The sequence below is a fragment of the Geodermatophilus sp. SYSU D01045 genome, assembly GCF_054050295.1.
This window is the reverse complement of the sequence record NZ_JBJGZB010000006.1, coordinates 113,989-171,659: the sequence shown is the minus strand read 5'-3', so window position 1 is coordinate 171,659 and position 57,671 is coordinate 113,989. Positions and strand designations below refer to the sequence as shown.

52 protein-coding genes (2 of these 52 only partly in view) are annotated in these 57,671 nt (G+C 75.8%); 38 read left to right on the top strand and 14 right to left on the bottom strand.

Annotation, left to right across the window (positions count from 1 at the left end; all coding sequences use genetic code 11):
• Positions 1 to 525: the 5' end (the start) of a DUF58 domain-containing protein gene (locus ACI798_RS07345; RefSeq protein ID WP_457047585.1), read on the bottom strand. 891 nt of this gene lie to the left of the window's left edge; 525 of the gene's 1,416 nt are visible here — the first part of the coding sequence; its start codon is at positions 523 to 525; its stop codon lies beyond the left edge, outside the window.
• Positions 526 to 530: 5 nt separating this feature from the next.
• Positions 531 to 1,514 (bottom strand): AAA family ATPase, encoded by a 984-nt coding sequence (locus ACI798_RS07340; RefSeq protein WP_456940519.1) that lies wholly within the window; start codon positions 1,512 to 1,514, stop codon positions 531 to 533.
• Between the two features lie 317 nt (positions 1,515 to 1,831).
• Here ACI798_RS07340 and mraZ point away from each other — a divergent pair, with 317 nt between their 5' ends.
• The 17 genes from mraZ (at position 1,832) to ACI798_RS07255 (ending at position 20,373) form a co-directional block, all read left to right on the top strand.
• A complete protein-coding gene (mraZ, locus tag ACI798_RS07335) occupies positions 1,832 to 2,266 on the top strand; it encodes a division/cell wall cluster transcriptional repressor MraZ (RefSeq protein WP_456940520.1) in 435 nt (144 codons plus the stop codon).
• 385 nt (positions 2,267 to 2,651) lie between these two features.
• Positions 2,652 to 3,614 carry a 16S rRNA (cytosine(1402)-N(4))-methyltransferase RsmH gene (gene rsmH / locus ACI798_RS07330; RefSeq protein ID WP_457047584.1) on the top strand — a complete coding sequence of 321 codons (963 nt, stop codon included), beginning with the start codon at positions 2,652 to 2,654 and terminating at the stop codon, positions 3,612 to 3,614.
• A complete protein-coding gene (locus tag ACI798_RS07325; RefSeq protein WP_456940522.1) occupies positions 3,611 to 4,171 on the top strand; it encodes a hypothetical protein in 561 nt (186 codons plus the stop codon). Before rsmH ends, ACI798_RS07325 begins: the two co-directional genes overlap by 4 nt.
• A gap of 2 nt (positions 4,172 to 4,173) precedes the next feature.
• Positions 4,174 to 6,111, top strand: coding sequence for a peptidoglycan D,D-transpeptidase FtsI family protein (locus ACI798_RS07320; protein ID WP_457047583.1), 1,938 nt, complete (start codon positions 4,174 to 4,176; stop codon positions 6,109 to 6,111).
• Positions 6,112 to 6,176: 65 nt separating this feature from the next.
• Complete coding sequence (locus ACI798_RS07315; protein WP_456940524.1) at positions 6,177 to 7,721, top strand: UDP-N-acetylmuramoyl-L-alanyl-D-glutamate--2,6-diaminopimelate ligase; 1,545 nt, start codon at positions 6,177 to 6,179, stop codon at positions 7,719 to 7,721.
• Positions 7,718 to 9,127: a UDP-N-acetylmuramoyl-tripeptide--D-alanyl-D-alanine ligase gene (locus ACI798_RS07310; protein WP_457047582.1), complete on the top strand. Its 1,410-nt coding sequence runs from the start codon at positions 7,718 to 7,720 to the stop codon at positions 9,125 to 9,127. Before ACI798_RS07315 ends, ACI798_RS07310 begins: the two co-directional genes overlap by 4 nt.
• Positions 9,124 to 10,203 carry a phospho-N-acetylmuramoyl-pentapeptide-transferase gene (gene mraY, locus ACI798_RS07305; protein ID WP_456940526.1) on the top strand — a complete coding sequence of 360 codons (1,080 nt, stop codon included), beginning with the start codon at positions 9,124 to 9,126 and terminating at the stop codon, positions 10,201 to 10,203. The genes ACI798_RS07310 and mraY overlap by 4 nt, the downstream gene beginning before the upstream one ends.
• Positions 10,204 to 10,298: 95 nt before the next feature.
• Positions 10,299 to 11,795 (top strand): putative lipid II flippase FtsW, encoded by a 1,497-nt coding sequence (gene ftsW, locus ACI798_RS07300; protein ID WP_457047581.1) that lies wholly within the window; start codon positions 10,299 to 10,301, stop codon positions 11,793 to 11,795.
• Positions 11,792 to 12,892: an undecaprenyldiphospho-muramoylpentapeptide beta-N-acetylglucosaminyltransferase gene (gene murG / locus ACI798_RS07295; RefSeq protein WP_457047580.1), complete on the top strand. Its 1,101-nt coding sequence runs from the start codon at positions 11,792 to 11,794 to the stop codon at positions 12,890 to 12,892. The genes ftsW and murG overlap by 4 nt, the downstream gene beginning before the upstream one ends.
• Positions 12,882 to 14,327, top strand: coding sequence for a UDP-N-acetylmuramate--L-alanine ligase (gene murC, locus ACI798_RS07290; protein WP_456940529.1), 1,446 nt, complete (start codon positions 12,882 to 12,884; stop codon positions 14,325 to 14,327). The genes murG and murC overlap by 11 nt, the downstream gene beginning before the upstream one ends.
• Positions 14,324 to 15,115 (top strand): cell division protein FtsQ/DivIB, encoded by a 792-nt coding sequence (locus ACI798_RS07285; RefSeq protein WP_456940530.1) that lies wholly within the window; start codon positions 14,324 to 14,326, stop codon positions 15,113 to 15,115. Before murC ends, ACI798_RS07285 begins: the two co-directional genes overlap by 4 nt.
• A gap of 357 nt (positions 15,116 to 15,472) precedes the next feature.
• Complete coding sequence (gene ftsZ / locus ACI798_RS07280) at positions 15,473 to 16,753, top strand: cell division protein FtsZ (protein ID WP_456940531.1); 1,281 nt, start codon at positions 15,473 to 15,475, stop codon at positions 16,751 to 16,753.
• A gap of 89 nt (positions 16,754 to 16,842) precedes the next feature.
• Positions 16,843 to 17,544, top strand: a complete 702-nt coding sequence (pgeF, locus tag ACI798_RS07275) for a peptidoglycan editing factor PgeF (RefSeq protein ID WP_456940532.1) — start codon at positions 16,843 to 16,845, stop codon at positions 17,542 to 17,544.
• Positions 17,545 to 17,573: 29 nt separating this feature from the next.
• Positions 17,574 to 18,323, top strand: a complete 750-nt coding sequence (locus ACI798_RS07270) for a YggS family pyridoxal phosphate-dependent enzyme (RefSeq protein WP_456940533.1) — start codon at positions 17,574 to 17,576, stop codon at positions 18,321 to 18,323.
• On the top strand, positions 18,323 to 19,219 hold the full coding sequence (locus ACI798_RS07265; protein ID WP_456940534.1) for a cell division protein SepF: 897 nt from the start codon (positions 18,323 to 18,325) through the stop codon (positions 19,217 to 19,219). The genes ACI798_RS07270 and ACI798_RS07265 overlap by 1 nt, the downstream gene beginning before the upstream one ends.
• Before the next feature lie 71 nt (positions 19,220 to 19,290).
• Positions 19,291 to 19,587, top strand: a complete 297-nt coding sequence (locus tag ACI798_RS07260) for a YggT family protein (RefSeq protein WP_073422422.1) — start codon at positions 19,291 to 19,293, stop codon at positions 19,585 to 19,587.
• Between the two features lie 69 nt (positions 19,588 to 19,656).
• A complete protein-coding gene (locus tag ACI798_RS07255; protein WP_457047579.1) occupies positions 19,657 to 20,373 on the top strand; it encodes a DivIVA domain-containing protein in 717 nt (238 codons plus the stop codon).
• Positions 20,374 to 20,570: 197 nt separating this feature from the next.
• Here the strand turns inward: ACI798_RS07255 and ACI798_RS07250 are convergent, their stop codons facing one another.
• The 3 genes from ACI798_RS07250 to ACI798_RS07240 form a co-directional block, all read right to left on the bottom strand.
• Entirely contained in the window at positions 20,571 to 21,494 is a 924-nt protein-coding gene (locus ACI798_RS07250; protein ID WP_457047578.1) for a carbohydrate ABC transporter permease, read from the bottom strand.
• The gene (locus tag ACI798_RS07245; RefSeq protein ID WP_457047577.1) at positions 21,491 to 22,480 is read right to left on the bottom strand and encodes a carbohydrate ABC transporter permease; all 990 of its coding nucleotides are present in this window, start codon (positions 22,478 to 22,480) and stop codon (positions 21,491 to 21,493) included. Before ACI798_RS07245 ends, ACI798_RS07250 begins: the two co-directional genes overlap by 4 nt.
• A gap of 121 nt (positions 22,481 to 22,601) precedes the next feature.
• Positions 22,602 to 23,972: an ABC transporter substrate-binding protein gene (locus ACI798_RS07240; RefSeq protein WP_456940538.1), complete on the bottom strand. Its 1,371-nt coding sequence runs from the start codon at positions 23,970 to 23,972 to the stop codon at positions 22,602 to 22,604.
• A gap of 316 nt (positions 23,973 to 24,288) precedes the next feature.
• On the opposite strand from ACI798_RS07240, the gene ACI798_RS07235 reads away from it, so the two are divergent.
• Positions 24,289 to 25,410: an ABC transporter ATP-binding protein gene (locus ACI798_RS07235; RefSeq protein ID WP_456940539.1), complete on the top strand. Its 1,122-nt coding sequence runs from the start codon at positions 24,289 to 24,291 to the stop codon at positions 25,408 to 25,410.
• A gap of 27 nt (positions 25,411 to 25,437) precedes the next feature.
• Positions 25,438 to 26,133, top strand: coding sequence for a hypothetical protein (locus ACI798_RS07230; protein WP_457047576.1), 696 nt, complete (start codon positions 25,438 to 25,440; stop codon positions 26,131 to 26,133).
• A 24-nt stretch (positions 26,134 to 26,157) separates the two neighbouring features.
• Here the strand turns inward: ACI798_RS07230 and ileS are convergent, their stop codons facing one another.
• Positions 26,158 to 29,313, bottom strand: a complete 3,156-nt coding sequence (ileS, locus tag ACI798_RS07225; RefSeq protein ID WP_457047575.1) for an isoleucine--tRNA ligase — start codon at positions 29,311 to 29,313, stop codon at positions 26,158 to 26,160.
• A 96-nt stretch (positions 29,314 to 29,409) separates the two neighbouring features.
• Between ileS and ACI798_RS07220 the strand changes: the two genes are divergently transcribed.
• Complete coding sequence (locus ACI798_RS07220) at positions 29,410 to 30,921, top strand: potassium/proton antiporter (protein WP_456940542.1); 1,512 nt, start codon at positions 29,410 to 29,412, stop codon at positions 30,919 to 30,921.
• Between the two features lie 69 nt (positions 30,922 to 30,990).
• On the opposite strand, the gene mqo is transcribed toward ACI798_RS07220, so the two are convergent.
• A complete protein-coding gene (gene mqo, locus ACI798_RS07215; RefSeq protein WP_457047591.1) occupies positions 30,991 to 32,448 on the bottom strand; it encodes a malate dehydrogenase (quinone) in 1,458 nt (485 codons plus the stop codon).
• 227 nt (positions 32,449 to 32,675) lie between these two features.
• On the opposite strand from mqo, the gene lspA reads away from it, so the two are divergent.
• From lspA to ACI798_RS07185, 6 genes are all read left to right on the top strand, one after another.
• A complete protein-coding gene (gene lspA, locus ACI798_RS07210) occupies positions 32,676 to 33,350 on the top strand; it encodes a signal peptidase II (RefSeq protein WP_457047574.1) in 675 nt (224 codons plus the stop codon).
• Between the two features lie 17 nt (positions 33,351 to 33,367).
• A complete protein-coding gene (locus tag ACI798_RS07205; RefSeq protein WP_456940545.1) occupies positions 33,368 to 34,303 on the top strand; it encodes an RluA family pseudouridine synthase in 936 nt (311 codons plus the stop codon).
• A gap of 7 nt (positions 34,304 to 34,310) precedes the next feature.
• Positions 34,311 to 35,120 (top strand): CPBP family intramembrane glutamic endopeptidase, encoded by an 810-nt coding sequence (locus tag ACI798_RS07200; protein WP_456940546.1) that lies wholly within the window; start codon positions 34,311 to 34,313, stop codon positions 35,118 to 35,120.
• The gene (locus tag ACI798_RS07195) at positions 35,117 to 35,548 is read left to right on the top strand and encodes a GNAT family N-acetyltransferase (RefSeq protein ID WP_457047573.1); all 432 of its coding nucleotides are present in this window, start codon (positions 35,117 to 35,119) and stop codon (positions 35,546 to 35,548) included. The genes ACI798_RS07200 and ACI798_RS07195 overlap by 4 nt, the downstream gene beginning before the upstream one ends.
• A 212-nt stretch (positions 35,549 to 35,760) precedes the next feature.
• Entirely contained in the window at positions 35,761 to 39,339 is a 3,579-nt protein-coding gene (gene dnaE, locus ACI798_RS07190) for a DNA polymerase III subunit alpha (RefSeq protein ID WP_456940548.1), read from the top strand.
• Between the two features lie 50 nt (positions 39,340 to 39,389).
• Complete coding sequence (locus ACI798_RS07185) at positions 39,390 to 40,022, top strand: DUF2567 domain-containing protein (protein WP_456940549.1); 633 nt, start codon at positions 39,390 to 39,392, stop codon at positions 40,020 to 40,022.
• Positions 40,023 to 40,090: 68 nt separating this feature from the next.
• Here ACI798_RS07185 and ACI798_RS07180 read toward each other — a convergent pair whose 3' ends face one another.
• Positions 40,091 to 40,936, bottom strand: a complete 846-nt coding sequence (locus ACI798_RS07180; RefSeq protein ID WP_456940550.1) for an LON peptidase substrate-binding domain-containing protein — start codon at positions 40,934 to 40,936, stop codon at positions 40,091 to 40,093.
• 105 nt (positions 40,937 to 41,041) lie between these two features.
• On the opposite strand from ACI798_RS07180, the gene hisD reads away from it, so the two are divergent.
• The 4 genes from hisD to ACI798_RS07160 are packed head-to-tail and all read left to right on the top strand — an operon-like array spanning position 41,042 to position 44,228.
• Complete coding sequence (gene hisD, locus ACI798_RS07175; RefSeq protein WP_456940551.1) at positions 41,042 to 42,346, top strand: histidinol dehydrogenase; 1,305 nt, start codon at positions 41,042 to 41,044, stop codon at positions 42,344 to 42,346.
• Positions 42,343 to 43,446, top strand: a complete 1,104-nt coding sequence (locus ACI798_RS07170) for a histidinol-phosphate transaminase (protein WP_456940552.1) — start codon at positions 42,343 to 42,345, stop codon at positions 43,444 to 43,446. The genes hisD and ACI798_RS07170 overlap by 4 nt, the downstream gene beginning before the upstream one ends.
• Before the next feature lie 5 nt (positions 43,447 to 43,451).
• Complete coding sequence (gene hisB / locus ACI798_RS07165; RefSeq protein ID WP_456940553.1) at positions 43,452 to 44,048, top strand: imidazoleglycerol-phosphate dehydratase HisB; 597 nt, start codon at positions 43,452 to 43,454, stop codon at positions 44,046 to 44,048.
• Between the two features lie 3 nt (positions 44,049 to 44,051).
• Positions 44,052 to 44,228: a hypothetical protein gene (locus ACI798_RS07160; RefSeq protein WP_456940554.1), complete on the top strand. Its 177-nt coding sequence runs from the start codon at positions 44,052 to 44,054 to the stop codon at positions 44,226 to 44,228.
• Here ACI798_RS07160 and ACI798_RS07155 read toward each other — a convergent pair.
• Positions 44,215 to 44,673 (bottom strand): hypothetical protein, encoded by a 459-nt coding sequence (locus ACI798_RS07155; protein WP_457047572.1) that lies wholly within the window; start codon positions 44,671 to 44,673, stop codon positions 44,215 to 44,217. The genes ACI798_RS07160 and ACI798_RS07155 overlap by 14 nt on opposite strands.
• A gap of 81 nt (positions 44,674 to 44,754) precedes the next feature.
• Between ACI798_RS07155 and hisH the strand changes: the two genes are divergently transcribed.
• Positions 44,755 to 45,390, top strand: coding sequence for an imidazole glycerol phosphate synthase subunit HisH (gene hisH / locus ACI798_RS07150; protein ID WP_456940556.1), 636 nt, complete (start codon positions 44,755 to 44,757; stop codon positions 45,388 to 45,390).
• Positions 45,391 to 45,394: 4 nt separating this feature from the next.
• On the opposite strand, the gene ACI798_RS07145 is transcribed toward hisH, so the two are convergent.
• Positions 45,395 to 46,435 (bottom strand): molybdopterin-dependent oxidoreductase, encoded by a 1,041-nt coding sequence (locus ACI798_RS07145; protein ID WP_457047571.1) that lies wholly within the window; start codon positions 46,433 to 46,435, stop codon positions 45,395 to 45,397.
• 65 nt (positions 46,436 to 46,500) lie between these two features.
• Here ACI798_RS07145 and ACI798_RS07140 point away from each other — a divergent pair, with 65 nt between their 5' ends.
• A complete protein-coding gene (locus ACI798_RS07140; protein ID WP_457047570.1) occupies positions 46,501 to 48,816 on the top strand; it encodes a M20/M25/M40 family metallo-hydrolase in 2,316 nt (771 codons plus the stop codon).
• Between the two features lie 69 nt (positions 48,817 to 48,885).
• Here the strand turns inward: ACI798_RS07140 and ACI798_RS07135 are convergent, their stop codons facing one another.
• Positions 48,886 to 49,842, bottom strand: a complete 957-nt coding sequence (locus ACI798_RS07135; RefSeq protein WP_457047569.1) for a helix-turn-helix transcriptional regulator — start codon at positions 49,840 to 49,842, stop codon at positions 48,886 to 48,888.
• Between the two features lie 95 nt (positions 49,843 to 49,937).
• On the opposite strand from ACI798_RS07135, the gene ACI798_RS07130 reads away from it, so the two are divergent.
• Positions 49,938 to 50,339: a VOC family protein gene (locus ACI798_RS07130; RefSeq protein WP_456940560.1), complete on the top strand. Its 402-nt coding sequence runs from the start codon at positions 49,938 to 49,940 to the stop codon at positions 50,337 to 50,339.
• A 6-nt stretch (positions 50,340 to 50,345) separates the two neighbouring features.
• On the opposite strand, the gene ACI798_RS07125 is transcribed toward ACI798_RS07130, so the two are convergent.
• Together ACI798_RS07125 and ACI798_RS07120 are read right to left on the bottom strand one after the other, a co-directional pair.
• A complete protein-coding gene (locus ACI798_RS07125; RefSeq protein WP_457047568.1) occupies positions 50,346 to 51,104 on the bottom strand; it encodes an SDR family NAD(P)-dependent oxidoreductase in 759 nt (252 codons plus the stop codon).
• A 23-nt stretch (positions 51,105 to 51,127) separates the two neighbouring features.
• Complete coding sequence (locus ACI798_RS07120; protein ID WP_457047567.1) at positions 51,128 to 51,754, bottom strand: nitroreductase family protein; 627 nt, start codon at positions 51,752 to 51,754, stop codon at positions 51,128 to 51,130.
• Positions 51,755 to 51,812: 58 nt separating this feature from the next.
• Here ACI798_RS07120 and priA point away from each other — a divergent pair, with 58 nt between their 5' ends.
• The 3 genes from priA to hisF are packed head-to-tail and all read left to right on the top strand — an operon-like array spanning position 51,813 to position 53,727.
• Complete coding sequence (priA, locus tag ACI798_RS07115) at positions 51,813 to 52,547, top strand: bifunctional 1-(5-phosphoribosyl)-5-((5-phosphoribosylamino)methylideneamino)imidazole-4-carboxamide isomerase/phosphoribosylanthranilate isomerase PriA (RefSeq protein ID WP_456940563.1); 735 nt, start codon at positions 51,813 to 51,815, stop codon at positions 52,545 to 52,547.
• A complete protein-coding gene (locus ACI798_RS07110; protein WP_457047566.1) occupies positions 52,544 to 52,936 on the top strand; it encodes a RidA family protein in 393 nt (130 codons plus the stop codon). Before priA ends, ACI798_RS07110 begins: the two co-directional genes overlap by 4 nt.
• A complete protein-coding gene (gene hisF, locus ACI798_RS07105) occupies positions 52,933 to 53,727 on the top strand; it encodes an imidazole glycerol phosphate synthase subunit HisF (protein WP_457047565.1) in 795 nt (264 codons plus the stop codon). Before ACI798_RS07110 ends, hisF begins: the two co-directional genes overlap by 4 nt.
• Before the next feature lie 64 nt (positions 53,728 to 53,791).
• On the opposite strand, the gene ACI798_RS07100 is transcribed toward hisF, so the two are convergent.
• Positions 53,792 to 54,433, bottom strand: a complete 642-nt coding sequence (locus tag ACI798_RS07100; protein WP_457047564.1) for a TIGR03085 family metal-binding protein — start codon at positions 54,431 to 54,433, stop codon at positions 53,792 to 53,794.
• A 111-nt stretch (positions 54,434 to 54,544) separates the two neighbouring features.
• On the opposite strand from ACI798_RS07100, the gene ACI798_RS07095 reads away from it, so the two are divergent.
• Together ACI798_RS07095 and ACI798_RS07090 are read left to right on the top strand one after the other, a co-directional pair.
• Positions 54,545 to 56,320, top strand: coding sequence for an ABC transporter ATP-binding protein (locus tag ACI798_RS07095; RefSeq protein ID WP_457047563.1), 1,776 nt, complete (start codon positions 54,545 to 54,547; stop codon positions 56,318 to 56,320).
• Positions 56,321 to 56,397: 77 nt separating this feature from the next.
• Positions 56,398 to 57,671, top strand: the 5' portion of a protein-coding gene (locus tag ACI798_RS07090) for an ABC transporter ATP-binding protein (RefSeq protein WP_456940568.1). It continues 538 nt past the right edge of the window; 1,274 of the gene's 1,812 nt are visible here — the first part of the coding sequence; its start codon is at positions 56,398 to 56,400; its stop codon lies beyond the right edge, outside the window.

Sequence of the window (57,671 nt, the reverse complement as noted above, 5' to 3'; positions counted from 1 at the left end):
CAGCGGCCGGACCCGCGGCACGACCACCAGGGGGGCGCCGTCGGTGCCGCTGGTGGTGCGCTGCACCAGCCCGAAGGGGTCGACCAGGCGCAGCCGCAGCGGGCCGAGCCGGAACCGGCCGCGGCGGGCGCCGGACACCCGGTAGCGCATGCCGGCCGTCGCGCCGGCGGGCAGCCGCTCGACGACGAAGGAGCGGGAGCGGCCGAGCTCGGGCGGCAGCTGTTCGGACAGCAGCCACAGCCGCCCGGTGCGCCGGTCGGCGTTGGTGACCTCGAGCAGCACCTCGGCGTCCTGGCCGCGTGGCACCCGCGACGGCGACACGGTGCGCCGGACGCCGACGCGGAACCGCTGCCGGGCGACGGCGACCGCCGACAGCAGCGGCAGCGCGAGCACGAAGACGGCGATCTGCACCAGCGGCCGCTCGCCGAGCAGCGCGCCGAGGCCGAGCAGGGTGGCCCCCGCGGCGACCAGGCAGCGGCCGCGGAGGGTGAGCGAGGTCAGCGCCGTGCGCAGCGGCCCACCCACGGCGGTCAGCGTCCGCGGAGGACGGGCACGGTGGACAGCAGGGCGGTGACGACCTGCTCGGCGGTGCGGCGGGCGGCCGCGGCGTCGGCGGTGAGCAGCAGCCGGTGGGCGAGCACCGGGACGGCCATCGCCTGCACGTCGTCGGGGAGCACGTGGTCGCGGCCGGCCAGCGCCGCCCACGCCCGCGCGGTGCGCAGCAGCTGCAGCCCGGCCCGCGGCGAGGCGCCCAGCCGCAGCTCGGGGGAGCGGCGGGTGGCCTCGACCAGCGCGACGACGTAGCGGCGGATCGCGTCGGAGACGTGCAGCGACTGCACCGCCGTCACCAGCGCGCGGACCGTGCCGGCGTCGGCCACCGGCGTCAGGGAGGCCAGGGGGTCGGCGGTGCCGCGGTCGTCGAGCATGGCGACCTCGGCCTCGCGGTCGGGGTAGCCCATCGACACCCGCGCGGTGAACCGGTCGCGCTGGGCCTCGGGGAGGGGGTAGGTGCCCTCCATCTCCACCGGGTTCTGGGTGGCCATCACCAGGAACGGGCGGGCCAGCTCGTAGCTGACGCCGTCGACGGTGACCTGGCGCTCCTCCATGCACTCCAGCAGCGCCGACTGGGTCTTCGGCGAGGCCCGGTTGATCTCGTCGGCGACGACGACGTTGGCGAAGACCGCACCGGGCTTGAACTCGAAGGCCCGGGTCTCCTGGTCGTAGACGGCCACGCCGGTGACGTCGCTCGGCAGCAGGTCGGGCGTGAACTGGATGCGGCGCACGCTGGCGTCGATCGAGCCGGCCAGCGCCTTGGCCAGCGTCGTCTTGCCGGTGCCGGGCACGTCCTCCACCAGCAGGTGGCCCTCGGCGAGCAGCACCACGAGGGCCAGGCGGACGACGTCGGGCTTGCCCTGGACGACGCGGGACACGTTGGCCGCGATGCGCGCGCCCTCCGCCGCGACGTCGACCGGCAGCCCCGCCGTCCCGTCCGCCGCACGCATGGTGTCGGTCACCCGGCCCACGGTACGTGCCCGGGACGGTCCGCAACGTGTTCGCGCACCGCCCCCACCGGACCCCTCCCGTCCCCCCACCCGGGACGCCGCCGGAACCGCTCCGGGTGGGCCGTCCCCCCACCGCGCCCCACCCGGCCGCCCCCCGCCGTCCCCGCGCCCCTGACCTGCACGCCAGCCGGTGGGGGAGGCGGGTCACGACATGGTGTCGAGTGGTGTCTGGTGGGGCGTAGTGGGTTAGTGTGTGGCGCGGTGGGGAGCCAGGGCCCGTCCCGGGTCCGCAGAGGACACGAGGAGGACCACATGGGGGAGGTGATCCGGTGTTCGTCGGCAGCTTCGCCCTGCGTCTCGACGAGAAGGGCCGGCTCGCGCTCCCCGTCCGGTTCCGCGACCAGGTGGCCGACGGCATGGTGATCAAGAAGGGCCAGGAGCGCTGCGTCTACGGCCTGACCATCGCGCGGGTCGCCGAGCAGAGCCGCGCCGCCGCCAGCATGGCCCCCGCCGACACCGCCGAGGCCCGGATGCGCGCCCGCATGAGCTTCGGGTCGATGGTCGAGGTCGAGCCGGACAAGGCCGGCCGCATCACCATCCCGGCGAACCTCCGCCAGTACGCCGGCCTCGACCGCGACGTGGTCGTCGTCGGCGTCGACACCCGTTTCGAGATCTGGGACCAGGCCACGTGGGACGCCTACGTGGAGGAGCAGGAGGCGGCGTTCGCCGCCATGGAGAGCGAGGGGATGCCCACGCTGTCCTGACCCCCGTCCCGCCGGTCGCCCCGACCCCCGCACGCCCGTCCGCGAGCCGACTTCCCCGCGGCTCGACTGGGTGCGGCCCGAACCGTCTTCCCCGCGGCTCGGACCCCGTGCGCAGGCGGCGCTCCCCGCCGCCGGTCGGACCGGCCACCGGCAACCGGCGACCCCCGCTCCCCGCGACCGCCTCCTGACGCTCTTCCCCGGCGCCAGGCGGCACCGCGGGGGCGGGGGTCTCCCCTTCCCGGCCCCCTCCCCGGTCCCTCGCGGTTCCCGGACGCCGTTCCACCGCGGCACGCCCGGTCGGCTCCCCCAGCCGGAGCGCCGTCCGCGTCACCATGAGACGCCCGCCCAGCCGCCCCCGCTGGGCCCGACCCGCGAGGAGGACGACGTGAGCGCACCGGCCGTGCACGTCCCGGTCCTCCTCGACCGCGTCACCGGCCTGCTCGGCCCGGCCTGCGCCGCCGACGGCGCCGTGCTGGTCGACGCCACCCTGGGCCTGGCCGGGCACTCGCTGGCCCTGCTCGACGCCCACCCCGGGCTGCGCCTGGTCGGGCTGGACCGCGACCCGCACGCCCGCGCCGAGGCCGCCGCCCGCATCGCCGCCGCCGGCCACACCGACCGCGTCACCCTGGTGCCCGCCGTGTTCGACGAGCTGCCCGACGTGCTCGGGCGCCTCGGCATCGACGAGGTGCAGGCGGTGCTGTTCGACCTCGGCGTCTCCTCGCTGCAGCTCGACCGCGCCGACCGCGGGTTCAGCTACGCCGCCGACGGGCCGCTGGACATGCGGATGGACCCCGGCGCGCCGCGCACCGCCGCCGACGTCGTCAACACCTACCCCGCCGCCGAGCTCGCCCGGGTGCTGCGGGTGTACGGGGAGGAGCGCTTCGCCTCCCGCATCGCCGCCGCGATCGTGCGCGAGCGGGCGCGCGAGCCGTTCACGCGCACCGAGCGGCTGGCCCACCTGGTGCGCGACTCCATTCCCGCCGCCACCCGCCGCACCGGCGGCAACCCGGCGAAGCGGACCTTCCAGGCGCTGCGGATCGAGGTCAACGACGAGCTCGGCACGCTGCAGCGGGCGCTGCCGGCGGCGCTGGACGCGCTCGCCGTGGGCGGGCGGGTCGCCGTCATCACCTTCCACTCGCTCGAGGACCGCATCGTGAAGCAGACCCTCGCCGCCGGTGCCACCGACCGCACGCCGCCGGAGCTGCCGGTCCCGCTGCCCGAGTACGGCTCGGTGCTGCGGCTGCTCACCCGCGGCGGCGAGGGCCCCACCGACGACGAGGTCGCCGCCAACCCGCGCGCGGCGTCCGCCCGCGTCCGCGCGGCCGAGCGCATCCGGCGGCCGGCGTGAGTGCGGCCGCGCGCGCGTCGCGCGCCCAGCCCTCGGCACCGGGGGAGCGGGTCGCCCGCGCCCTGCCCAGCCGCCCGCTGCGCGCCCTGCCCTCCCGGCCGGCCCGCACCCGCGCCACCGGCCCGGCGCCCCGGGTGGGGACCTCCCGGACGGCGTCCCGCACCGCGCCCCCCGAGCTGCGCCTGCTGCCCGGCGGCGCGTCCCGCACCCGCTCCGCGGCGGCCCGGCGCCGGGCGCCGTTCGTCCTGCTGGTCGTCGCGCTGCTGGTGCTCACCACCATCGGCCTGCTGGTGCTCAACACCTCCATCGCGGTCAACTCGCTGCGGGCCACCGAGCTGCGCAACGCCAACGCCGAGAAGGCCGAGGAGGTGCAGGAGCTGGAGCAGCAGGTCGTCTCCGGCAGCACGCCGGCGCAGCTGGCCGCGGCCGCCGTCGCCGCGGGCCTGGTGCCGGCCGGCGCGGCCGGGCACCTGGTGGTCGGCGCCGACGGCAGCGCCACCCTGCGCGGCACCCCGCAGCCGGCGCCGGACCCCGCCGCCGCCGGGGACGAGGGCTGAGCGTGGCCCCGCCCGCCCGCGGCCCCGAGCCCGCCCGCCGCACCCCGCCCCGCACCGCCGCCCGCGGCGGGGTGCCCCGTCCCGTCCCGCGCGCCGGCGGCCCTCGCGGCCCGCGCGAGCCGCTGCCCCGCTCCGGCGCGTTCGTGCCGCGGCGCGCCCCGGGCAGCCGCCGGGTCGGCCGGCCGCTGCGCATGGGCGCCAAGCGGCTGCGGTGGGGGCTGGTGCTCGTCGTCGTCCCGCTGCTGTTCGTCACCGGCAAACTGGTGCTGCTGCAGGGCGTCGACGGCGCCGCCTACGCCAACGCCGCCGAGCAGGACCGGCTCGCCGAGTACCCGATCTCCGCCCTGCGCGGCGCGATCGTCGACCGCAACGGCCAGCCGTTCGCCTACACCGTCGACGCCTCCCGCGTCGTCGCCGACCCCACCGTGGTGGAGGACCCCGAGCGGACCGCGCTGGCGCTCACCGCCCTGCTCGACGTGCCGGTGCCCGAGCTCACCGAGCTGCTCACCCGCGACGGCCGCTACGTCGTCCTCGCCCGCCAGGTCTCGCCGGAGACCGTCGACGCCATCGACGCCCTGGGGCTGGCCGGGATCGTCTTCGAGGACGACCCGGTGCGGCTGTACCCGACCGGGGCCGTGGGCGGCCAGGTCGTCGGCTTCGTCGGCCGCGACGGCGACGGCCTGGCCGGCATCGAGCTGCAGTTCCAGGACGAGCTCGGCGGCACCGACGGCATGCGGCGGGTCGAGGTCGGCAGCGGCGGCCACCCGATCCCCTCGGGCATCGACGAGTCCACGCCGGCCACCGACGGCAGCACCGTCGAGCTGACCGTCGACCAGGACGTCCAGTTCACGACCGAGCAGCGGCTGGCGGAGGCCTGCTCCGACGGCGCGACCACCCGCGCCTCGGCCGTGGTGCTCGACGTGCACACCGGCCAGGTGGTCGCGATGGGCTCCTGCCCCGGCTACGACCCCGCCCAGGCGAGCAGCACCGACCCGGAGCTGCTGGGCAACCCCGCGGTGACCAGTATCTTCGAGCCGGGCTCGGTGATGAAGGCGGTGACCATGGCCGCCGCGATCGAGGAGGGCAAGGCCACCCCGGACCGCGTGCTGAACGTCAACGGCCACATCCAGGCCGGCGACGCCGTCGTCACCGACGCCCACGACCACGCCCCGGTCGACTGGACGGTGACCGGCATCCTCGCCAAGTCCAGCAACGTCGGGACGATCATGCTGGCCCGCGAGGTCGGCGACGCCACGCTCGAGCGCTACCTGCGCGCCTTCGGCGTGGGGGAGGAGACCGGCGTCGAGCTGCCCGGCGAGAGCGGCGGCCTGCTCGCGGACTCCGACGAGTGGGAGGCCAGCCGGGCGGCCAACATCGCCATCGGCCAGGGCGTGTCGGTGACGACGCTGCAGATGGCCTCGGTCTTCCAGACCATCGCCAACGGCGGCGTCCGCGTCGCCCCGCGGGTGGTGGCCTCGGTGACCGCGCCGGACGGGACGACGTCGACGCCGGACGCGCCCGAGCCCACCCGGGTGGTCAGCGAGGCCACCGCCGACGACCTCGCCTACATGCTCGAGGCCGTCGTCGGCCCGGGAGGCACCGCGCCGCTGGGCGAGGTCGAGGGCTACCGGGTGGCCGGCAAGACCGGGACGGCGCAGCGGGCCAACCCCGAGTGCGGCTGCTACGCGGGCGGCGGCTACGTGACGACGTTCGTCGGGTTCGCCCCCGCCGACGACCCGCAGTACGTCGTCGCCGTCGACCTCGAGCGGCCCAGCAGCTCCGCCGAGGGCGGTCAGGTCGCCGCGCCCGTGTTCGCCGACGTCATGCGCTACGTGCTCACCGAGCGCGGCGTGGTGCCGTCGGGGACGCCGCGCCCGGACTTCGCGCTCACCGGCGAGGACCTCGCCGAGGCCGCGACCGGCGGCCCCGCGGGCGACTAGTCGCGCAGCGCCGAGCCCCTGCGGGTGCGCGGGGCGGGCGGGTGCCGACGGTAGATTGGCCAGACGTGAGCCCGACCGGAACCGGGTCGGTGCCCCGGCCAGCGGGGACCCGCCCGCTCGCTCTCAGCGCGCTGCGCGACCTCGTCGGCGACCCCGTGCAGGGCGACCCCGCCACGCCGGTGCGCGGCGTGACCCTGGCCACGACCGAGGTGCGGCCCGGCGACCTCTACGCCGCGCTGCCCGGCGCCCGCACGCACGGCGCCCGCTTCGCCGCCGACGCCGCCGACCGCGGCGCGGTCGCCGTCCTCACCGACCCCACCGGCCGCGAGCAGGCGGTCGCCACGGGCCTGCCGGTGTGCGTCGTCGACGCGCCGCGCGCGCTGCTCGGCGACGTCGCCGCGCGCGTCTACGGCGAGCCGGCCCGCCGGCTGCCGGTCGTGGGCATCACCGGCACCAACGGCAAGACGACGACGGCGTACCTGGTCGAGGCGGGCCTGGCCGCCGCCGGGCGCGGCACCGGGCTGATCGGCACCGTGCAGACCCGCACCCGCGCCCGCGGCGCCGAGACCGCCTTCCCCAGCGTCCGCACCACGCCCGAGGCACCCGTGCTGCACGCGCTGCTCGCCACCATGGCCGAGTCCGGCGTCGACACCGTGGTCATGGAGGTCTCCAGCCACGCGCTGGTGCAGGGCCGGGTCGGCGGCGTCCCGTTCGCCGCCGCCGGGTTCACCAACCTCAGCCAGGACCACCTCGACTTCCACCGCGACCTCGAGGACTACTTCCAGGCGAAGGCGCTGCTGTTCGACGGCCGCGCCGCCCGTGAGGTCGTCGTCGTCGACGACGGGCACGGCCGCCGGCTGGCCGGGATGCTCGGCGGGCGCGCGGTCACCGTCTCGGCCGAGGGCGCCCCGGCCGACTGGACCGCCACCGGCGTCGCGCCGGCCCCCGACGGCGGCTCGGCGTTCACCCTCACCGGCCCCGGCGGCACCTGGCCCGCCCGCGTGCGGCTGCCCGGCCGGTTCAACGTCACCAACGCCGCGCTCGCCGTCGCGCTGCTCGACGCCGTCGGCGTGCCGGTGGCGGCCGCGCTCGAGGGGATCGCCACCGCCGTCGTCCCCGGGCGGATGGAGCCGGTCGACGCCGGCCAGCCGTTCACCGCGGTCGTCGACTACGCCCACACCCCCGACGCCGTCGCCTCGGCCCTCGCCGCGCTGCGCGGCGCCACGACCGGCAGGCTGGTGACCGTGCTCGGCTGTGGCGGCGACCGCGACCCCGGCAAGCGGCCCGCCATGGGCGCCGCCGCGGCGCTCGGCAGCGACCACCTGGTCGTCACCGACGACAACCCGCGCTCGGAGGACCCGGCCGCCATCCGCGCCGCCGTCCTGTCCGGCGTGCCGGCGGAGCGGCGCGGCAGCGTGGAGGAGATCGGCGACCGCCGGGCGGCCATCGCCCGTGCGGTGGAGCTGGCCCGGCCGGGGGACACCGTCCTGGTCGCCGGCAAGGGACACGAGACGGGTCAGGAGGTCGCCGGCACCGTGACGCCGTTCGACGACCGCGCCGTGCTGCGCGAGGTCCTCACCGCGGCGGCCGCCGGGGCGGCCCGCCGGTGATCGCCCTGACCCTCGCCGAGGTCGCGGAGGCCGTCGGCGCCACGCTCACGCCCGCCGCCGACCCGGCCGCCACCGTCACCGGCGTCACCCTCGACTCCCGCACCGTCGCCCCCGGCGACCTGTTCGTCGCGGTCACCGGCGAACGGGTCGACGGGCATGAGTTCCTCGACGCCGCGGCCGCCGCCGGCGCCGCCGCCGCGCTGACCACCCGCCCCGGCGGGCCGCTGCCGGCGCTGGTCGTCGACGACACCGTGGACGCCCTGGGCCGGCTGGCCGCCGCGGTGCACGCCCGGCTGGCGGCGGGCGGGCTGCTCACGCTCGGCATCACCGGCTCCTCGGGCAAGACCTCCACCAAGGACCTGCTCGGCCAGGTGCTCGCCGCCGCCGGACCGACGGTCAGCCCGCCCGGCTCGTTCAACAACGACATCGGCCTGCCGCTGACCGTGCTGTCCGCCGACGAGGGCACCCGCCACCTGGTGCTGGAGATGGGCGCGCGCGGCGTCGGGCACATCGCCCGGCTGTGCGCGGTCGCCCGGCCCGACGTCGGCGTGGTGCTCAACGTCGGCTCGGCCCACCTCGGCGAGTTCGGCTCGGCCGACGCCATCGCCCGGGCCAAGGGCGAGCTGGTGGAGGCGCTGGCGGAGACCGGCACCGCCGTCCTGAACGCCGACGACGCGCGGGTCGCCGGCATGGCGCCGCGTACCCGCGCCCGGGTGGTCACCACCGGCCGGTCCGCCGGCGCCGACGTCCGCGCCGCCGACGTCACCCTCGACGACGCCGCCCGCGCCCGCTTCACCCTCGTCGCCGGGGGCGAGGAGCACCCGGTCGCGCTGCAGGTGGTGGGCGAGCACCAGGTGGCCAACGCGCTGTCGGCCGCGGCCGCCGCGCTCGCCGCCGGCATGACCCCCGCCGCCGTCGCGCGGGCGCTGTCGGCCGCGGAGCCGCGCAGCCGCTGGCGCATGGAGGTCACCCGCCGCGGCGACGGCGTGACCGTCGTCAACGACGCCTACAACGCCAACCCCGAGTCGATGCGCGCCGCGCTGGCCGCGCTCGCCGGGCTGCCCGCGACCCGGCGGGTCGCCGTCCTCGGCGGGATGGCCGAGCTCGGCCCCGACGCCGAGGCCGAGCACGAGCGCCTGGGCCGCGACGCGGTCGCCGCAGGGGTCGACCTGCTCGTCGCCGTCGGACCCGATGCGGTAGGGATGGTGTCGGGTGCCACGGCCGCCGGTGCCCACCACGGGGAGGGCCACGGGACGCAGGTCGCGTCCGTGCCCGACCGAGCGGCCGCTCTCGACCTGCTCTCGGAGGTGCTGGTGCCCGGTGACGTCGTGCTGGTGAAGGCCAGCCGGGCCCACGGGCTGGAGGTCCTGGCCGACGGCCTGCTGACCGCCGGGGCAGGCGCGTGAAGTCCGTCCTCATCGCCGCGGCCTTCGGGCTGTTCATCTCGATCCTGTGCACCCCGCTGGCGGTGCGGGCCTTCCGCCGGCGCGGGTTCGGGCAGGAGATCCGCGACGACGGCCCCGAGAGCCACCTGTCGAAGAAGGGCACGCCCACCATGGGCGGCACCGTCATCGTCGGGGCCACGGTGGGCGGCTACCTGATCTCCCACCTGTTCCTCGTCGGGCAGCCCAACCGGGGGGTGACCGCCAGCGGCCTGCTGGTGCTGTTCCTCATGGTGGGCCTGGGCACCGTCGGGTTCCTCGACGACTACCTCAAGATCCGCTTCCGGCGCAGCCTCGGGCTGAACAAGACCTCGAAGCTGGTCGGCCAGCTGGTGGTGGGCGTCGCGTTCGCGGTGCTCGCGATCAACTTCCCGGACGAGGCCGGGGTCACCCCGGCGTCGGAGTTCGTCTCCTTCGTCCGCGACATCGACCCGCTGTTCCTCGGCTCGGTCGGCTTCGTGATCCTCGCCTACCTGTTCATCGCCGGGTTCTCCAACGCGGTGAACCTGACCGACGGGCTGGACGGGCTGGCGGCCGGCTGCTCGGCGATGGTCTGCGGCGCCTACACGGTCATCTCGTTCTGGCAGTTCACCCACGACTGCTCCGGCGCGCTGGCCGCCGGCTGCTACGAGGTGCGCGACCCGCTCGACGTCACGCTGGTCGCCGCCGCCGGGCTCGGCGCGTGCCTGGGCTTCCTGTGGTGGAACACCAGCCCGGCGCGGATCTTCATGGGCGACACCGGGTCGCTGGCCCTCGGCGGCCTGCTCGCGGGGCTGGCCGTGGTCACCCGCACCGAGCTGCTGCTCATCGTCCTCGGCGGCCTGTTCGTCGCGGTGACGCTGTCGGTGGTCATCCAGGTGGCCTTCTTCCGCGCCACCCGGCGGCGGGTGTTCCGCATGGCCCCCCTGCACCACCACTTCGAGCTCGCCGGGTGGGCGGAGAACACCGTGATCGTGCGGTTCTGGCTGGTCACCGGGATGGCCGTGGCCTTCGGGCTGGGCCTGTTCTACGCCGACTGGCTCTCCATCACCGGGCTGTGAGCGCAGGGCCGCGGAGGGGTCCGGTCCGCGGCGACCGGACGCGACACGCCCCGTCGGTGCTCCTGCTGCGCGGGCGCAGCGGCGACGATGGCGGGATGGACGGCCGGAGCGAGTCCACGCGCCCCCGCCGCACGGCCCGCCGGGCACCCGCGGCCGCGGCTCGCCCGCGGCTGCGCGGGCCGGCCTGGCTCGACGGGCCGATGACCAGCTGCCACCTGGTGATCGGCGCGGCCGGGCTGCTGCTGGCCATCGGGCTGGTCATGGTCTTCTCCGCCTCGGCGATCGAGGCGGCGCTGGCCGACCAGCCGGCCTGGCGTCCGGGCGTGGACCAGCTGCTGTTCGCCGCGCTCGGCCTGGTCGCCCTCGGCGTCGCGGTGCGGCTGCCCGCCGGGCTGGTGCGGCGCTGGTCGCCGATCGCGCTGCTGGTCGTCGTCGTCCTGCTGGTGGCGGTGCTGGTCCCGGGCATCGGCGTGGAGTACAACGGCTCGCGGGCCTGGATCAGCCTCGGGTTCACCGACTTCCAGCCCTCCGAGCTGTCCAAGCTCGTCGTCTCCCTGTGGGGGGCGCACGTGCTCGCCGTCCACGGGCGGCACCTGACGGTCAAGACGCTGCTGCTCCCGCTGCTGCCGGTGTTCGTCCTGCTGTCCCTGCTCCTCATGCTCGAGCCGGACTTCGGGGCCGTGATCAGCCTGCTGCTCGTGGTCTCGGGCCTGCTCTACGCCGGCGGCCTGCCCTGGCGGCTGTGGGCGGTCGGCGGCGCGACCGTGGTCACCGGCGTGGTGCTCATGGTCATGGCCGAGCCGTACCGGATGGAGCGGATCACCGCCTTCCTCCACCCCTTCGACGACCCCACCGACACCGGCTTCCAGGCCATCCGCGGCTTCTACGCGCTGGCCAACGGCGGCCTGTGGGGCGTGGGCCTGGGCAACAGCGCCATGAAGTGGAACCTGCTGCCCGAGGCCGAGTCGGACTACATCTTCGCGATCATCGGCGAGGAGCTCGGCTTCCTCGGCTGCCTGGTCGTGATCACCCTCTACGCGGTGCTGGCCTACGCCGGCTTCCGCATCGCCCGCCGCGCCACCGACCGCTTCGTGTCGCTGGCCAGCGTGGCGATCACCGTCTGGCTGGTCGGCCAGGCGGCCCTGAACATGGGCTACGTGGTGGGCCTGCTCCCGGTCACCGGGGTCACCCTGCCGCTGGTCTCCGCCGGTGGCACCTCGCTGGTGCTCACCCTCTTCATCGTGGGACTCCTCATCCGCTTCGCCCGATCCGAGCCCGACGCCATCGAGCACCTGCGCCGCACCCCGCGCGGCCGCCTGGCCCGCTGGCTCCTGCCCGTCCCCGCCCACGCCGTCGACCCGGTCCGGCCGCCCCGGTCCCGCCCCGGGCGCGCGCCCCGCCCCGTGCCCCGCCGTCCGGTGGAGGCCCACCCGGTGCGCCGGCCCACCGACGGGCGGCCCGCCGAGGGCCGCCCGGCCGAGCGCCGGGTGCCGCCCCCGGCGGCCCGCCGTCCCGACCGGGACCGCGCGCCGGCCCGGCCCGCCGACCGCGGCCCCGTGCGTCCGGCCGACCGCCCGGGGCGGTCCCGGTGAGCGCGCTGTCGGTCGTCCTCGCCGGCGGCGGCACCGGCGGCCACATCGAGCCGATGCTGGCGCTCGCCGACGCCCTGCGGCGGCGGGACCCCGGCCTGCGGATCACCTGCCTGGGGACCGCCCGCGGCATGGAGACCCGGCTGGTGCCCGCGCGCGGCTACGACCTGCGGCTGATCCCGCCGGTCCCGCTCCCGCGCAAGCCCACGCTGGACCTGCTGCGCGTGCCCGGCCGGGTGCGCCGCTCGGTCCGGGACACCCGCGCGCTGCTCGACGAGCTCGCCGCCGACGTCGTCGTCGGGTTCGGCGGGTACGTCGCACTGCCGGCCTACCTGGCCGCGCGGCGGGGCGGCGTCCCGGTGGTCGTGCACGAGCAGAACGCGCTGCCCGGGCTGGCCAACCGGATCGGCGCGCGGATCGCCGCCCGCGTGGCGGTGACCGTGCCCGGCACGCCGCTGCACCGCGGCGAGCACGTCGGCATGCCGCTGCGGACGGCGATCAGCGGCCTGGACCGCGCCGCCCGCCGCGCCGAGGCGCGCGCCGCCTTCGGCCTGGACGCCGACCGGCCCACGCTGCTGGTGTTCGGCGGCTCGCAGGGCGCGGCCTCGCTCAACCGGGCGGCGGTCGCCGCGGCCGACGCGCTCACCGCCGCCGGGGTGCAGGTGCTGCACGCCCGCGGCCCCAAGAACACCGACGTCGCGGTGCCGCCGCGGCCGGCGGGTGCCGCGCCGTACGTCGTCGTGGACTACCTCGAGCGGATGGACCTGGCCTACGCCGCCGCCGACCTGGCGCTGTGCCGCTCGGGCGCGGTGACCGTGGCCGAGCTGTCCGCGGTCGGGCTGCCCGCGGCGTTCGTGCCGCTGCCCATCGGCAACGGCGAGCAGCGGCGCAACGCGCTGCCGGTGGTCGAGGCCGGCGGCGGGCTCCTGGTCGACGACGCCGACCTCTCGCCCGCCTGGATCGAGGCGACCCTGCTGCCCCTGCTCACCGACCCCGCCGCGCTGTCCGGGTACGCCGCGCACGCCGCCGCGGCCGGGGTGCCCGACGCCGACGAGCGGCTGGCCGACATCGTCCTGGAGGTGGCGACCGGTGACCGCTGACGCGACCGCCGCGTGGACCGCGCCGGTGCCCTCCCCGGGGGAGCTCGGCGCGGTGCACTTCATCGGCATCGGCGGCGCCGGCATGAGCGGCATCGCCCGCATCCTGCTGGCCCGCGGGGTGCCGGTCTCCGGCAGCGACCGGCGCGACACCCCCACCCTGATGGCGCTGCGGGCCCTCGGCGCCCGGGTGGAGGTCGGGCACGACGCGGCCCACCTCGGTGCCGCCGACAGCGTCGTCGTCTCCTCGGCGATCCGGGAGGACAACCCGGAGCTGGCCGCGGCGCGGGCGCGGGGGCTGCCCGTGCTGCCGCGCGCGGTGGCGCTCGCCGCGGTGATGGCGGGGCGGCGCAGCGTCGCCGTCGCCGGCACCCACGGCAAGACCTCGACCACCTCGATGCTCACCGTCGCGGTGCAGGCCTGCGGCGTCGACGCGTCGTTCGCCATCGGCGGCACGCTCAACGAGTCGGGCAGCAACGCGCACGCGGGGGAGGGCGACGTCTTCGTCGCCGAGGCCGACGAGAGCGACCGCTCGTTCCTGCTGCTGGCCCCGCACGGCGCGATCGTCACCAACGTCGAGGCCGACCACCTGGACAACTACGGCGACCTCGCCGCCGTCGAGGCGGCCTTCGACCGGTTCCTCGGCACCGTGGACCCCGCCGGGTTCGTCGTCCTCTGCGCCGACGACCCCGGCTCCGCCCGGCTGCGCGGCGTCCCGACGCCGGCCCGGGTGCGCACCTACGGCACCGCCGAGGACGCCGACCTGCGGATCGTCGACCTCGACGTCGGTCCCGACGCCACGAGCTGGACCGCCGTCCTCGACGGCGCGGTGCTCGGCCGGGTCCGGATCCGGGTGCCCGGCGCGCACATGGCCCGCAACAGCGCCGCCGCGCTGCTGGCCGGCCTCGAGCTCGGCCTGCCCGCCGACGGGCTGGTCACCGGGCTCGAGCGCTTCGGCGGGGTGCACCGCCGGTTCGAGCTCAAGGGCGTGGCCGCGGGCGTCCGGGTCTACGACGACTACGCCCACCACCCGACCGAGGTGACCGCCCAGCTGCACGCCGCCCGCGCGGTGGCGGGGGAGGGGCGGGTCGTCGTCGCGTTCCAGCCGCACCTGTACAGCCGCACCCGCGAGTTCGCAGGCGCCTTCGGCGAGGCCCTGGGCCTGGCCGACGAGGTGGTGGTGATGGACGTCTACGGCGCCCGGGAGGACCCGGTGCCCGGCGTCACCGGGGCGCTCGTCGCCGACGCCGTGCCGCTGCCGCCGGACCGGGTCGCCTTCGAGCCGTCCTGGTCGGCGGCCGCCCCGGCGCTGGCCGGCCGCGCCCGCCCCGGAGACGTGGTCATCACCATGGGCGCCGGCAACGTCTCGATGCTCGGCCCCGAGGTGCTCACCGCCCTCGGCGGCGGGGCCGCCGGCGCGGAGGGTGCGGCGCGGTGAGCCGCACCGGCCTGACGACCGCCGACCGGGAACGCGGTGTCCCGGCCGAGGTCGCCCGGCCGGCCCGCCGCCGGCGCCGGCGCCGGGACAGCCCGGCCGACCGGCGCCGGCGCCGCATCGTGGGAGCCGCGGTCGCCGTCGTGCTCGTCGCCGCGGCGGGGTGGGCGGTGTGGGCGAGCCCGCTGCTGGCCGTCCGGGCCGTCCGCGTCGACGGCGCCACGACGCTCACCGCCGAGCAGGTGCGCACCGCCGCCGCCGTCGCGGAGGGCACGCCGCTGCTGCGGGTCGACACCGACGCCGCCGCCGCGCGGGTGGCCCGCCTGCCGCAGGTGGCCGACGTCACGGTCACCCGCGGCTGGCCGCGCAGCGTCGTCGTCACCGTGGTCGAGCGGCGGCCGGTCGCCGTCGTCGAGCAGGCCGGCACGCGCTCGCTGGTCGACCGCGACGGCGTGTTGTTCGACACCGTCACCGGCGAGGTCCCCGACGGCGTCGTCCCGCTCGACGTGTCCGCGCCCGGACCGGACGACGCGGCCACCCGCGCCGCGCTCGGCGCGCTCGTGTCGCTGCCGGCCGACGTCCGCGGGCGGGTCACCGGCGCGCGGGCGACCACCGGCGAGGACGTGACCCTCACCCTCGGCGACGGCACCACCGTCGTCTGGGGCGGTGCCGACGGCGCGGGCGACAAGGCCGCGGCGCTGGTCGCGCTGCTGGACCAGGTCGCGTCCGGCGCGCTGGAGCCGGCGACGACGATCGACGTCAGCTCACCGCGCGCCGTCGTCCTGCGCTGACCTCCTCGCGCAGCGTGTCCGTCCGGGTGCGGACCGCCGCCGGCGCGGCGCGCCGCCGACACGCCCACCCCGGCGACACGCCCGACACGCTGCACGGATCCGATTCGTCCCCGCCTTCCCGTGATCTCGGGTCTCGACCCGGGGATGAGGGCTGAGGCAGGCGGGTCGTCACCGACCGTGGTGCAGTTGTGACACCGGGGTCGCCAGGTGACGGTGGGGTGTCGACGTGGCGACACGCCGGGCCGGGGAGGGTGCTTGTAGGGCCCGACGCGGCCCACCTAACTTCGTCCGCGTCGACCCAGTTGACATAACACTAAGTCTGTACTTGAGGATGAGGGTCGAGGTCGGGAGCCCCACATGACACCTCCGCACAACTACCTCGCGGTCATCAAGGTCGTCGGCATCGGCGGCGGCGGTGTGAACGCGGTCAACCGGATGATCGAGGTCGGTCTGAAGGGGGTGGAGTTCATCGCCATCAACACCGACGCCCAGGCGCTGCTGATGAGCGACGCCGACGTCAAGCTCGACGTCGGCCGCGAGCTCACCCGCGGCCTCGGCGCCGGCGCGCAGCCCGACGTCGGCCGCCAGGCCGCCGAGGACCACCGCGAGGAGATCGAGGAGGTGCTCAAGGGCGCCGACATGGTCTTCGTGACCGCCGGCGAGGGCGGCGGCACCGGCACCGGCGGCGCCCCCGTCGTGGCCTCGATCGCCCGCAAGCTCGGCGCGCTCACCATCGGCGTGGTCACCCGGCCGTTCTCCTTCGAGGGCAAGCGCCGCGCGGTCCAGGCCGAGTCCGGGATCGAGGAGCTGCGCAACGAGTGCGACACGCTCATCGTCATCCCCAACGACCGGCTGCTGCAGCTCGGCGACCGCAACGTCAGCGTGATGGACGCCTTCCGCACCGCCGACCAGGTGCTGCTCTCCGGTGTCCAGGGCATCACCGACCTGATCACCACCCCCGGCCTGATCAACCTCGACTTCGCCGACGTCAAGTCCGTCATGTCCGGCGCCGGCTCGGCCCTCATGGGCATCGGCAGCGCCCGCGGTGACAACCGCGCGCTGCTGGCCGCCGAGCAGGCGATCGCCAGCCCGCTCCTGGAGGCCTCGATGGAGGGCGCCCACGGCGTCCTGCTGTCGATCTCCGGCGGCTCGGACCTCGGCCTGTTCGAGATCAACGAGGCCGCCTCGCTGGTGTCGGACGCCGCGCACGCCGACGCCAACATCATCTTCGGTGCGGTCATCGACGACGCCCTGGGCGACGAGGTCCGCGTGACCGTCATCGCCGCGGGCTTCGACGGCGGCCGGCCCTCCGCCCGCAAGGACGCGGCCGTCGCGGCCGCTCCCGCGTCGGCCCCGGCGGCCCCGCCCGCGCCGAGCCGCTTCGGCGGCAGCCCGCCGCCGGTGGCCCCGGCCGCGCCGCGCGCGACGGGGGAGCGCCTGGTCCCGCCGGCGCCCGTGGCCGCCCCGGCGCCGGTCAGCCCGGCGCCGGTCCGCCCGGCCCCGCCGGCCGGCGGCGGGATCACCGTCCCGCCGCTGCCGCCGGTGCAGAACGGCGCGGCGGCCGCCGCGGGCCGCCGGCCGCTGGGCAACGAGGACTTCGAGGAGGAGCTCGACATCCCGGAGTTCCTCCGCCAGTGACGGAGGGCTCCGACTCCTCGGCCCCCTCGCCGGGGCCCGCCGCGAGCACGCGGGCGGTGGGGGGCGAGGGGGTCCTGCGTCCGCCGGCGGTGCGCCCCCGACGGGTGGTCACCGACCGGCGGGGCGGCCGCTCGCGTGCGCCCTACGACTCCTTCAACCTCGGCGGCCACGTCGGCGACGACCCGGCCGACGTCGCCGCCAACCGGGAGCGGCTCGCCCGCGAGCTCGGCGTGCCCGGCGACCGGCTGGTGTGGATGGACCAGGTCCACGGCACCGGCGTCGCGGTCGTCGACGGCCCGGCCGGGCGGCCGCTGCCGGCGACCGACGCCCTGGTGACCCGCACCCCCGGCCTGGTGCTGTGCGTGCTGGTCGCCGACTGCGTGCCGGTGCTGCTGGCCGACCCGGTCGCCGGCGTGGTCGCCGCCGTCCACGCCGGCCGGGAGGGGGTCCGGCAGGGCGTCGTCCCGGCCACCCTGGCGGCCATGGCCCGGCTGGGCAGCCGCCCGGCCGACACCACCGCGCTGCTCGGTCCGGCCGTCTGCGGCGCCTGCTACGAGGTCCCCCGGGAGATGCAGGCCCAGGTGGCCCGGGTGGCGCCCGCGGCCACCGTCCGCACCCGGACGGGCACGCCCGGGCTCGACCTGCGCGCCGGGCTCGCCGAGCTGCTCGGCCGCGCGGGCCTGGCCCAGGTGGTGCACGACCCGCGCTGCACCGTCGAGGACCGGCGGCTGTTCAGCCACCGCCGCGACGGCGTCACCGGCCGCCAGGCCGGCGTCACGTGGCTCGGCTAGCGGCCACGCCCGCGCGGGAGGATCACTCCATGACCTCCCCGGCCGACCGCCTGCGCGCCGTCCGCGAGCGCATCGCCGCCGCCGCCCGCGCCGCCGGGCGCGACCCCGGCTCGGTGGCGCTGGTGGCCATCAGCAAGACGCGGACGGCCGGCGACGTCCGCGAGCTCGCCGCGCTCGGCCAGGCGGCGTTCGGCGAGAACCGCGCGCAGGAGCTCACGGCCAAGGTGGCGGACCTCGCCGACCTGCCGCTGGAGTGGCACTTCGTCGGCCAGCTGCAGCGCAACAAGGCCGCTGCCGTCGTCCGCACCGGCGCCGTCGTCCACTCCGTCGACCGGCTGCCGCTGGCCCGGGCGCTGGCCCGGGCGGGGGAGGAGGCCGGCCGGCCGGTCGAGGTCTTCGTGCAGGTGGACCTCGGCGGCGCGGCGGGGGAGATCGCCGAGCGCGGCGGTGCGGCACCGGACGACGTCCCGGCCCTCGCCGACGCCGTCGCGACCCTGCCCGGACTGCGGCTGCGCGGCCTCATGGCCGTCGCCCCGCGGGACGAGGAGCCCCGCCCCGCCTTCGCCCGGCTGGCCGCCCTCGCCGGCCGCGTGCGGGCCGACCACCCCGGCGCCGCGGAGCTGTCCGCCGGCATGAGCGGCGACCTCGAGGAGGCCGTCGCGGCCGGCGCCACGCTCGTGCGTGTCGGAACCGCGCTGTTCGGCCCCCGGCCCCTACATTCGCCCCGAGTCACACCAGTCACAGGGGTCCCACCGGGGTCCCCGGAGGAGGTCGTCTGATGGCCGGTGCCATGCGGAAGATGGGCATCTACCTCGGACTCGTCGAGGACGACGACGCCCGCGCCTACGGACGCTACGACGCCCGCCAGTCCGACCCCCACGACCGGTACGACGAGGGCCGCTACGACGAGGGGCGCTACGACGACGGGCGGTACGACGAGGGGCGCTACGACGACGCCCGCTACGACTCCGGGCGGCTGGACGCCGGGCGGCTCGACGCCGGCCGGTACGACTCGGGCCGCTACGACGAGCGCCGCTACGACCGGTTCGACGACTCCTACGCCGGCGACCGCGCCGACGAGGGCCGCCGTCCCGCCGGTGACCGGCTCGACGGCGACCGCTTCGACGACCGCCACGCCGGCGACCGTGCCGACGAGGACCGCCCCGGCCCCCGTGTCGCCGCCGCGGCGCCCGCGTCCGAGCCCGCCCCCCTCCGCCGCGCGGGCGCGACCCGCCTCGGCCTCGCCCAGCAGCCGCCGTCGGCCCCCGCCGCGACCCCGGCCGCCGCGTCGGGCCCGGCCCGGCTGGGCTCGGTGAGCGGCGGGGCCGGGAGCGCGGCCGCCGGCCTGGCCGCCCGCGAGCCGGTCGCCGCGCCGGAGCCGGCGCCCGCGCCGCAGCCCTACCGGATCACCGCGCTGCACCCGAAGACCTACAACGAGGCCCGCGCCATCGGCGAGGCGTTCCGCGAGGGCAGCCCGGTCATCATGAACCTGACCGAGCTCGACCACGCCGACGCGCGGCGACTGGTGGACTTCGCGGCGGGACTCGTGTTCGGTCTGCGCGGTAGCATCGAGCCCGTCACGGCCAAGGTGTTCCTGCTCAGCCCGCGGGACGTCGACGTGACGGCCGAGGACAAGGCCAGGATCCGCGAGGGCGGGTCCTTCCCCGAGTCCTGAGCCGTCGCGGCCGGGGCGCTGGAGGGCAGGTTGGAGACGGCACCGCAGGTGCCCCGGGACGAGCGAGGACAGTGGCTCTCTTCTGGCAGATCGTGTCGTCGATCCTGCTCGTCTTCCTGATCCTGCTGTTCGCGCGTTTCGTCGTGGACTGGGTGATGGTGCTGGCGCGCAGCTGGCGCCCGTCCGGCTTCGTCGCCGCGGGCCTGGAGGTCGTGTACGCGACCACCGACCCGCCGCTCAAGGCGATCCGGAAGGTGATCCCGCCGCTGAACCTGGGGTCCATCCGCCTGGACCTCGCGTTCATGGTCTTATTGATCGCCGTCTACATCCTGCGGAGCATCACGTCCGGTCTCGCCCTCACCGCGTGACCGACGTGCGCGCGCACCGCGCGTGACCCCGCAGACCCCGTATCCGCCGTCCGACCCGAGGTGAGCCCCTTGCCACTCACGCCAGCCGACGTGCACAACGTCGTCTTCAAGAAGCCGCCGATCGGTAAGCGTGGCTACGACGAGGACGAGGTCGACGCGTTCCTCGACGTGGTGGAGGCCGAGCTCGCCCGCCTCATCGAGGAGAACAACGAGCTGCGCGCGGGCTCGGGCACCGGCCGGGTCGCCGCCCAGCCGGTCGCCCCGGAGCCGGCCCCGGCTCCCGCCCCCGTCCCGCCGCCGGCGGCGCGCGAGGACGACACCACCCGCGCGTCCCGGATGCTGGCGCTGGCGTCGGAGACCGCCGACCGCTACGTCAACGAGGCCAAGGCCCAGGCCGACCAGATGGTCAACGGCGCCAAGACCCAGAGCGACCGGCTGGTCGCCGAGGCCCGCGCCAAGAGCGAGCAGATGGTCAACGAGGCGCGGCAGCGCGCCGAGTCGATGGTCAACGACGCCCGCACCCGCGCCGACACGATGGAGCGCGAGGCGCGCGCCAAGGCCGCCGCCCTCGACCAGGACGCCGAGCGCCGGCACCGCGAGGTCATGGGCCCTCTCGAGGAGAAGCGGCAGAACCTCGAGCGCAAGATCGAGGAGCTGCGGACCTTCGAGCGCGAGTACCGCACCCGCTTCCGCTCCTACCTCGAGTCGCACCTGCGCGACCTCGACGCCCGCGGCTCCGCCGAGCCGTCGTCGGCCAGCCGGCAGACGCAGCACGCGACCGCCTAGCAGCGGCTCCCGCACAGGGCCCCCGGACCACCGGTCCGGGGGCCCTGTCGCGTCGTGGGGGCCGTCACCGGGGGGACCGGCCGGGGAGGCCACAGACCCGGCAGACGCACAGGCCCGGCAGACGCACGGGGCCCCCGGACGTCGTGTCCGGGGGCCCCGTGGCGCACCCTCGCCCCCGCGTCCGCGGGGGCCCGGCGTCAGCCCTTGACGCTGCCCGCCAGCAGGCCCCGCACGAAGTAGCGCTGCAGGCCCAGGAACACCGCCAGCGGCAGCACGATGGAGACGAACGCCCCCGCCGCGAGCAGGTACCAGTCCGAGCCGCGCGTGCCGGCCAGCTCGGCCACCCGCACGGTCAGCGGCACGACGTCGGGCGCGCCGCCGGCGAAGGTCAGAGCGACCAGCAGGTCGTTCCACACCCACAGGAACTGGAACACGGCGAACGCCGCGATGGCCGGGGTGAGCAGCGGCAGCAGCACCTGGAAGAAGATCTTCACGTGGCCGGCGCCGTCCATCCGGGCGGCCTCGACCAGCGAGGCGGGGATCTCCTTCATGAAGTTGTGCAGCAGGAAGACCGCCAGCGGCAGCGCGAAGATCGAGTGCGACAGCCAGATGGTCCAGAAGGAGCCGGCCAGCCCGGTGTCGACGTAGAGGCTCAGCAGCGGGATCAGCGTCACCTGGATCGGCACGACCTGCAGGGCGAAGACGGCGACGAACAGGACGTTGCGCCCCCGGAACGGGATCCACGCGAACGCGTACGCCGCCAGCAGCGCCAGCGAGATCGGGATGACGACCGCCGGCAGCGTGATCACCAGCGAGTTGACGAACAGCGAGGCGAAGTTCGTCCCGCCGCCGTAGAGGACCTCGTTGTAGTTGTCGACGGTGAACTGCGGGTCGGTGAACACCGACCACCAGCCCGAGCGGCGGATGTCGAGCTCCGGCCGGAAGGAGGTGATGAGCAGGCCGAGGGTCGGCACCGTCCACAGCACGGCGATGACCAGCGCGATGACCGACGCCGCGGGGGAGCTGAGCTTGGTCCGGGCGGTGACCGCGCGGCGCTCGGCCCGGGTGAGCCGGCTCTCGTCGGGCGGGACGGGCGCCATCACCGGGGTCGTCGTGGTCATCGGATCTCCTCGGCGAGACGCAGCTGGCGGACGTTGTACGCGATGATCGGGATGACCAGCACGAACAGCAGGACGGCGAGGGCCGCGCCGAGACCGACGTTGAACTGGCGGAAGGCCTGCGTGTAGAACTCGTTGGCCACGACGCTGGTGCCGAACTGGCCACCGGTCATCGTCCGCACCACGTCGAAGACCTTGAGCGTCACGATCGCGACCGTCGTCAGCACCACGACCAGGGCCGGCCGGATGCTGGGCACGGTGACGTAGCGGAACAGCTGGAAGCCACCGACGCCGTCGAGGCGGGCGGCCTCGACGATGTCGTCGGGGATGGCCTTGATGGCCGCCGACAGCACCGTCATGGCGAAGCCGGCCTGGATCCAGATCATCACGACGATCAGGTAGAAGGTGTTCGACGGCGCGTCGAGCAGGAACTGCTGCGGCTCGAACCCGAGCAGCACCAGCAGCTGGTTGAGCAGGCCGATCTGGTTCACGCCGGGCTGGTCGGGGCGGTACTCGTAGACGAACTTCCAGATGACGCCGGCGCCGACCATCGAGATGGCCATCGGCAGGAACACCAGCGCCTTGGCCAGGCCCTCGAAGCGCGTGCGGTCGACCAGGTAGGCGTAGACCAGGCCGAGGCCGGTGGTCACCAGGGGGACGAGGACGACCCACAGGAGGGTGTTGAGCAGGACGGTCTGGAAGTTGTCCTCGGTGAAGACCGTGACGTAGTTGTCCAGGCCGACGAACTCCGAGCCGTCCCGGCTGTAGAACGACCCGCGGATGGTGTCGAGGGCGGGGTAGACCAGGCCCACCGCGAGCAGCAGGAGCGTCGGTCCGACGAAGCCGGCCGCGACGACCCAGTTCGGGATCCGCCGGGGCCGGTCGACGGCGAACAGGACGGCCGCCATCACGGCGGCGAACAGGAGGATGGCGACCACCATCAGGGCGAGCTTGTGCCCCGTGGTGCTCGCGTCGAGGAACCACTGCACGACTGACGACCTCTCTCCGGCAACGGAAGGCCGGGGGGACCCCAGCGTCGGCTGCGGTCCCCCCGGTCTCCAGGGATGGTGCGGCGGTCCCGTCAGCCGGCGGCTGCCGGGACCACGGTGATCAGGCCGTCGGCCAGGCGTTCTCGACGTCGGTGAGGACCTGCTGGGTCGGCTTGTCGGTCGCGATCCAGTTGGTCAGCTCGGTCCACAGCGCACCGGCGCCGATCTCACCGGGCATCAGGTCCGACCCGTCGAAGCGGAAGACGGCGTCCGGGTTCTGGAACTGCTCGGCGGCCAGCTGGTCGATGGGGGAGACCAGGTTCTCGACGTCGAGGCCGGTGTTGGCGCTGACCCAGCCGGGCCCGGAGACCTGGGCCTTGACGTTGGCCCAGTCCGCCGAGGACAGGTAGGTCTGGAACGCCTGGGTCGCCGGGTCGTCGTTGAAGGCCGCGGTGAACTCGCCACCGCCGAGCACGGGGGCGGCACCCTCGCCCTCGATGGGCGGCAGCGGGAAGGCGAAGACGTCGCCGTCCTCGGCGACCTCGGTGCCCTCGGGCCAGTTGGCCTGGTAGAAGGACGCCTGGCGGTGCATCCAGCAGCTGCCGTCGAGGATGGGCAGGCCCGCGTCACCGAACTCGGTGGAGGCGATGGACTGCACCTCGCCGAGGCCGCCGTTCACGTAGTCGGCGTTCTTCAGGATCCCGCCGACGGTGTCGAGCGCCTGGACGATCTGCGGGTCGTCGAAGGGGATCTCGTGCGCGACCCACTGGTCGTAGACGTCGGGACCCGCGGTGCGCAGGACGACGTCCTCCAGCCAGTCGGTGGCCGGCCAGCCGGTGGCGTCACCGGAGCCGATACCGGCGCACCACGGCTTGGCGCCGGAGGCGGCGATCTCGTCGGAGAGGGCGACCATCTCGTCCCAGGTGGTCGGGACCTCGTAGCCGGCGTCCTCGAACGCCGACGGCGAGTACCAGACGAAGGACTTGGCGTTGGCGCCCAGCGGAGCCGCGTAGAAGGTGCCGTCGACGGTGCCGTAGGCCTTCCAGCTCTCGTCCCAGTACTCGTCGACGTTGGCCTCGACCTGCTCGGGGGCCGGGACGACGGCGCCGGTGCCGGCGAGCGTCGCCAGCAGGCCCGGCTGCGGGATGAAGGCGATGTCGGGGGCGTTGCCGCTCTGGACGCGGACGACGAGCTGGGCCTCGAACTCGCGCGAGCCCTCGTACTGCACGTCGATGCCCGTGCACTCCTCGAACGGCACGTAGGAGTCGATCTGGGGCTGGTCCTCGGGGTCGACGATCGAGGTGTAGACGCTGACCGTCTCGCCCTCGAGGTCGCCGAACTCCTCGTACGGGGCGCAGTCGATGGTCAGGTCGGAGGCCTCGGCGGTCCCGCCGCCGCCCCCGCTGGTCTCGCTGGCGCCGCAGCCGGCGAGCACCAGTGCCACGCCCAGGCCGCCGGCCAGCGCGCCCTTGCGCCGGCCTGTCGCGCGCATCGTCATGTACGTCCCTCCGGTTCCCCGCGGTCGTCGACCGCGGCGTGTGGTCACGTGCGAACGGGCCGGTCAGGTGCCGGCCCGTCTGGTACGCCGGGGGACCATAACCTCGCGGCCGACGCCGTCCCGTCACGGTGCCGAAACCGTTATGCAACGCCTGCCCCGTCCGGGGGAGTGACGGGTCCGCAGGTCACGGGCGGGTCACGGCCGGCGGCCCGGACGGGTGCCGCCCGGGCGCGGCGCTGGTCCTCGCGAACGCTGCGTGTCACAGTGTGCGCGCTCTGCACCGGCGCAGAAGGGGAGCTGAAGGAACGCCATGGCCGCCATCACCTACGACCGGGCCACGCTCGTGTACCCGGGGGCGACCCGCCCGTCGGTCGACGCCCTCGACCTGTCCATCGCCGACGGCGAGTTCCTCGTGCTCGTCGGCCCGTCGGGCTGCGGCAAGTCCACGTCCCTGCGGATGCTCGCCGGCCTGGAGAACGTGACCGAGGGGTCGATCCGCATCGGCGACCGGGACGTCACGCACCTCCCGCCCAAGGAGCGGGACATCGCGATGGTCTTCCAGAACTACGCGCTGTACCCGCACATGACGGTGGCCGACAACATGGCCTTCGCGCTCAAGATCGCCGGGATGGCGAAGGAGGAGCGGTTGGCCCGCGTGCGGGAGGCGGCCCGGCTGCTCGACCTCGAGCAGTACCTCGACCGCAAGCCCAAGGCGCTCTCGGGCGGGCAGCGGCAGCGGGTGGCCATGGGCCGGGCGATCGTCCGCGACCCGCAGGTGTTCCTCATGGACGAGCCGCTGTCGAACCTCGACGCCAAGCTCCGCGTGCAGACCCGCACCGAGATCGCCGCGCTGCAGCGCCGGCTCGGCACGACGACGGTCTACGTGACCCACGACCAGGTCGAGGCCATGACCATGGGGGACAGGGTCGCGGTCCTCAAGGAGGGCGTCCTCCAGCAGGTGGACACCCCGCGCGCCCTCTACGACCGGCCGGTCAACGAGTTCGTCGCCGGGTTCATCGGCTCCCCGGCCATGAACCTCGTCACCGTGCCGCTGCGCGAGGGCGGCGCCGTCCTCGGTGGCCACCCGGTGCCGCTCTCGCGCTCGGTGCTCGACGCCCTCGCCCAGGACGGGAAGGGGACCGCCACCCTCGGCTTCCGGCCCGAGGCGGTCCAGTTCGTCGGCGCGGGGGAGGGGTTCGCGGTCGAGGTCCAGGTGGTGGAGGAGCTCGGCTCGGACGCCTTCGCCTACGGACGGCTCCAGGCCGGGGCCGGGGTGGAGGGCGCGGAGGTGACCGAGCGGCCCCTGGTGCTGCGGGCCGACGCGCGCCGGCCCCCGGCGAAGGGCGAGGTCGTGCACGTGGCCATCCGTCCGGGCGAGGCGCACGTCTTCTCCGCCCTGACCGGACGGCGGATCGGCCATGCCGGGGACTGACCGGCGCCCGGCGCCCAGGGGCGGCCGGTGATCGTCGCCGCGGCACTGCTGGTCCTCGCCGGCCTGGGGCTGTTCGTCGCCGGCGTGCTGACCGCCGTCACCGCCTGGTACTGGGCCTGCGTGGGCGCCTGCGCCCTGGCCGCGGTCCTGCTGGTGGTCGCCCGGCTGCGCGCCCCCGTCAGCAGCGGCACCCCGGCCACCGGCCGGGGTGCCGCTGACCGCGCCGACACCCCGGGCCGGACGCAGCCCGCGCGCACGGGGTCCTCGACGGAGGAGCCCGCGCGCCGGGACCCCGCGCCCGGGGAGCCCGTGCGCGAGGAGCCCGTGCGCGAGGAGCCCGGACCCGTGGAGCCGGCCCGCGCCGGGCGGCACGAGGCCCCCGACCCGGCCGGCGAGCGACCCGCCGAGGCGCCCGCGCAGACCCCGGCGCAGCCCGCCCGGGCCGCGGCGGCCGGCGTGCCGCTGGGCGGCGGGGACCCCCCGGAGGAGGACGTCGAGGTCACCGACCTGCTCATCGTCGTGGACCTGACCGACGAGGTGCTCGTCGTCGACGAGCACCCCCGCTACCACCTGGCCGACTGCTCCTGGCTGGCCGGCCGGGAGACGATCCCGCTGCCGGTCGACGAGGCGCGCACCGACGGGTTCACCCCGTGCGCGGTCTGCGGGCCGGACGCCCACCTGGCCACCGTGGAGCGCGCCCGCCGGGCCGCCCGCCGCGGCTGACCGCGCGGGCGGCCCGGCGGCGGGTCAGGCCCGGGCGAGCCAGAAGCGGGAGCCGTTCGGCCCCTCGACGCCGGGACCCTCGCCCGCGGTGCCCGCGTGGACGGCGGTCGCGAGGACCTCGCCGGCCAGCTGCTCGCCGGACCCGGTGAGCGCCTCGGCCATCGGGCCGTCGGCGGTCCACCACAGCTCGATCCGGTCGCTGACCGCCAGGCCCGCGTTCTTGCGGGCCTCCTGCACCAGCCGCACCGCCTCGCGGACCAGCCCGGCCCGCTCCAGCTCCGGCGTGAGCGTGAGGTCCAGCGCCACGGTCAGCCCGGCGGCGCTGGCCACCGTCCAGCCCTCACGCGGGGTCTCGGTGACCACCAGGTCGCCCTCGGCCAGCGGCACCGCCTCGCCGTCGACGTCGACCGACGCCGTCCCGGCCCGGTAGGCCGCGACCAGGGCGGCCGGGTCGGCCGCGGCGACGGCCTTCGCCACCGCCTGCACCTGCTTGCCCAGCCGCCGCCCGACCGCGCGGAAGTCGACCTTGACGCTGACGTCGACCAGGTCGCCGCCCACCGCCGCCAGCTCGTCGAGCGCGGCCACGTTGAGCTCGTCGGCGACCTCGGCCACCAGGTCGCGGCCCATCGCGGCCCACCCGGGCGCGGCGACCAGCGCCCGGGCCAGCGGCTGGCGGGTGCGCACCTTCGCCGAGGTCCGCGCCGCCCGGCCCAGCTCCACCAGCCGGCGCACCAGGTCGACCTGGGCCACCAGCTGCGGGTCGCGGGCGTCCTCGTCGACGGCCGGCCAGGAGGCCAGGTGCACCGAGTCGGGGGCGTCGTCGCCCTCGCCGGGGACGAGGCCCGGCCGCACGACCCGCGTCCACACCTCCTCGGTGACGAACGGGGTGAACGGCGCCATGAGCCGGGTCAGCCCGTCGAGCACCTCGTGCAGCGTGCCCAGCGCCGAGGGGTCGCCGTCCCAGAACCGGCGCCGCGAGCGGCGGACGTACCAGTTGGACAGGTCGTCGACGAACTGCGCGAGCAGCCGCCCGGCGCCCTGGGTGTCGAAGGCCTCGAGCGCGTCGGTGACGCCCTCGGTGACCGCGGCCAGCTGGGCGAGCGCCCACCGGTCCAGCAGCGGTCGCTCGGCCCGCGGCGGGGCGGGGGAGGCGGCCGGCTCCCAGCCGTTGGTCTCGGCGTACAGGGTGAGGAAGCTGGCGGTGTTCCAGTAGGTCAGCAGGACCTTGCGGACCACCTCGGACAGCGTCTCGTGCCCGACCCGCCGCGCCGACCACGGCGAGCCGCCGGCCAGCATGAACCAGCGGACGGCGTCGGCACCGTGCCGGTCCATGAGCGGGATCGGCTCGAGGATGTTGCCCAGGTGCTTGCTCATCTTGCGGCCGTCCTCGGCGAGGATGTGGCCCAGGCACAGCACGTGCTCGTAGGAGTTCCTGCCGAACACCAGGGTGCCGACGGCCATGAGCGAGTAGAACCAGCCGCGGGTCTGGTCGATCGCCTCGCAGATGAACTGCGCCGGGTAGGCCGCCTCGAACTGCTCCTCGTCCCGGTGCGGCGCGCCCCACTGCGCGAACGGCATCGAGCCGGAGTCGTACCAGGCGTCGATGACCTGCGGCACGCGCCGGTAGGTGCCCTCCTCGCCGGGGCGGGTGAAGGTCACCTCGTCGATGTAGGGGCGGTGCGGGTCCAGGTCGGACAGGTCGCGGCCGGCCAGCTCCGACAGCTCCGCGAGGGAGCCGACGACGACCGTGCGGGACGGGTCCGCGTCGTTGCGCCAGATCGGCAGCGGGGTGCCCCAGTACCGGTCGCGGGACAGCGCCCAGTCGACGTTGTTGTTCAGCCAGTCGCCGTAGCGGCCCCACTGGATGGTCTCGGGGTGCCAGTGGGTCTTCTCGTTCTCGGCGAGCAGCCGGTCCTTGACCGCGCTGGTGCGGATGTACCAGGACGGCTGGGCGTAGTACATGAGCGGCGTGTGGCAGCGCCAGCAGTGCGGGTAGCTGTGCTCGTAGCGCTGCTCGCGCCACAGGACCCCGCGCTGCTGCAGGTCGACGACGAGGGCGTCGTCGGCGGCCTTGAAGAAGTGCCCGCCGACCAGCGGCACCTCGGGCAGGAAGTGGCCGGAGGCGTCGATCGGGTTGACCACCGGCAGGCCGTAGGCGCGGCTGACGGCGAGGTCGTCGGCGCCGAACGCGGGGGACTGGTGGACCAGGCCGGTGCCGTCGTCGGTGGTGACGTAGTCGGCCAGGACGACGTAGTGCGTGTCCTCGCCCTCGGGGAAGTCGACCAGCTCGAACGGCCGCCGGTAGTGGGTGCGCTCCCAGTCGCGACCGGTGGTGCGGGCCAGCACCTCCACGTCGTCGGTGTCGCCGAAGACCGCGCCCAGCAGCGGCTCGGCGACGACGAGGGTGTCCTCGCCGCGGCGCGCCACCAGGTACGTGACGTCGGGGTTGACGGCGACGGCGGTGTTCGACGGCAGCGTCCACGGCGTCGTCGTCCAGACGAGCAGGTCGGCCTTCCCGGCCCACTCGCCGTCGGTGACCGGCAGCCGCACGTACACCGAGGGGTCGGTGATCGACTCGTAGCCCTGGGCGACCTCGTGGTCGGACAGGCCGGTGCCGCAGCGCGGGCAGTACGGGGCGACGCGGTGGTCCTCGACCAGCAGGCCCTTGTCGAAGACCTGCTTGAGCGACCACCACACGCTCTCGATGTAGGAGGGGTCCATCGTCCAGTAGGCGGTGGACATGTCGACCCAGTAGCCCATGCGGCGGGTGAGGTCGCTGAACGCGTCGACGTGCCGCATGACCGACTCGCGGCAGCGGGCGTTGAACTCGGCGATGCCGTACCGCTCGATGTCGGGCTTGCCGGCGAAGCCGAGCTCCTGCTCGACGGCGATCTCGACCGGCAGGCCGTGGCAGTCCCAGCCGGCGCGGCGGGGCACGTGCCAGCCCTGCATCGTCTTGAAGCGGGGGAAGACGTCCTTGAACGCGCGGGCCTCGATGTGGTGGGTGCCCGGGCGGCCGTTGGCGGTGGGCGGGCCCTCGTAGAAGACCCACTGCGGACGGCCCTGCGAGGCCTCCAGCGACCGGGCGAAGACGTCGGCGTCCTCCCAGCGGCGCAGCACGTCCTGCTCGAGCGCGGGCAGGTCGACCTGGGGCGGCAGCGCACGGAACGGAGAGCTCACCGCTCCATTGTCCCCGACCCGTCGAGCCCGTCCGCGTGCAGGCGCGGCGGGCCGGACGCGGTCGTACGGGAGACTGGCCGCCATGGGCGGCGGGCGGTGAACACCACGGTCACCTTCGCCCTCGCCGTCGGGGCGCTGGTCGTGCTGGTGGCCGCCGTCGCCCTGCGGCTCGCCGACCGCCTCGGCCTGCCCAGCCTGCTGCTCTACCTGGCCCTCGGCGTGGCGCTGGGCGAGAGCGGCCTCGGGGTCCAGTTCGAGGACTACCGGCTCACGCACACGCTGGCGTACGCCGCACTCCTCGTCATCCTCGCCGAGGGAGGCCTGACGACGCGGTGGGCCGACGTCCGTCGGGCGGTCGGACCCGGGGTCTCGCTGTCCACCGTCGGTGTGGCGGTCAGCGTGGGCCTGACCGCGGCCATCGGGGTCGTGGTCCTGGGCTTCGACTGGGGCTTCGCCCTCCTGCTGGCCGCGGTCATCAGCTCGACCGACGCCGCCGCCGTCTTCGCGACCCTGCGGCGGCTGCCCCTCCCGCGCCGGGTGGCCGCCTCCCTCGAGGCCGAGAGCGGCCTCAACGACGCCCCGGTCATCCTGCTCGTGACCGTGCTGGCCGAGTCGCTCGCGGGGGCGGCGACGCAACCGTGGTGGCTGGTCGGCCTGGTGGTGGTGCTCGAGCTCATCGGAGGCGCCGTCATCGGGGTCGGGATCGGCTTCGGGGGTGCGGCGCTGCTGCGCCGGGTGGCGCTCTCCGTGGCCGGGTTCTACCCACTGGCGACACTGGCGCTCTGCGTGCTCGCGTACTCGTCGGCGTCGCTGGCGCACACCTCCGGCTTCGTCGCGGTCTACCTGTGCGGTCTGGTGCTGGGCAACGCCGCGCTGCCGCACCGGGCCGCGAGCATCGGGTTCGCCGAGGGCATGGCCTCCCTCGCCCAGATCGGCCTGTTCGTGCTGCTCGGTCTCCTCGTCTCCCCGGGCCGGCTGCCCGAGGCCGTGGGACCGGCGCTCGTGGTGGGCGGCGCGCTGCTGTTGGTCGCCCGGCCCCTGTCGGTGGTGGCCAGCCTGGTGTGGTTCCGCTTCCCGTGGGCGCAGCAGGCGTTCATCTCCTGGGCCGGCCTGCGCGGAGCGGTGCCGATCGTGGCGGCGATCATCCCGCTGACCGCGGAGGTCCCGAGGGCGACGACCGTCTTCGACACCGTCTTCGTGCTGGTCGTCGTCTTCACCCTCGTGCAGGGGTGGTCGCTGCCGTGGGTGGCGCGGCGCCTGCGGATCGCCACACCGGTCACCCCCCGTGACGTGCAGGTCGAGGCGGCACCGCTGGAGGAGCTGGACGCGGAGATGATGCAGCTGACCGTGCCCGAGGGCTCGCGGCTGCACGGCGTCTACCTGCCCGAGCTGCGGCTGCCCGAGGACGCCGCGGTGGTGCTCATCGTCCGCGACGGCCGCTCGTTCGTGCCGGACGCGACCACCCGGCTCATGCGTGGTGACCAGGCGCTGCTGGTGTCGGCCCGCCGGTCCCGCCCGGAGGCCGAGCGCCGGCTGCGGGCGGTCAGCCGCGCCGGCCGGCTGGCCACCTGGCGCGGCGAGCGAGGCGCCGCGACCGAGTCCGACTAGCCGGGCGAGCACACGGCGGACGCCCCCTCGCCGGGGCGGAGGGGGCGTCCGCCGTGTGGTCGGGGGACCTCAGCCGTTGAGCTCGAGGGTCTGCATCGTCTCCGCGCGGACGGCCTGCAGCAGGGCCGGGTCGGAGGAGAGGTCGCGGCCGTAGGAGGGGATCGCCTCCTCGAGCGCGGCGCGGCGCGCGGCCACCCGGTCGGGGAAGGCCCGCTCGACCAGCGTGAGCATCGCCGAGACCGCCGTCGAGGCGCCGGGGGAGGCACCCAGCAGGCCGGCGATCGAGCCGTCGGCGCCCACGATCAGCTCGGTGCCGAACTGCAGCACGCCCTTGCCGCTCTTCGGGTCCCGCTTGATGACCTGCACCCGCTGGCCGGCGGTGATCATCTCCCAGTCGGCCTGCTCGGCCAGGGGCACGAACTCCGTCAGCGTGCGGTGCCGGGCCTTGCGCGACTGCAGCAGCTCGGTGACCAGGTACTTCGTCAGCGCCATCTCGGTGCGGGCCACGCCCAGCATCGAGCCGAGGTTGTTCGGCTTCACCGACAGCGGCAGGTCGAACATCGAGCCGGCCTTGAGGAACTTCGGCGACCAGCCGGCGTAGGGGCCGAACAGCAGCGAGAACTCGCCGTCGACCAGGCGCAGGTCCAGGTGCGGCACCGACATCGGCGGCGCGCCGACGGCGGCCTGGCCGTAGACCTTGGCCTGGTGCTTGCTGACCAGCTCGGGGGAGCGGGTGCGCAGGAACATGCCGCTGACCGGGAAGCCGCCGAAGCCGCGGATCTCGGGGACCGCCGCCTTCTGCAGCAGCGGCAGCGCGCCGCCGCCCGCGCCCACGAAGACGAACCGGGCGCGCACCGTGCGCTCCTCGCCGTCCCGCCTGTCGGTGACCGTGACGTTCCAGCGGCCGTCGTCGCGCTTCTCCAGGCCGGTGACCCGCTGGCCGGTGTGCACCTGAACACCGCGGGCCTCGCCCTGCTCGAGCAGCAGCCGGGTCAGCGCGCCGAAGTTGACGTCGGTGCCGGCGACGGAGCGGGTCGCGGCGACGACCTGCGCGGGGTCGCGGCCGTCCATGACCAGCGGCACCCACCGCGCCAGCTCGGCGGGGTCGTCGGTGTACTCGAGCCCGGCGAACAGCGGCTCGGCCGACAGTGCCGCGTGGCGGTCGCGCATGTAGCTGCGCCCGCCCTCCCCGGTCACGAAGCTGACGTGCGGGACGGGGGAGATGAAGTCCTTGGGCGAGCCGGTCAGGCCGCTGCGCACCAGGTGCGACCAGAACTGGCGCGACACCTGGAACTGCTCGTTGATGAGGCGGGCCTTGGCGGTGTCGACCCGGCCGTCGGGCCCCGCGGGCGTGTAGTTCAGCTCGCACAGCGCCGCGTGCCCGGTGCCGGCGTTGTTCCACGCGTCCGAGCTCTCGCCCGCCACCGCGTCCGCGGACTCGAAGACGGTGATGCTGCACTCCGGCGCGACGACACCGAGCAGCGACGCCAGGGTCGCGCTCATGATGCCCCCGCCGACGAGCACCACATCGGGGTCGGTGGCTGAACCGAGGTCGGTGGACACGACTGCCTTCCTGCCGGGTGGACGTGCGCCATCTCCGACGATCGGCCGAACGGCGCGCTGGGACGCCCTCGACGGGGTGTGAGATTCGTCTACCCGTCCGTGAGGTGCCTCACCATCGCGGCGGGGTGCGGCCGCGCGGCGGGCCGGGAGGCACGGGCACCGAGGCTATCGTCGGCTCGTCGGCCGCCCTCGTGCGGCCACCCGCCGACCGCCGCGAGCACGAGGAGCCCCCGCTGAGCGAGCGACCCGAGGACCCCGCGGAGGCCCCCGCCGCGGCCGCTCCGGACGACGCCGCTCCGGACGACGCCGCCGTGCACGCCGCCGCCCCGGTGCCGGCCCGGCGGCCGCGCACGCGGCTGCTGCTCCTGCTCGCCGCGGTGGTCTTCCTCGCCGACCTCGGCAGCAAGCTGCTCGTCGTCGCCACGATCGACCGCGGCGAGAACCTCCGGCTGCTCGGCGGGGCGCTGTACCTCACGCACGCGCGCAACACCGGCGCCGCCTTCTCCTTCGCCGAGGGCTTCACCGTCGTCTTCACACTGATCGCGGTCGCCGTCGCGGTGGTGATCGTGCGGACGGCGCGGCGGCTGTACTCCACCGGCTGGGCGGTCGCGCTGGGCCTGGTCCTCGGCGGCGCGCTGGGCAACCTGGTCGACCGCGTGTTCCGCGAGCCGGGGTTCCTGCGCGGCGGCGTCGTCGACTTCCTGTCGGTGTTCGCGCCGAACGGCGAGGTGTACCCGATCTTCAACCTGGCCGACTCCGCGATCGTCTGCGGCGGGCTGCTCGGGGCGTACCTCGCCCTGCGCGGCGTCGAGTTCGACGGCACCCGCACCCGCGACCGCGGCGACGGCGCGGTGTCCCGCGGCTGACCTGTCACGATGGCTTCGTGAGCGCTCCCGGTCAGCACCGCGCCCTCCCGGTGCCCGACGGCCTGGAGGGCCAGCGGGTGGACCAGGCGCTGGCGCGGCTGTTCGGGCTCTCCCGCGCGGTCGCCGCCGACCTCGCCGACGCCGACAAGGTGTGGGTCGACGGCCGGGTGCGCGGCAAGGGCGACCGGCTCACCGGCGGCAGCTGGCTGGAGGTCGAGCTGCCCCCGCCGCCGGGCGAGGCGCCCCCGCCCGAGCCGGTGCCCGGCCTGACCGTCGTCCACGACGACGACGACGTGGTGGTCGTGGACAAGCCGGTCGGTGTCGCGGCGCACCCGAGCCCCGGCTGGGAGGGGCCGACCGTCGTCGGCGGGCTGGCCGCGGCCGGCTACCGCATCTCCACCTCCGGCGCCCCGGAGCGGCAGGGCGTGGTGCACCGCCTCGACGCCGCGACGACGGGGCTGATGGTGGTCGCCAAGAGCGAGCGCGCCTACACGCTGCTCAAGGCGGCGTTCAAGGAGCGGACGGTCGACAAGGGCTACCACGCGCTGGTGCAGGGCCACCCCGACCCGTCGCGCGGCACCATCGACGCGCCGATCGACCGGCACCCGCGGCACGACTGGAAGTTCGCCGTCGTCTCCGGCGGGCGCCCGTCGGTCACCCACTACGAGGTCATCGAGGCCTTCCCGGCCGCCAGCCTGGTCGACGTCCACCTCGAGACCGGCCGCACCCACCAGATCCGGGTGCACTTCTCGGCGCTGCGCCACCCGTGCGTCGGCGACACGACCTACGGCGCCGACCCGACGCTGGCCGCCCGCCTCGGGGTGGCCCGGCAGTGGCTGCACGCGGTGCGGCTGGGCTTCGCGCACCCCGCCGACGGGCACTGGGCCGAGTTCACCAGCGACTACCCGGACGACCTCGCGGGGGCGCTGGCCGTCCTGCGCGCCGAGTCCTGACCCTCCCGTGACCGGCCTCCCCACCTCCCTCGCCGACTGGGGCCCGGCCGCGCTGTCGGCCGTGGTCGTCGGGGTCTACCTCGTCGTCGGCGAGCCGCTGGTCGGGCACGTGCTGCACCGCCGCTTCGAGGGCCGGCTGCGCACCGACCCGGCCGCCCGGCGCTCCTTCTACCGGCGGCTGCTGGTCCTGGAGTGGGGGCTGGCGGCCCTCGCCCTGGTCATCTGGCTGGCCGCGCCGGACGTCGGCGCCGCGGCGGTCGGGCTGGCCTGGCCCACCGGCCTGCCGGGGCCGGTCACCGGCGCGGCCGCGCTGCTGGTCCTGGTGCTGGCGCTGGTCTCGGTCCGGGCCATCCGCGGTGGGGCGCTGGCCCGCGCGGGCACGCCGCCCGAGGCGTCCACCCAGGGGCGGCACGCCGAGCCGCCGGTGCACGCCACCCTGGCGCTGCTGCCGCGCAGCCGGTCCGAGCGGCGGCTGTTCACCGCCGTCGGGGTGACCGCGGGGGTGTGCGAGGAGTGGCTGTACCGCGGGTTCTTCCTGGCCGTGGTGGCCGCGGTGGGCGGCGGCCTGCCGCAGGCGGTGCTGGTCGCCGTCGCGGCCGTGGCCTTCGGCCTGGCGCACGCCTACCAGGGGGTGGGCGGGGTCGTGCTCACCGGCGTCCTCGGCGGGGTGTTCGCCGCGCTGTACCTGGAGACCGGGTCGCTGCTGCTGCCGGTGCTGCTGCACGCCGCGGTCGACCTGCGGTTCCTGCTCGTGCCGTCGTCGGCGCTGCCCGAGGTGTTGCCCGCGCCGCGCGCTCCCGGCGGGGCGCCCGCGTGAGCGCCGCGACGGCCGCCGTCGCCACCGCCGCCGACTGGCTGGAGGTGGTCGCGGTGCGCACCCGGGTCTTCGTCGAGGAGCAGGGCGTGCCGCCGGAGGTCGAGCGGGACGCCGCCGACGCCACCGCCGTCCACGCGGTCAGCCGTGACGACGCCGGGCGGGTGGTCGCCACCGGGCGGCTGCTCGAGCGCGACGGGCGGGGCGTGATCGGCCGCATGGCCGTCGACGCCGCCGCCCGCGGCGCCGGGCACGGCGCGGCGGTGCTCGCCGAGCTGCACCGGCAGGCGGCACTGCGCGGCCTGGCCGAGGTGGAGCTGCACGCGCAGGTCACCGCGCGCGGGTTCTACGAGCGGGCCGGCTACACCGCCGTCGGCGGGGAGTACGAGGAGGCCGGCATCCGGCACGTCACGATGCGCCGCCGACTGTGACGGGGTCGTCCCGCCGCGCCGAGACACGTCCTGTCAGACCCTCGGCGTAGACAGTCCCCGGTGCGAGGATCAGGGGACCGGCCCGGGCCTGCGTCGGTGCCCGGCCGGACCAGTCCCGAGCCCGCACCGCACCGCCCGGTCTTCCCCGCCGGTCGCCCGCCGGAGCACCCGACGGCCGGGCCAGCACGACCCGTGAGGAGCGCCGCAGCACCGTGAGCAGCCCAGGCCACCCGTCTGCAGGGACCGACTCGTTCGTGCACCTGCACGTCCACACCGAGTACTCGATGCTCGACGGGGCGGCGAAGCTGCCCGAGGTGACGAAGGCCGCGGCCGAGCAGGGCATGCCGGCGCTGGCCATGACCGACCACGGCAACGTCTTCGGCGCCTACGACTTCTACAAGCAGGCCAAGGCCGCCGGCGTGAAGCCGATCATCGGCATGGAGGGCTACTACACGCCCGGCTCGCGGTTCGACCGCGCGCCGTTCGACTTCGGCGACAACCTCATCGACGAGGACGGCGAGGGCGGGTCCTCGCGCGGCAAGGCCGCCTACACGCACATGACCCTGCTGGCCCGCACCACCGAGGGGATGCACAACCTCTTCCGCATCTCCTCGCTGGCCAGCCTCGAGGGCCAGTACCGCAAGCCGCGCTTCGACCGCGACCTGCTCGAGCGCTACGGGAAGGGCCTCATCGCGACGACGGGCTGCCCGTCCGGCGAGGTCAACATGTGGCTGCGCGCGGGCAAGCTCGACCGCGCGCGGCAGGCGGCCGCCGACTTCCAGGACATCTTCGGCAAGGAGAACTTCTACGCCGAGCTGATGGACCACGGCCTGTCCATCGAGCAGAAGACCCGCCCGCAGCTGCTGGAGATCGCCAAGGAGCTGGGCATCCCGCTGCTGGCCACCAACGACCTCCACTACACGCACAAGGAGGACGCCGAGGCCCACGACGCCCTGCTGTGCATCCAGACCGGGTCGCGGCTGAACGAGACCAACCGCTTCAAGTTCAACGGCGACGGCTACTACCTGAAGAGCGCCGCCGAGATGCGCGCGCTGTTCCCCGGTGACCTCACCGAGGCGTGCGACAACACGCTGCTGATCGCGGAGCAGTGCGAGGTCACCTTCACCGAGGGCGCCGACCTCATGCCGCGGTTCCCGCTGCCGCCGGGGGAGGACGAGACCTCCTGGTTCGTCAAGGAGGTCGAGCGGGGGCTGCACAAGCGCTACCCGAACGGCATCCCGGACCACGTGCGCAAGCAGGCCGACTACGAGGTCGGGATCATCACGCAGATGGGCTTCCCGGGGTACTTCCTCGTGGTCGCCGACTTCATCAACTGGGCCAAGGACAACGGCATCCGCGTCGGTCCCGGCCGCGGCTCGGCCGCCGGCTCGCTGGCCGCCTACGCCATGGGCATCACCGACCTCGACCCGCTGCAGCACGGGCTGATCTTCGAGCGGTTCCTCAACCCCGAGCGCGTCTCCATGCCCGACGTCGACATCGACTTCGACGACCGCCGCCGCGGCGAGGTCATCCAGTACGTCTCGCGGAAGTACGGCGAGGAGCGGGTCAGCCAGATCGTCACCTACGGCACCATCAAGGCCAAGGCCGCGATCAAGGACGCCGCCCGGGTTCTCGACCGGCCCTACTCGGTGGGCGACGAGCTGACCAAGCTCATGCCCCCGGACGTCATGGGCAAGGGCATCCCGCTGTCCGGCGTCTTCGACCCGGCCCACCCGCGCTACAAGGAGGCCGGGGAGTTCCGCGCCCGCTACGAGTCCGACCCGGGCGCGGCCGAGGTCGTCGACCAGGCGCGCAAGCTCGAGGGCCTGAAGCGGCAGTGGGGCGTGCACGCGGCCGGCGTCATCATCGGCCGCTACCCGCTGATCGACTCGATCCCGATCATGCGCCGGGAGAACGACGGCGCGATCATCACGCAGTTCGACTACCCGACCTGCGAGACGCTCGGCCTGCTGAAGATGGACTTCCTCGGCCTGCGCAACCTCACGGTCATCGACGACGCGCTGCGCAACATCGTCGCGAACGGCAAGGAGCCGATCGACCTCGACGAGATCAGCAAGGACCTCACCGACAAGGCCACCTACGACCTGCTGGCCCGCGGTGACACCCTCGGCGTCTTCCAGTTCGACGGCGGGCCGATGCGGTCGCTGCTGCGGCTCATGCGGCCGGACAACTTCGAGGACATCTCCGCCGTCGGCGCGCTCTACCGGCCCGGCCCGATGGGTGCGAACTCGCACACCAACTACGCGCTGCGCAAGAACGGCCAGCAGGAGATCACGCCCATCCACCCCGAGCTGGCCGAGCCGCTCGAGGACATCCTGGGCGGCACGTACGGCCTGATCGTGTACCAGGAGCAGGTCATGGCGATCGCGCAGAAGGTCGCCGGGTACTCGCTCGGCAAGGCCGACCTGCTGCGCCGCGCGATGGGCAAGAAGAAGAAGTCGGTCCTCGACGCCGAGTTCGTCGGCTTCGAGGCCGGCATGAAGGAGCGCGGCTACTCCGACGCCGCGATCAAGACGCTGTGGGACATCCTCGTCCCGTTCGCCGACTACGCGTTCAACAAGGCGCACTCGGCGGCCTACGGCCTGGTCTCGTACTGGACGGCCTACCTCAAGGCCAACTACCCGGCCGAGTACATGGCCGGGCTGCTCACCAGCGTCGGCGACGACAAGGACCGCCGGCCGGTGTACCTGGCCGAGTGCCGCCGGATGGGCATCAAGGTGCTCCCGCCGGACGTCAACGAGTCCTCCTGGGACTTCACCGCGGTCGGCACCGACATCCGCTTCGGCCTGGCGTCGGTGCGCAACGTCGGCACCAACGTCGTCGACTCGATCGTCCGGGCGCGCGAGGAGAAGGGCGCGTTCAAGGACTTCGCCGACTTCATGCGCAAGATCGACACGGTCGCCTGCAACAAGAAGGTGATCGAGTCCCTGGCCAAGGCCGGCGCCTTCGACTCCCTCGGCCACTCGCGGCAGGGCATCGCCGCCATCCACGCCCAGGCCGTCGACGCCGCCATGTCGCTCAAGCGCAAGGAGGCCGAGGGCCAGTTCGACCTGTTCGGCAGCTTCGGCGGCGGCGGCGACGGGGACGACCCGTTCGGCGGCGCGCTGGACATCGCCGTCCCGACGGCGGACTGGTCGAAGTCCGAGCGGCTGGTCTTCGAGCGCGACATGCTCGGCCTCTACGTCTCCGACCACCCGCTGCACGGCGTCGAGCACGTGCTCGCCGCCAACGCCGACACCCCGATCGCGGAGATCAACGCCGGCGGGGTCGAGGACGGCGCCAACGTCACGATCGCCGGCATCCTCACCTCGGTGCAGCCGCGCACCAACAAGCAGGGCGCGCCGTGGGCCATCGCCACGCTGGAGGACCTCGAGTCCGGCATCGAGGTGCTGTTCTTCCCGAAGACCTGGGCGGAGGTGTCGGAGAAGGTCGTCCGCGACCAGATCGTCGTGGTCAAGGGCCGGATCAGCCGCCGCGACGACCAGCCCTCGCTGTTCGGCTCCGAGGTGACCATCCCCGAGCTCACCGAGGGCCCCCGCGGCCCGGTGCTCGTGTCGATGGCCGCTGCCCGCTGCACCCCGCCGGTGGTCGAGCGGCTGCGCGAGGTGCTGGGCAGTCACCCGGGCACCACCGAGGTGCACCTCAAGCTGCTCAACAACGGGCGCGAGACGGTGCTGCGGCTGGACCAGGGGCTGCGGGTGCGGCCGAGCACGGCCCTGATGGGCGACATCAAGGCGCTGCTGGGGCCGACCAGCGTCGCCCTGCTGTGACCGGCACGCCCGGGAGCGGGCCGTCCGCTCCGCGGGGTTCACTGGGGGCCGTGAGCAGCCCGTCTCCGCTCCCGGACAGCCCATACGCCCCGCCCGCCGCGGTGGTCGGCGCCGGGCACCCCGCCGCGCCCGGCGCCGCGGCGCCCGCTGCCGTACCGGCCGCCCGGCCGGCCGGTGCCGCGGTGCTCGCGGAGCTGCGGCGGGACCTGCGCGGGGCGGCGGTGTGGGCCGCGCTGCTCGCGGTCGCCGGCATCCCGGCCGGCCTGCTGTGGGTCTGGCTCGCGCCGCGGGCCCGGTTCGAGGTGGTCGAGGGCGGCGCGGTGCCGGTCGGGCGCCCGTCGGCCGAGCTGCTGGTCGCCGACGACTCGGTGCTCGTGCTCGTCCTCGCCGGTCTCGGCCTGCTCGCCGGCGGCCTCGCGTGGGCGATGCGCCGCCGGCGGGGCGTGGCCACCGTGGTGGGCACCGCCGTCGGCACCGCGCTGGCCGGGGTCCTCGCCTGGCAGCTGGGGGAGCTGCTCGCGCCCGGGCCCACGCCGGCCCAGCTCGGCGACGTCGGCACCCGGGTGACCACCGGGCTGGAGCTGTCCAGCCCGCCGGCGCTGGCGGTGGCCCCGTTCGCCGCGCTGCTGGTCTACGTCGTCGCCGCGCTGTTCGCCGCCCGCGACGACCTCGGCCGGGGGTGACGTGCTGGAACGGCCCCCTGCAGGGTCCCGCCGCGAGCTCGCGAGCGGTGGGGGCAGGGGGTCCTCCGTCAGTTGAGGCTGGTCGGGCCGGCGAACTGCTGCAGCGGCGCCGGGACCGCCCCCACCGTCTCGAGCAGGGTCAGCTCCCGGCGCAGCATCCGCGTCTCGGCCACCAGCCGGCGGCGGGTCGCCGACTCGGCCAGCAGCGCCTGGCGGTCCTCGGTGGTCAGCAGCGCCGCCGAGGCCACCAGGTAGGACAGCGCGCGGGCGTCCCCGTCGACGACGTCGAGGAGCGCGTCGGCGCCGTCGAGGTCCTGCGCGTCACCGGCCACGGCGGTCTCCGCGCCGCCGGTCTGCAGGCTCGCCACGGCGCTCACGTAGCGGGTGAACAGCGAGCCCACCCCGCGCTCCAGCACGCCGAGCGAGCCGCGGGCCACCTCCGCCACCAGCCCCTCGTCCGGGCCCCCGCCGGCCGGCGCGGACCCGACCTCCTGGTCGCCGGCCGACTCCTCGGCGGCCTCCTCGTCGGCCAGCCACTCGACCTCGGCGCGCAGGTAGGGCGGCCCGTCCCCGTCCCCGTCCCCGCCGTCGTCCCCGCCGACCAGGACGTCGAGCAGCCGGAACCGGTCGCCGCCGACGGTGGTGATGCGGAACCCGCCGTCGGCCTGCGGCCGCACGGTCTGCAGGTGGGCGGTGCAGCCGACGTCGTAGAGCGCCTGGGCGGGGGAGACCCGTTCGACCTCCCAGCCCTGCCGGATCGCGACCACCCCGAAGAACCGGCCGTCGCCGTCCTCCGGCCGGGCCAGCAGGTCCCGCACCAGCGCCCGGTAGCGGGGCTCGAACACCTGCAGCGGCAGCACGATCCCGGGGAACAGCGGCGACCCGAGCGGGAACAGCGGGATGAGGTCGCCCACACCGGCGAGCCTACGGGCGCCCCGGGCCCCCGGCGCCGTGACGGCGGGCCACCGCGCCCCGACTACGCTGGGAGGTCGTCCCTCGCCTGGTTCCGGAGGCCTCCCGTGCTCGCCCGCATCGACCTGCGTGGATCCGCGCTGCCGGGGGTCCGTGACCTGGCCGGCCTGCTGCCGCGCGCCGCCACCGACATCGACGCCGTCCTCGCCACCGTCCGCCCGCTGTGCGAGGACGTCCGCATCCGCGGCGCCCAGGCGGTCCGCGAGATCACCGCCCGTCTCGACGGCGTCGACCTCGAGGACTTCGCCGTCCCGGTGGAGGCCATCCGGGCGGCGCTGGACGGGCTGGCCCCCGACGTGCGGGCCGCGCTCGAGGAGGCCATCGCCCGGGTGCGCAGGGTGCACGCCGACCAGGCGCGCACCGACGTCACCACCCAGGTGGTCCGCGGCGGCACGGTCACCGAGCGCTGGGTGCCGGTGCGCCGCGTCGGCCTCTACGTCCCCGGGGGGCTGGCGCCGCTGCTGTCCAGCGTGGTGATGAACGTCGTCCCGGCGCAGATCGCCGGCGTGGAGTCGATCGCCGTCGCCTCGCCGCCGCAGCGTGACCACGGCGGCCTGCCCGACCCCGGCGTGCTCGCCGCGTGCGCGCTGCTCGGCGTCACCGAGGTCTACGCCGTCGGCGGCGCGCAGGCGATCGCCGTGTTCGGCTACGGCGCGGGTTCGTGCGAGCCGGTGGACGTGGTCACCGGCCCGGGCAACGTGTACGTGACGGCCGCCAAGCGGCTGCTGCGCGGGCTGATCGGGATCGACTCCGAGGCCGGCCCCACCGAGGTCGCCATCCTCGCCGACGACACCGCCGACCCGGTGCACGTCGCCGCCGACCTGATCAGCCAGGCCGAGCACGACCCGCTGGCCGGCGCGGTGCTGGTCACCACGAGCGAGGAACTCGCCGACGCCGTCCTCGACCTCGTCCCCGGCCAGGTCGCGGCCACCAAGCACTCCGACCGCATCCTCACCGCCCTCGACGGCAGCCAGTCGGGGATCGTGCTGGTCGACGACCTCGACGCCGGCCTCGCCGTGGTCGACGCCTACGCCGCCGAGCACCTGGAGATCCAGACCCGCGACGCCCGCGCCGTGGCGCTGCGGGTGCGCAACGCCGGCGCGGTGTTCGTCGGCGCCTGGTCGCCGGTGTCGCTGGGCGACTACATCGCCGGCTCCAACCACGTGCTGCCCACCGGCGGCTGCGCGCGGCACTCCAGCGGCCTGAGCGTGCAGTCGTTCCTGCGCGGCATCCACGTCGTGGAGTACGACGAGCAGGCGCTGGCCGAGGTGGCCGGGCACGTCGACGCGCTCGCCCACGCCGAGGACCTGCCCGCGCACGCGGCCGCCGTCCGGCTCCGGCAGCGCTCGTGACGTCGCTGGACGAGCTCCCGCTGCGGCCGGAGCTGCGCGGCCGCACGCCCTACGGGGCCCCGCAGCTGCAGGTCACCCACCGGCTCAACACCAACGAGAACCCGCACCCGCTGCCGGCCGAGCTGCTGGCCACGCTCGGCGAGGCGCTCGGGCACGCGGCGGTGGAGCTCAACCGCTACCCCGACCGGGACGCCGTCGCGCTGCGCACCGACCTCGCCGCCTACCTCGGCCGCGGCGGGGAGCGCATCGAGCCGGCGCAGGTGTGGGCGGCCAACGGCAGCAACGAGGTGCTGCAGCAGCTGCTGCAGGCCTTCGGCGGAGCGGGCCGGACGGCGCTGGGCTTCACCCCCTCGTACTCGATGCACCCGATCATCTCGGCCGGCACCGGGACGGCGTGGGTGGACGGGCACCGCCGCGCGGACTTCACCATCGACGCCGCCCAGGCCGCCGCCCAGGTGCGCGAGGTCCGGCCCGACGTCGTCTTCGTGACCAGCCCGAACAACCCCACCGGGACGGCGGTCGCGCTGGAGACGATCGAGCAGCTCCACGACGCCACCGACGGCATGGTCGTGGTCGACGAGGCCTACGAGGAGTTCGCCCGCGCCGGCACGCCGTCGGCGCTGACCCTGCTGCCCGGCCGCCCGCGGCTGGTGGTCAGCCGCACGATGAGCAAGGCGTTCGGCATGGCCGGGCTGCGGCTGGGCTACCTCGCCGCCGACCCCGCCGTCGTCGACGCGCTGCAGCTGGTCCGGCTGCCCTACCACCTGTCCTCGCTGACCCAGGCCGCCGCGCGGGCCGCGCTGGCGCACACCGACGCGCTGCTGGCCACCGTCGACGCGGTCAAGGCCCAGCGCGACCGGATCGTGGCCACGCTGCCGTCCCTGGGGCTGACCAGCGTGCCCAGCGACGCCAACTTCGTCCTGTTCGGCCGGTTCGCCGACGCGCACGCCGCCTGGCAGGCGCTGCTGGACCGCGACGTCCTCGTCCGCGACGTCGGCATCCCCGGCTGGCTGCGGGTCACCGCCGGCACCCCGGAGGAGACCGACGCCTTCCTCACCGCGCTGGGTGAGGTGGCCCCCGACCACCGCCTGGGAGACTGAGACCCATGAGTCGTACCGCCCGCGTCGAGCGCGCCACCAGCGAGACCAAGCTGGTCGTCGAGCTGGACCTCGACGGCACCGGGAAGAGCTCGATCAGCACCGGCGTCGGCTTCTACGACCACATGCTCACGGCGCTGTCGAAGCACAGCGGCATCGACCTCACCGTCCAGGCCGACGGCGACCTGCACATCGACGCGCACCACACCGTCGAGGACGTCGCCATCGCGCTCGGCCAGGCGTTCGGCGAGGCGCTCGGGGACAAGAAGGGCATCACCCGCTACGGCGACGCCACCGTCCCCATGGACGAGGTGCTCGTGCAGGCCGCCGTCGACCTGTCCGGCCGGCCGTACTTCGTGCACGCCGAGCCCGAGACGATGACGCCGATGATCGGGCCGGACTACCCGACGTCGCTGACCAGGCACGTGCTCGAGTCCTTCGCGTTCAACGCGCGGATCACCCTGCACGTGCGGGTGCTCTACGCCGGCCGCGACGCCCACCACATCGTCGAGGGCCAGTTCAAGGCGCTGGCCCGGGCGCTGCGGGCCGCCGTCGCGATCGACCCGCGGGTCGCCGACGTCCCCTCCACCAAGGGCGCGCTGTAACGGATGGAGTTCGGCGTCGTCCTCGTCGTCCTCGGCGGGTTCCTGCTGGGCGGGGCGTGGAGCATGTGGAAGGCGGACCACGACACGAAGGGCCGCACCGGTCCTCAGGTCCTCGTCGCGGTGATCCTCCTGGTGGCGGCGTTGCTGGCGACCGCGTCGGGCGTCCTCAGGCTGGTCTGACCGCCTCCTCCGGCTCGCCGGCGCCGACCCGGGGACGGCCCGCCGCCGCGGTGACCGCCCCGGCGGCCAGCGTGGCCGCCGGCGCCGGGAGCCCCCGGCCGCGGGACGCGTCCCGCGCCGCGGTGGCGGCCAGCCCCCAGACCACCGCCGCCGGGTGGCCCCGAGACCCGGGGACGCGCCGGGTGACGGCGGCGGCCACCGCGCCGGCGGCCCCGGTCAGCGCCACGCCCCAGGTGTCGGCGGCGCGCGGGCCAGGCCGCACGCCCTCGGCGGCGTAGGCCAGCGAGCCCGCGTAGACCGGGAACCAGACGCCGGACGCCCGGTCGGCCGGCAGCACCCGGCCGTCGCTCTCCCCGCTGTCGCCGTGGCCGCCGGTGACCCCGCTGACCATGCCGCCGAGCACGCCGGCGACCACCGCGGCCCGCCGCAGGACGTCCCTGTCCACGCCCGGGCAACGACCGGCGCCCGCCCGCGGTGCCGGGGAATCCCGGCGGGGGCCGCGACGCTGCCACGTACCGTGGCAGACGTGAAGAAGGTGGTCGTCCTCGACTACGGGTCGGGCAACCTGCGCTCGGCCGAGCGGGCCCTCGCCCGCGTCGGCGCCGACGTGACCGTGACCGCCGACCGCGACGCCGCCCTGGCCGCCGACGGGCTCGTCGTGCCGGGCGTGGGCGCGTTCGCCCACTGCATGCGGGAACTGCGCGCCGTCGACGGGCCGCGCACCATCGGCCGGCGGCTGGCCGGCGGCCGGCCGGTGCTGGGCATCTGCGTCGGCATGCAGGTCCTGTTCGAGCGCGGGGTCGAGCACGGCCACGACGCCGAGGGCTGCGGCGAGTGGCCCGGCACGGTCGAGCAGCTCGAGGCGCCCGTCCTGCCGCACATGGGCTGGAACCGGGTCGAGGTCCCCGAGGGCAGCGTGCTGTTCGACGGCCTGGCCGACGAGCGCTTCTACTTCGTGCACTCCTACGGCGTCCGCGAGTTCACCCTCGGCCAGGACGGGCCGCCGTCGCCCCTGGCGCCGCCGAAGGTGACCTGGGCCGAGCACGGCGACCGCTTCGTCGCCGGCGTCGAGAACGGCACGCTGTCGGCGACCCAGTTCCACCCGGAGAAGAGCGGCGACGCCGGTGCCCAGCTGCTCACCAACTGGCTGGCGACGCTCTGACCCGCTACTGCAGGGGGAAGGGCGGCTGCACCCACCACGGGGCGTCGACCACCTCCACCCGGCGGACCCACTTCACCCACCAGTAGCCGCGCCGGCCCGGCGCGACCAGCCGCAGCGGCGCCCCGTGCCCGGCCGACAGCGGCCGGCCCGCGCAGTGCGTGGCCAGCAGCAGCGCGCCCGCGTCGGCCAGCGGCAGCCGCCGCCGGTAGCCGGTGACGCTGACGACGTCGACGCTGCCGTCCTCCGGCAGGTCCGCGCCGGCCAGCAGCCGGTCCAGCCGGACGCCCCGCCACTCCTGCGTCGCGTACCAGCCGCCGGTGCAGTCGAGGACGGCGGTCACCGTGTCGCCGCGGTCGAGGTCGGCGGCGCGCAGCCGGGTCGTGCGGCCACGCGCGACCAGCTCGACGGTCCCGCCGGCGCCGTCCGGGACGGCGTCGGTGAACCACTGCGTCACCGGCATGGCCGCCGGGTCGCCGCTGCCGCGCTCGTGCGAGCCGGTGCCGCGCCGCCGCGCGCCCGGCGCCCCGGTGAGCCGCAGGCCCCCCTCGACCGCGCCCCACAGCGCGGCCGCGGCGACGGCCAGGCCGCCGGTCCGCAGCAGCGCGCGGCGGGAGGCGTCGCTGCGCCGCGGCCGCTGCCGGCTGCCGACGGCGTGCACGGCCAGCAGCACCGCGGTGCCGACCGCCGTCGCGACGTGCACCTGCAGCAGCGCCACCCCGCCCACGGACAGGCCCGGCCCGGCGACGGTGTGCAGCACGCCGGTCACGACGGTCAGCCCGACCAGGACCGCGAGGCCCCAGGCCGCCGTCGGGTCGCGGCGGCCGCGGGTGCGCGCCCGCGACCGGCGGACGACGACGGCCTTCCACGGCACGAGCAGCAGCAGGCCCAGCCCCGCGGCCCCGTGCACGGCGGCCACCAGCCGGGAGGGCAGCGGCGTCCCGACGCCGAAGGCGAGCACCCCGGTCCCGCCGGCCACGAGCAGGAGCGCCAGCAGCCCCAGGTCGGTCCGGCGCCCGGCACGAGCGGGGAGCGCACCGCGCAGCATCCCCGGAGTGTCCTCCGCGCGCACCTAGGGTGACCCGGTCCCGCATCCGGTCGAGGAGGACCCGCTTGCCCGCGTCGCGCACCCCCGCCCCGGCACCCGAGCGCCGGGGAGGGCCGCTCGGCCCGCTCGTCGTCCTGGCCCTGCTGGCCGGGCTGACCGTCTGGAGCGTGCTGGCGCTGCGGCCGCCGGCGCCCGCGCCCGCCGACGCCCCGGCGGCGTCGTTCAGCGCCGGGCGGGCATTCGCGCACGTGCAGGAGATCGCCGCGCAGGTGCACGTCGCGGGCAGCCCGGCGCACGAGCGCGTCGTCGACGGGCTGGTCGCCACGCTCACCGACCTGGGCCTGGACACCCGCGTGCAGAACGCCGTCGGCACCTGGCAGGCCGGTCCCGGGGAGGCGGAGATGGCGCGGGTGCGCAACGTCGTCGCGGTCCTGCCCGGCACCGACAGCACCGGCCGGCTGTTCCTCATGGCGCACTCGGACTCGGTGGAGACCGGCCCGGGCGCCAGCGACGACGCCGCCGGGGTGGCCGCGATCCTCGAGACGGTGCGCGCGCTGGGCGAGGGCGAGCCGCTGCGCAACGACGTCGTCGTGGTGGTCACCGACGCCGAGGAGGCCTGCCTGTGCGGCGCCGAGGCGTTCGCCGACAGCCACCCGCTGGCGGGCGAGGGCGGGGTGGTGCTCAACCTGGAGGCGCGCGGCACCACCGGCCCGCCGATCATGTTCGAGACGTCGCTGGGCAACGCCGGGCTGGCCGCGCGGTACGCCGCCGCGGTGCCGCACCCGGTGGCGAGCAGCTTCGCCGTCGAGGTGTACCGCACGCTGCCCAACGACACCGACTTCAGCGTGCTGCTCGGCGACGGCGACTTCACCGGCCTGAACACCGCCTTCATCGACGGCAACGCGGGCTACCACACCCCCCAGGACACCCCGGCCCGGCTGGACCAGCGGACGCTCCAGGCGCTGGGCGACAACACCCTCGCCCTCACCCGGGAGCTCGGCGACGCCGACCTGACCGACCTCGCCCGCCCCGGTGACGGCGACGCGACCTACTTCCCGCTGCCCACCGGGCTGGCGCGGTACCCGGGCGCGCTGGTGTGGCCGCTGGCGGGCGCGGCAGTGCTCGGCGTCGCCGTCCTGGCGCTGGTGGACCGGCGGCGCGGCTCGGCGCTGCCCCGGACGCTGCTCGGCACGGCGGCGGCGCTGCTGCCGCTCGTGCTCGCCCCGCTGGCCGTCGTCGGGCTGTGGCGGCTGCTGGTGCTGGTCCGGCCCGGGTACGCCTCGATGATCGACCCGTGGCAGCCGGGTTGGTTCCGGCTGGCGGCGGTCGCGCTCGTCGCGGTCGTGGTGCTCGCCTGGTACGCGCTGCTGCGCCGCCGCGTGGGCGCCACGGCGCTGCGGACCGGGGCGCTGGCGCTGCTCGCCGTCCTCGCGGTGCTGCTCGCGGCGGTGGCGCCCGGCGGGTCGTACCTGGCCGCGCTGCCGGCGCTGGCCGGCGTCCTCGCCGGGCTGCTGCCGCGGCGCGCGCGGCTCGCCGGCGCACTGGTGGCGGGGGCGGTCGCGGTCGTCGTCCTCGCGCCGACCGTGGCGCTGTTCTTCCCGGCGCTCGGCCTGGCCGGCGGGGCCGCGCCCGCGGCGGTCGCGACGGTGCTCGCCCTCGCCCTGCTGCCGGTGGTCGAGGGGCTGTTCCCCTCCCACCCCGCGCGGCTGCGGACGCTGGCCGTGCCCGGCACCGCGGCGGCCCTGACCGTGCTGCTCACCGCCGTCGGGCTGGCCGTGGACCGCTTCGACCCGCAGCACCCGGTGCCCAGCCAGCTGGTCTACGCGCTGGAGGCCGACACCGGCGAGGCGTGGTGGGCCAGCACCGAGGACGACCCGGGGGAGTACACGGCACGCTACGTCGGCACCCCGCGGACGCTGCCGCACGACTACCCCTACCTCGCCGGGCAGGCGGTGGCGGCCGGGCCGGCGGAGGTGGCGGACCTGCCGACGTCGCGGGTGGAGGTCGTCGACGACCGCTCCACCGGCGGGCAGCGGACGGTCACCGTGCGGGTCACGCCGCAGCGCGCGGTCCGGCTCGTGGTGCTCGACCTGACCTCCGACGGCGGGACGGTGAGCGCCGCCCGCGTCGAGGCCCGCGACGTCCCGGCGCGGACGCTGGGACAGGACCAGCTGTGGATCACCTTCCACGCGCCGCCCGCGCAGGGCGTGGAGGCGACGTTCACCGTGGACGGCGGCGGGCCGCTGCGGCTGCGGGTGGTCGACGGCAGCGACGGGCTGGGCGACCTGCCCGGCTTCGAGCCGCGCCCGCCCGGGGTGGACGCGGCCGGCACGCACAGCTCCGACCTCGTCGTCGTGGGGGCGACGACGGACCTCGGCTGACCCGGCGCCGCACGTCGACCTGCTGCCGCCTCGCCCGGGCCGAGGCGGCAGCAGGTCGACAGCGGGCGCTCAGCCGCCGTGGCGGGCCAGCAGCTCGGCGCCGATGACGGCGAGCTCCGCGCGCACCCCGGCCGGCTCCACCACCTCCACCGCGGCGCCGAACCCGGCCAGCTGCTCGGCGACCGAGCGCACCGTGTGGGCCGCCACCCGGAGCCGCACCCGCCCGTCGCCGTCCGGGCCGCCCTCGACGGCGCAGTGCCGGCCGAAGCGGTCCCGCAGCACGGGGACCAGCCGCCCGGCCACCAGCACCGTCGCCGAGACGGGGGACCGCCGGTCCTCGACCGCGCCGACCACCTCGTCCCACACGCCGGGCAGGTCCAGGTCGGCCGGCCGCGCGAAGACCTCCCCGGTCACCGCCGGCGACCCCATGCGGTCGAGGCGGAAGGTGCGCCGCCCCGCCGCGGTGCCGGCGACCAGGTACCAGGTGCCGTCCTTGTCCACGAGCCCCCACGGCTCGGCCCGCCGCCGGGCCGGGGTGCCGCCGCGGCCGGCGTAGTCGAACTCCACCACCCGCCGGGCGACGACGGCGTCGAGCAGCAGCGCCACCTCCGGCCGGTCCCGGGCCCGCTCGCCCCAGCCCGCCGGGTCGACGACGACCGCCTCCGCGGCGGCCGCGGCGTCGGCGCGGAAGGTGCCCGGCAGCGCCCGCAGCAGCTTGCGCAGCGCGCCCCGGGCGTCCGGCCCGGCCGCGGTGGCGGGGCCGAGCAGCAGGAACAGCGCCCGCGCCTCGGGCCCGGTCAGGCCGGTGAGGTCGGTGCGCGCCCCGCCGACCAGCTGCCACCCGCCGCCCCGGCCGGCCTGCGGGTACACCGGGACGCCCGCGGCCGACAGCGCCGCCAGGTCCCGACGGGCGGTCGCGACCGACACCTCCAGCTCGGCGGCGGCCTGCGCGGCGGTGACCCGGCCGCGGGCCTGCAGCAGCAGGAGGAGGGCGACCAGCCGGTCGGCACGCACGCTGCCGAGCATGCCGCGGAAAGTGCTCAGGAGGTGAGCACGTCACTGCGGAGCATGGGGTCCAGCGGGACGCAGCAGGCGGACCGCCCTGACGGAGGGACCCTCCCGTGCTCCGAGGACTGGCCACCGTGACCCTGCTCGCCGACGACGTCCCGGCCGCCGCCCGCTGGTACGCCGGCGTGCTGGACACCGAGCCCTACTTCACCCGGCCGGTCGAGGGGCCGCCGGCCTACGTCGAGTTCCGCGTCGGCGACGACGAGGACGAGCTCGGGATCATGGACGCCCGCTACGCCGGCTGGGCCACCGGGCAGCCGGCCGGCGTCGTCGTCCACTGGCACGTCGACGACCTGCCCGCCGCGCTGCGGCGCCTCGAGGACGCCGGCGCCACCGTCGTCTCCCCGCCCACCGTGCGCGGCGAGGGCTGGTCCACCGCGGTGGTCGCCGACCCGTTCGGCAACCTGCTCGGCCTCATCACCAGCCCGCACTGGGCCGCGGCCCACGGCGGCTGACCGGGGTCAGCTGCGCAGGTGGGAGGCGCCGTTGACGTCGACGATCGTGCCGGCGCTGAACCGCGCCTCCGGCGACGCCAGCCACAGCACCGCCGAGGCCACCTCCTCCGGGCGGGCGACCCGGCCGAACGGCGACTGCGCGCGGACGGCGTCGCCGCCGGGGCCGTCGAGCACCTCGCGCGCCATCTCGGTCTGCACGAAGCCCGGCGCCACGGCGGTGACCGAGATGCCCAGCGGCGCCAAGGCGAGGGCCATCGACTGCGCGAAGGCGTTCATCCCGGCCTTCGACGCGCCGTAGGCCGGGTTGTCCGGCTCGCCGCGGAAGGCGCCGCGGCTGGACACGTTCACCACCGCGCCGCCGCCGGCGGCCCGCAGGTGCGGGACGGCGCGGAAGGTGGCGTGCGCGGCGCCGAGCAGGTTGACCGCCAGGGTCCGCTCCCACACGTCCTGCCACTCCTCGAAGGAGGCGGTCAGCGGCGGGGACGCCACGAAGACGCCGGCGTTGTTGACCAGCACGTCCAGCCCGCCCAGCGCCTCGGCGGCGGCGTCGACCATCGCGCCCACGGCGTCGGCGTCGGTCATGTCGGCCTGCACCAGCGCGTGGCCGGAGCCGGGCAGCTCGGCGAGGACGGCCTCGGCGCGCTCCTTCGAGCTGCCCCAGTGGACGGCCACCCGGTCCCCGCGCCCGGCGAAGGCCCGGGCGATCGCGCGGCCGATGCCGCGGGAGCCACCGGTGACGAGGACGGCGCGCGAGGAGGAGGTCACGGGCGGGCAGTCAACCAGCCCGGTCACCAGCGGCCGCGGTGGACGACCTCGTCCACACCCCGCCGGCCGCGCCGCAGCGACGGCGAGCGCCGGTCGTCCCCGCCCGGGTAGCCGACCGACACGACGCCGACCGGCCGGTGGGTGCCCGGGATGCCGAACGCGTCCCGGAAGGCGTCCACCCGCTCGGCCGGGACGCCGAACAGGCAGGCGCCGAGCCCCTCGTCGACGGCGGTCAGCAGCATCATCAGGGCCGCCATCCCGGCGTCGACGTCCCAGTAGGGGACCGGCCAGCGGGCAGCGACACTGGCGGGGTCGCGGTCGGTCCAGCCCTTGTCCGGCTCGGCGTAGCGGTCGAGGTAGGCGTCCTTCGACGACAGCGGCACCACCAGCAGCGGCGCCCGCCGCATCCGGGTGAGCCACGCGTCGGGGCCGGGCGGGTGGGGGACGGCACCGGAGGCGGTCACCGACCAGAACAGGTCCCGCTCCTCGGCCGTCTCCAGCACCAGGAACGCCCAGCCCTGGGTGAACCCGGCCGACGGCGCCCGGATCGCGTGCGCGAGCAGCCGCTCGCGCACCTCCGGGGGCACCGGCCGGTCGGGGTCGTAGTCGCGCACCATGCGGCGCCTGCGGACGACGTCGGCGAACTCCACGCCCGCAGCCTGCCCTGGGCGAGGCAGGCCACAGCGAGGCGGTCCCTAGGCTGGGAGCGTGCCGACCCTGCAGCTGCTCCCCGCCGTCGACGTCGCCGACGGCCAGGCCGTCCGACTCGTCCAGGGGGAGGCCGGCAGCGAGACCTCCTACGGCGACCCCCTCGACGCCGCCCTGCAGTGGCAGCGCGACGGCGCGGAGTGGGTGCACCTGGTCGACCTCGATGCCGCCTTCGGCCGCGGCAGCAACCGCGAGCTGCTGGCCCGCGTCGTCGGGGAGCTCGACGTCGACGTGGAGCTCTCCGGCGGCATCCGTGACGACGCGTCGCTGGCCGCGGCGCTGGCCACCGGCTGCCGCCGGGTCAACCTGGGCACCGCGGCGCTGGAGTCGCCCGAGTGGTGCGCCCGCGCCATCGCCGAGCACGGCGACCGGATCGCCGTGGGCCTCGACGTCCGCGGCACCCGGCTGGCCGCCCGCGGCTGGACCCGCGAGGGCGGCGAGCTCTACGAGACCCTCGCCCGCCTGGACGCCGAGGGCTGCGCCCGCTACGTGCTCACCGACATCACCAAGGACGGCACGCTGCGCGGCCCCAACCTGGAGTTGCTGCGCGAGGTCTGCGCCGCCACGCCCCGGCCGGTGGTCGCCTCCGGTGGGGTCAGCTCGCTCGACGACATCCGGGCGCTGGCCGGGCTGACCGCGGTCGGCGTCGAGGGCGCGATCGTCGGCAAGGCGCTCTACGCCGGCGCGTTCACGCTGCCCGAGGCGCTGGCGGTCACCCGCGAGGCGTCGTCGTGACCGCGCGGCGGATCGGCTCGGGCGGGCCCTGGGAGGACGTCGTCGGCTACAGCCGGGTCGTCGTGTACGGGGACTCCGCCTGGGTGAGCGGCTGCACCGCCACCGTCGACGGCGCGGTCGTCCACCCCGGCGACGCGGGCGCGCAGGCCCGGGTCGCCTTCGGCGTGCTGGTCGCCGCGCTGGAGTCCGCGGGCCTGACCGCCGCCGACGTCGTCCGCACCCGCGTGTACGTCACCGACACCTCCCGCTGGGAGGAGGTCGGGCGCGCGCACGGCGAGGTCTTCGGCGCGGTCCGGCCGGCCACCGCGATGGTCGGCGTGGCCTCGCTGCTGCACCCCGACATGCTGGTCGAGGTGGAGGCCGACGCGGTCCGGGGGGCGGGCGCATGAGTCTCGCCGTCCGCGTGATCCCGTGCCTGGACGTCGACGCCGGCCGGGTGGTCAAGGGCGTCAACTTCGTCGACCTGCGCGACGCCGGCGACCCGGTGGAGATGGCCCGCGTCTACGACGCCGAGGGCGCCGACGAGCTCACCTTCCTCGACATCACAGCCAGCTCCGGCGACCGCGAGACCACCTACGACGTCGTCCGGCGCACCGCCGAGAGCGTGTTCATCCCGCTCACCGTCGGCGGCGGCGTGCGCAGCGCCGACGACGTCGACCGGCTGCTGCGGGCCGGCGCGGACAAGGTCGCGGTCAACACCGCCGCCGTCGCCCGGCCGGAGCTGATCAGCGAGATCGCCGACCGCTTCGGCAACCAGGTGCTCGTGCTCTCCCTCGACGCCCGCCGGGTGCGCGACGGCGCCACCACCGACTCCGGCTTCGAGATCACCACGCACGGCGGGCGCCGCGGCACCGGCCGGGACGCCGTCGAGTGGGTGGTGCAGGCCGCGCAGCTGGGGGTGGGGGAGGTGCTGCTCAACTCGATGGACGCCGACGGCACCCGCGCCGGGTTCGACACCGAGCTGATCCGCGCGGTCCGCCGCGAGGTGACCGTCCCGGTGATCGCCAGCGGCGGCGCCGGTGCGGTCGAGCACTTCCCGCCCGCGGTCGAGGCCGGCGCCGACGCGGTGCTCGCGGCCACCGTCTTCCACTTCGGCCAGCTGCGCATCCCCGACGTCAAGGCCGCGCTGGCCGGGGCCGGCGTCCCGGTGCGCACCGCCGCGGACACGCCACTGCCCTGACGGGCCGGCGGCGTGCACGTCCGCGGACGTGCACGGTGCAGGACCGCGGACGTGCACGGCTCGCTCAGGCGACGGGGGCGCCGTCCCGCACGACCACCCGGGCGACGTCGCGCCGCCCGGTCGCCCACAGCAGGACCTCCATCGGCTTGCCCTCGACCGTGGTCGGGGCGGACCCGGCGCGGATCCGCCGTCCGGGGCCGGGGACGTCGCTGCGCTGCAGCACCAGGCCGCCCGGGTACCGCGGGGCCGCCGTGCGGGCGAACAGCTGCGCCGCGCCCCAGAGCCGGTCGGCGTCGGCCAGCGGGAGCGCGCGCGGCGCCCAGCCGGGCTGCGCCCGCCGCACGTCCTCGTGGTGGATCGCGAACTCGGCGGAGTCCGCGAGCGCCGACACGCCGGGCCAGCCCATCGGCAGCCACGCCGGCGGGCCCTGCCGCACCCGCGCCACCAGCTCGGGGTACGCCGTCGAGGTGCGCAGCCGGGCCTCGACCCGCTCCGCGTGGGCGTGCAGCCGCCCGCCGACCGGCGTGCGCTCCAGCGCGTAGCCGGGCAGCGCGTCGGGACGGCGGTCGCGGGTCACCAGGTGGGCGGCCAGGTGCGCCGTCGTCCACCCCGCGCAGCAGGTCGTGGCGTCGGGGCCGAGCTCGTCGAGGAGGTCGGCGAGGGCCGCGCGCTCGCGCGCGGCGAGCGGGCGGGAAGAGGGAGTCACCGCGGCGGGTTACCGATCTCGTCCAGCCGGGAAACCCGCAGGCTCCTGTCGGTGGTGCCGGTTAGCCTGACTAACGACCGCGGAGTGCGGTCGCGAACCCCGAGGAGACCCGTGCCCCGCGCCCGAGACGCCGTCGTCCGGCGGGGACTGCGCCACGTCGCCCGGTCCATCCGCGAGCAGCGCGGGATGTTCACCCTCGCCCTGCTCGCCAGCAGCCTCTACGCCGCGATGACCGTGCTGTCGGCGTTCGTGATCGGCGGGGTCACCGACCGGGTGGTGCTGCCGGCCTTCGCCGACGGCGACACCACCGCCGGCGCGCTCACCCTCGCCGTCGTCGTGATCCTCGGCGTCTCCGTGCTCAAGATCCTCGGCATCCTCGGCCGCCGGCTGTTCGCCGGCGTGATGGCCTACCGGCTGCAGGCCGACTACCGCCGCCGCGTGACCGCGCAGTACCTGCGGCTGCCGCTGGCCTGGCACCAGCGCCACCCCACCGGGCAGCTGCTGTCGAACGCGAACTCCGACGTCGAGGCCGCCTGGTACTTCGTCTCCCCGCTGCCCTTCGCCTGCGGGACGCTCGTGATGATCGCCATCACCGTCGTCGCGCTGGTGGCCACCGACCCGCTGCTGGCCGTGGTCGGCCTGGTCGTCTTCCCGCTGGTCTTCGTGGTCAACGCCGTCTACTCGCAGGTGATGAGCCCGCGGATGCAGCGGGCACAGCAGTTGCGCGCCGAGGTCAGCGAGATCGCCCACGAGAGCTTCGACGCGGGTCTGGTGGTCAAGACCCTCGGCCGCGAGGACGTCGAGAGCGCCCGGTTCACCGAGCGGGCGCAGGAGCTGCGCGACGGGCTGGTGTCCGTCGGCCGGGTGCGCGGGCTGTTCGACCCGCTGATGGAGGCGCTGCCCAACCTGGGCACGCTCGCCGTGCTGCTGGTCGGCGCCGGCCGGGTCGCCTCCGGCGCCACCGACGCCGGCGACCTGGTGAGCATCGCCTACCTGTTCACCCTGCTCGCGCTGCCCATCCGCGCGATCGGCTGGGTGCTCGCCGACCTCCCGCGCGCGCTCGCCGGCTTCGACCGGGTCACCCCGGTCCTCGACGCCACCGGCGAGACCCCGCACGGCCCGGAGACCGCGCCCGCCGGCGACGGCGGCGCCCGGCTGGGCCTGCGCGCGGTCGACCACGTCTTCGACGGCGCGTCGCAGCCGGTGCTGTCGCAGGTCACCTTCGACGTCGCGGCCGGCAGCACGGTCGCCGTCGTCGGGCCGACCGGCTCGGGCAAGTCCACGCTGGCCGGGCTGCTGGTGCGGCTGGTGGACCCGGCCGGCGGCGAGGTGCTGCTCGACGGCGTCGACCTGCGCCGGCTGCGCGAGGGCGAGGTCAGCGGCCAGGCCGCGTTCGTCCCGCAGGGCACCTTCCTCTTCGACGACACAGTCCGCGGCAACGTGACCCTCGGCGGCGAGTACGGCGACGACGAGGTGCGCGCGGCGCTGCGCGTGGCCGCCGCCGAGGACTTCGTCGACCGGCTGCCCGAGGGCCTCGACACCCGCGTCGGCGAGCGCGGCGCCACCCTGTCCGGCGGCCAGCGCCAGCGGCTGGCCCTGGCCCGCGCCGTCATCCGCCGCCCCCGGCTGCTCGTCCTCGACGACGCCACCAGCGCCGTCGACCCCGCGGTCGAGGCGCGCATCCTCGACGCGCTGCGCTCGGCCGACCGGCCCTCGACGGTGGTCGTCGTCGCCTACCGGCAGGCCACCATCGCCCTCGCCGACGAGGTGGTGTGGCTGGAGAACGGCCGGGTCACCGCCCGCGGCAGCCACGAGGACCTGCTGGCCACCGTGCCCGGCTACGCCGCGCTGGTCCGCGCCTACGCGCAGGCGGAGGTGGCGGCGTGAGCGGACAGGGGCGTGAGCACCGCAGCGAGGAACGAGCGAGGAGCGGAGCGCCCCGCAGGAGCGAACCGACGAGCGCCGTGACTGCCGGGCGGCGCGAGGGCGCGTTCGCCACGCTGCGCCGCGGGCTGCGGATGATGCCGGAGTTCCGCCGCGGGCTGCCGGCCACGTTCGCGCTCGCGCTGGTCGCCACCGCCGGGCGGGTGGTCGTGCCGATCGCCGTCCAGCAGGTCATCGACCGTGGCCTGCTCGCCCCCGGCGGCCCCGACCTCGGCCTGGTCCGCACGCTGGTGCTGGTCTGCGCGGTCGTCGTCCTGGTCACCGGGGTGGCGGTCTACCGGATGAACGTCCGGCTGTTCCGCACCACCGAGACCGCGCTGGCGGGGCTGCGCGCCCGGGCGTTCCGGCACGTGCACGACCTGTCGGTGCTGCACCAGCAGGGCGAGCGCCGCGGCTCCCTGGTCTCCCGCGTCACCAGCGACGTCGACCAGCTGTCCACGTTCATGCAGTGGGGCGGCGTCCTCGGCGTGGTCAGCCTCGGCCAGCTGGTCGTGGCCACCGTCGTCATGACCGTCTACTCCTGGCAGCTGACCCTGCTGGTGCTGGTCTGCTTCCTGCCGCTGGCCTTCGCCGTCCGCTGGTTCGCCCGCCGGCTGCAGGTCGCCTACGGCGTGGTCCGCGAGCGGGTCGGCGACGTCCTCGCCGCCGTGTCCGAGTCCGTCGTCGGCGCGCCGACGGTGCGCGCCTACGGCATCCGCGAGCGGACGGCGGCCCGCCTCGACCGGGCCATCGGCCGGCACTACCGCGCCCAGGTCGACGCGCAGAAGGTCACCGCGGCCGTCTTCGTCACCGGCGAGTTCGCGGCCGCGGTCGCCAACGCCGCCGTCGTCGTGGTCGGCGTGCTGCTCGGCCTGGCCGGGCAGGTCAGCGCCGGCACGCTCGTCGCGTTCCTGTTCCTCGTCACGCTGTTCGTCGCGCCGGTGCAGACCGCCAGCGAGGTGCTCAACGAGGGGCAGAACGCGATCGCGGGGTTCCGCCGGGTGCTCGACGTCCTCGACACCGAGCCCGATGTCCGCGACCCCGCCGCCACCGGCACCGCGCGCGAGCTGCCGGCCGGGCCGCTCGGCGTCCGGCTCGAGCACGTCACCTTCCGCTACGCCCCGGGCGCGCGGGCGGCCCTCGACGACGTCGACCTCGCGCTGGCGCCGCGCCGCCGCTACGCCGTCGTCGGGGAGACCGGATCGGGGAAGACGACGTTCGCCAAGCTGGTCACCCGGCTCATGGACCCCACCGAGGGGCGGGTGCTGCTCGGCTCCGACGCCTCCGGCTGGGTGCCGCTGCCCGACGTGGCGTT

Bases quoted from the DNA above. Each gene is read 5' to 3' on its own strand.
- ACI798_RS07145 (WP_457047571.1), bottom strand. From the start codon at position 46,435: ATGCTGCGCGGTGCGCTCCCCGCTCGTGCCGGGCGCCGGACCGACCTG.
- ACI798_RS07265 (WP_456940534.1), top strand. From the start codon at position 18,323: ATGGCCGGTGCCATGCGGAAGATGGGCATCTACCTCGGACTCGTCGAG.
- hisB (WP_456940553.1), top strand. From the start codon at position 43,452: ATGAGTCGTACCGCCCGCGTCGAGCGCGCCACCAGCGAGACCAAGCTG.
- ftsW (WP_457047581.1), top strand. From the start codon at position 10,299: ATGGACGGCCGGAGCGAGTCCACGCGCCCCCGCCGCACGGCCCGCCGG.
- hisF (WP_457047565.1), top strand. From the start codon at position 52,933: ATGAGTCTCGCCGTCCGCGTGATCCCGTGCCTGGACGTCGACGCCGGC.
- ACI798_RS07235 (WP_456940539.1), top strand. From the start codon at position 24,289: ATGGCCGCCATCACCTACGACCGGGCCACGCTCGTGTACCCGGGGGCG.
- ACI798_RS07250 (WP_457047578.1), bottom strand. From the start codon at position 21,494: ATGACCACGACGACCCCGGTGATGGCGCCCGTCCCGCCCGACGAGAGC.
- ACI798_RS07135 (WP_457047569.1), bottom strand. From the start codon at position 49,842: ATGCTCGGCAGCGTGCGTGCCGACCGGCTGGTCGCCCTCCTCCTGCTG.
- ACI798_RS07240 (WP_456940538.1), bottom strand. From the start codon at position 23,972: ATGCGCGCGACAGGCCGGCGCAAGGGCGCGCTGGCCGGCGGCCTGGGC.
- ACI798_RS07160 (WP_456940554.1), top strand. From the start codon at position 44,052: ATGGAGTTCGGCGTCGTCCTCGTCGTCCTCGGCGGGTTCCTGCTGGGC.
- ACI798_RS07270 (WP_456940533.1), top strand. From the start codon at position 17,574: ATGACCTCCCCGGCCGACCGCCTGCGCGCCGTCCGCGAGCGCATCGCC.
- ftsZ (WP_456940531.1), top strand. From the start codon at position 15,473: ATGACACCTCCGCACAACTACCTCGCGGTCATCAAGGTCGTCGGCATC.